General features: G+C 61.0%; 57 protein-coding genes, 1 tRNA gene and 4 pseudogenes (1 of these 62 only partly in view). 31 read left to right on the forward strand and 31 right to left on the reverse strand.

Features of this window, described 5'->3' with window-relative positions; translation table 11 throughout:
* Positions 1–342 precede the first annotated feature (342 nt).
* From JM946_RS00005 to JM946_RS00015, 3 genes are all read left to right on the forward strand, one after another.
* Positions 343–1,878 (forward strand): sensor histidine kinase, encoded by a 1,536-nt coding sequence (locus JM946_RS00005; protein WP_203165088.1) that lies wholly within the window; start codon positions 343–345, stop codon positions 1,876–1,878.
* Positions 1,879–1,898: 20 nt separating this feature from the next.
* Positions 1,899–2,171, forward strand: a complete 273-nt coding sequence (locus JM946_RS00010) for a response regulator (protein WP_203165089.1) — start codon at positions 1,899–1,901, stop codon at positions 2,169–2,171.
* A gap of 106 nt (positions 2,172–2,277) precedes the next feature.
* Positions 2,278–2,661: a response regulator gene (locus tag JM946_RS00015; RefSeq protein WP_203165090.1), complete on the forward strand. Its 384-nt coding sequence runs from the start codon at positions 2,278–2,280 to the stop codon at positions 2,659–2,661.
* Positions 2,662–2,706: 45 nt separating this feature from the next.
* Here JM946_RS00015 and JM946_RS00020 read toward each other — a convergent pair whose 3' ends face one another.
* Positions 2,707–2,922 carry a CsbD family protein gene (locus JM946_RS00020; protein WP_203165091.1) on the reverse strand — a complete coding sequence of 72 codons (216 nt, stop codon included), beginning with the start codon at positions 2,920–2,922 and terminating at the stop codon, positions 2,707–2,709.
* Positions 2,923–3,216: 294 nt separating this feature from the next.
* Between JM946_RS00020 and JM946_RS00025 the strand changes: the two genes are divergently transcribed.
* Complete coding sequence (locus tag JM946_RS00025; RefSeq protein ID WP_203165092.1) at positions 3,217–3,846, forward strand: hypothetical protein; 630 nt, start codon at positions 3,217–3,219, stop codon at positions 3,844–3,846.
* Positions 3,847–3,882: 36 nt separating this feature from the next.
* On the opposite strand, the gene JM946_RS00030 is transcribed toward JM946_RS00025, so the two are convergent.
* Entirely contained in the window at positions 3,883–4,185 is a 303-nt protein-coding gene (locus JM946_RS00030) for a hypothetical protein (RefSeq protein WP_203165093.1), read from the reverse strand.
* 404 nt (positions 4,186–4,589) lie between these two features.
* Here JM946_RS00030 and JM946_RS00035 point away from each other — a divergent pair, with 404 nt between their 5' ends.
* The 4 genes from JM946_RS00035 to JM946_RS00045 all read left to right on the forward strand — a co-directional run bounded on the left by JM946_RS00035 (position 4,590) and on the right by JM946_RS00045 (position 7,091).
* A complete protein-coding gene (locus JM946_RS00035; RefSeq protein ID WP_203165094.1) occupies positions 4,590–5,006 on the forward strand; it encodes a hypothetical protein in 417 nt (138 codons plus the stop codon).
* 155 nt (positions 5,007–5,161) lie between these two features.
* Positions 5,162–5,290, forward strand: coding sequence for a hypothetical protein (locus JM946_RS30845; RefSeq protein ID WP_269140856.1), 129 nt, complete (start codon positions 5,162–5,164; stop codon positions 5,288–5,290).
* A 2-nt stretch (positions 5,291–5,292) separates the two neighbouring features.
* On the forward strand, positions 5,293–5,865 hold the full coding sequence (locus JM946_RS00040; RefSeq protein WP_203165095.1) for a DUF1415 domain-containing protein: 573 nt from the start codon (positions 5,293–5,295) through the stop codon (positions 5,863–5,865).
* A gap of 188 nt (positions 5,866–6,053) precedes the next feature.
* Positions 6,054–7,091 (forward strand): fatty acid desaturase, encoded by a 1,038-nt coding sequence (locus tag JM946_RS00045; RefSeq protein ID WP_203165096.1) that lies wholly within the window; start codon positions 6,054–6,056, stop codon positions 7,089–7,091.
* A 2-nt stretch (positions 7,092–7,093) separates the two neighbouring features.
* On the opposite strand, the gene JM946_RS00050 is transcribed toward JM946_RS00045, so the two are convergent.
* The 4 genes from JM946_RS00050 to JM946_RS00065 form a co-directional block, all read right to left on the reverse strand.
* Positions 7,094–7,813, reverse strand: a complete 720-nt coding sequence (locus JM946_RS00050; protein ID WP_203165097.1) for a Crp/Fnr family transcriptional regulator — start codon at positions 7,811–7,813, stop codon at positions 7,094–7,096.
* 136 nt (positions 7,814–7,949) lie between these two features.
* Positions 7,950–8,699 (reverse strand): Crp/Fnr family transcriptional regulator, encoded by a 750-nt coding sequence (locus JM946_RS00055; protein ID WP_203165098.1) that lies wholly within the window; start codon positions 8,697–8,699, stop codon positions 7,950–7,952.
* 144 nt (positions 8,700–8,843) lie between these two features.
* Positions 8,844–9,236, reverse strand: coding sequence for a hypothetical protein (locus tag JM946_RS00060; protein ID WP_203165099.1), 393 nt, complete (start codon positions 9,234–9,236; stop codon positions 8,844–8,846).
* A 2-nt stretch (positions 9,237–9,238) separates the two neighbouring features.
* Positions 9,239–9,730: a hypothetical protein gene (locus JM946_RS00065; RefSeq protein ID WP_203165100.1), complete on the reverse strand. Its 492-nt coding sequence runs from the start codon at positions 9,728–9,730 to the stop codon at positions 9,239–9,241.
* Positions 9,731–10,290: 560 nt separating this feature from the next.
* Here JM946_RS00065 and JM946_RS00070 point away from each other — a divergent pair.
* Positions 10,291–10,701, forward strand: a complete 411-nt coding sequence (locus JM946_RS00070; protein ID WP_218042526.1) for a hypothetical protein — start codon at positions 10,291–10,293, stop codon at positions 10,699–10,701.
* Positions 10,702–10,750: 49 nt separating this feature from the next.
* Here JM946_RS00070 and JM946_RS00075 read toward each other — a convergent pair whose 3' ends face one another.
* Positions 10,751–11,269: a PAS domain-containing protein gene (locus JM946_RS00075; RefSeq protein WP_203165102.1), complete on the reverse strand. Its 519-nt coding sequence runs from the start codon at positions 11,267–11,269 to the stop codon at positions 10,751–10,753.
* 307 nt (positions 11,270–11,576) lie between these two features.
* Positions 11,577–12,221, reverse strand: coding sequence for a hypothetical protein (locus tag JM946_RS00080; protein WP_203165103.1), 645 nt, complete (start codon positions 12,219–12,221; stop codon positions 11,577–11,579).
* 897 nt (positions 12,222–13,118) lie between these two features.
* On the opposite strand from JM946_RS00080, the gene JM946_RS00085 reads away from it, so the two are divergent.
* Together JM946_RS00085 and JM946_RS00090 are read left to right on the forward strand one after the other, a co-directional pair.
* On the forward strand, positions 13,119–13,559 hold the full coding sequence (locus JM946_RS00085) for a DUF4398 domain-containing protein (protein WP_218042527.1): 441 nt from the start codon (positions 13,119–13,121) through the stop codon (positions 13,557–13,559).
* Between the two features lie 33 nt (positions 13,560–13,592).
* The gene (locus JM946_RS00090; protein WP_203165105.1) at positions 13,593–14,447 is read left to right on the forward strand and encodes an OmpA family protein; all 855 of its coding nucleotides are present in this window, start codon (positions 13,593–13,595) and stop codon (positions 14,445–14,447) included.
* Positions 14,448–14,749: 302 nt separating this feature from the next.
* Here the strand turns inward: JM946_RS00090 and JM946_RS00095 are convergent, their stop codons facing one another.
* Positions 14,750–16,978: an ATP-binding protein gene (locus JM946_RS00095; protein WP_203165106.1), complete on the reverse strand. Its 2,229-nt coding sequence runs from the start codon at positions 16,976–16,978 to the stop codon at positions 14,750–14,752.
* A gap of 359 nt (positions 16,979–17,337) precedes the next feature.
* Between JM946_RS00095 and JM946_RS00100 the strand changes: the two genes are divergently transcribed.
* Positions 17,338–18,171, forward strand: coding sequence for an SDR family NAD(P)-dependent oxidoreductase (locus JM946_RS00100; protein WP_203165107.1), 834 nt, complete (start codon positions 17,338–17,340; stop codon positions 18,169–18,171).
* 184 nt (positions 18,172–18,355) lie between these two features.
* On the forward strand, positions 18,356–18,745 hold the full coding sequence (locus tag JM946_RS00105) for a hypothetical protein (RefSeq protein WP_203165108.1): 390 nt from the start codon (positions 18,356–18,358) through the stop codon (positions 18,743–18,745).
* Between the two features lie 618 nt (positions 18,746–19,363).
* Here JM946_RS00105 and JM946_RS00110 read toward each other — a convergent pair.
* The 4 genes and pseudogenes from JM946_RS00110 to JM946_RS30095 all read right to left on the reverse strand — a co-directional run.
* A complete protein-coding gene (locus JM946_RS00110; protein WP_203165109.1) occupies positions 19,364–19,729 on the reverse strand; it encodes a cupin domain-containing protein in 366 nt (121 codons plus the stop codon).
* 100 nt (positions 19,730–19,829) lie between these two features.
* Complete coding sequence (locus JM946_RS00115; protein ID WP_203165110.1) at positions 19,830–20,186, reverse strand: S-adenosylmethionine decarboxylase; 357 nt, start codon at positions 20,184–20,186, stop codon at positions 19,830–19,832.
* 113 nt (positions 20,187–20,299) lie between these two features.
* A complete protein-coding gene (locus JM946_RS30850) occupies positions 20,300–20,434 on the reverse strand; it encodes a hypothetical protein (RefSeq protein ID WP_269140857.1) in 135 nt (44 codons plus the stop codon).
* Between the two features lie 759 nt (positions 20,435–21,193).
* Positions 21,194–21,322, reverse strand: a pseudogene (locus JM946_RS30095) (tyrosine-type recombinase/integrase); the annotation flags it as partial.
* A 962-nt stretch (positions 21,323–22,284) separates the two neighbouring features.
* Here JM946_RS30095 and JM946_RS00125 point away from each other — a divergent pair.
* The 5 genes from JM946_RS00125 (at position 22,285) to JM946_RS00145 (ending at position 25,581) form a co-directional block, all read left to right on the forward strand.
* Entirely contained in the window at positions 22,285–22,851 is a 567-nt protein-coding gene (locus tag JM946_RS00125) for a hypothetical protein (RefSeq protein ID WP_203165111.1), read from the forward strand.
* A gap of 135 nt (positions 22,852–22,986) precedes the next feature.
* Positions 22,987–23,319, forward strand: coding sequence for a hypothetical protein (locus JM946_RS00130; protein ID WP_203165112.1), 333 nt, complete (start codon positions 22,987–22,989; stop codon positions 23,317–23,319).
* Between the two features lie 87 nt (positions 23,320–23,406).
* The gene (locus JM946_RS00135) at positions 23,407–23,880 is read left to right on the forward strand and encodes a hypothetical protein (protein WP_203165113.1); all 474 of its coding nucleotides are present in this window, start codon (positions 23,407–23,409) and stop codon (positions 23,878–23,880) included.
* Between the two features lie 589 nt (positions 23,881–24,469).
* The gene (locus JM946_RS00140; protein WP_203165114.1) at positions 24,470–24,964 is read left to right on the forward strand and encodes a DUF2314 domain-containing protein; all 495 of its coding nucleotides are present in this window, start codon (positions 24,470–24,472) and stop codon (positions 24,962–24,964) included.
* Positions 24,965–25,179: 215 nt separating this feature from the next.
* A complete protein-coding gene (locus JM946_RS00145; protein ID WP_203165115.1) occupies positions 25,180–25,581 on the forward strand; it encodes a hypothetical protein in 402 nt (133 codons plus the stop codon).
* A 138-nt stretch (positions 25,582–25,719) separates the two neighbouring features.
* Here the strand turns inward: JM946_RS00145 and JM946_RS31460 are convergent.
* From JM946_RS31460 to JM946_RS00165, 5 genes and pseudogenes are all read right to left on the reverse strand, one after another.
* A pseudogene (locus tag JM946_RS31460) lies at positions 25,720–25,797 on the reverse strand (DUF1153 domain-containing protein); the annotation flags it as partial.
* A gap of 129 nt (positions 25,798–25,926) precedes the next feature.
* Positions 25,927–26,628, reverse strand: a complete 702-nt coding sequence (locus JM946_RS31465; protein WP_407700487.1) for a DUF4142 domain-containing protein — start codon at positions 26,626–26,628, stop codon at positions 25,927–25,929.
* Positions 26,549–28,363: an ABC transporter ATP-binding protein gene (locus tag JM946_RS00155; RefSeq protein WP_407700496.1), complete on the reverse strand. Its 1,815-nt coding sequence runs from the start codon at positions 28,361–28,363 to the stop codon at positions 26,549–26,551. The genes JM946_RS31465 and JM946_RS00155 overlap by 80 nt, the downstream gene beginning before the upstream one ends.
* 19 nt (positions 28,364–28,382) lie before the next feature.
* Complete coding sequence (locus JM946_RS00160) at positions 28,383–29,531, reverse strand: glycoside hydrolase family 1 protein (RefSeq protein WP_203165118.1); 1,149 nt, start codon at positions 29,529–29,531, stop codon at positions 28,383–28,385.
* A 90-nt stretch (positions 29,532–29,621) separates the two neighbouring features.
* Positions 29,622–31,394 carry a glycoside hydrolase family 2 protein gene (locus JM946_RS00165; protein ID WP_203165119.1) on the reverse strand — a complete coding sequence of 591 codons (1,773 nt, stop codon included), beginning with the start codon at positions 31,392–31,394 and terminating at the stop codon, positions 29,622–29,624.
* A gap of 244 nt (positions 31,395–31,638) precedes the next feature.
* On the opposite strand from JM946_RS00165, the gene JM946_RS00170 reads away from it, so the two are divergent.
* Entirely contained in the window at positions 31,639–34,350 is a 2,712-nt protein-coding gene (locus tag JM946_RS00170) for an FAD-dependent oxidoreductase (protein WP_203165120.1), read from the forward strand.
* Position 34,351: 1 nt separating this feature from the next.
* A complete protein-coding gene (locus JM946_RS00175) occupies positions 34,352–35,695 on the forward strand; it encodes a family 1 glycosylhydrolase (protein WP_203165121.1) in 1,344 nt (447 codons plus the stop codon).
* 1,073 nt (positions 35,696–36,768) lie between these two features.
* On the opposite strand, the gene JM946_RS00180 is transcribed toward JM946_RS00175, so the two are convergent.
* The 3 genes and pseudogenes from JM946_RS00180 to JM946_RS31130 form a co-directional block, all read right to left on the reverse strand.
* Positions 36,769–36,927, reverse strand: coding sequence for a hypothetical protein (locus JM946_RS00180; protein WP_218042528.1), 159 nt, complete (start codon positions 36,925–36,927; stop codon positions 36,769–36,771).
* A 157-nt stretch (positions 36,928–37,084) separates the two neighbouring features.
* Positions 37,085–37,168: pseudogene (locus JM946_RS31470) on the reverse strand (cyanophycinase); the annotation flags it as partial.
* A 504-nt stretch (positions 37,169–37,672) separates the two neighbouring features.
* Positions 37,673–38,233 (reverse strand): annotated as a pseudogene (locus JM946_RS31130) (phage integrase N-terminal SAM-like domain-containing protein).
* A 279-nt stretch (positions 38,234–38,512) separates the two neighbouring features.
* Here JM946_RS31130 and JM946_RS00195 point away from each other — a divergent pair.
* The 5 genes from JM946_RS00195 to JM946_RS00210 all read left to right on the forward strand — a co-directional run bounded on the left by JM946_RS00195 (position 38,513) and on the right by JM946_RS00210 (position 40,742).
* Complete coding sequence (locus JM946_RS00195) at positions 38,513–38,866, forward strand: hypothetical protein (RefSeq protein ID WP_203165125.1); 354 nt, start codon at positions 38,513–38,515, stop codon at positions 38,864–38,866.
* A gap of 79 nt (positions 38,867–38,945) precedes the next feature.
* On the forward strand, positions 38,946–39,164 hold the full coding sequence (locus JM946_RS00200) for a hypothetical protein (RefSeq protein WP_203165126.1): 219 nt from the start codon (positions 38,946–38,948) through the stop codon (positions 39,162–39,164).
* Between the two features lie 161 nt (positions 39,165–39,325).
* A complete protein-coding gene (locus JM946_RS29910; RefSeq protein ID WP_218042529.1) occupies positions 39,326–39,685 on the forward strand; it encodes a hypothetical protein in 360 nt (119 codons plus the stop codon).
* Positions 39,686–40,170: 485 nt separating this feature from the next.
* The gene (locus tag JM946_RS00205; RefSeq protein ID WP_203165127.1) at positions 40,171–40,449 is read left to right on the forward strand and encodes a type II toxin-antitoxin system RelE/ParE family toxin; all 279 of its coding nucleotides are present in this window, start codon (positions 40,171–40,173) and stop codon (positions 40,447–40,449) included.
* Positions 40,449–40,742 carry a HigA family addiction module antitoxin gene (locus JM946_RS00210; protein ID WP_203165128.1) on the forward strand — a complete coding sequence of 98 codons (294 nt, stop codon included), beginning with the start codon at positions 40,449–40,451 and terminating at the stop codon, positions 40,740–40,742. Before JM946_RS00205 ends, JM946_RS00210 begins: the two co-directional genes overlap by 1 nt.
* A gap of 1,079 nt (positions 40,743–41,821) precedes the next feature.
* On the opposite strand, the gene JM946_RS00215 is transcribed toward JM946_RS00210, so the two are convergent.
* The 4 genes from JM946_RS00215 to JM946_RS00230 form a co-directional block, all read right to left on the reverse strand.
* Positions 41,822–41,896, reverse strand: a tRNA-Gln gene (locus tag JM946_RS00215).
* A 48-nt stretch (positions 41,897–41,944) separates the two neighbouring features.
* The gene (gene ispE / locus JM946_RS00220; RefSeq protein ID WP_203165129.1) at positions 41,945–42,811 is read right to left on the reverse strand and encodes a 4-(cytidine 5'-diphospho)-2-C-methyl-D-erythritol kinase; all 867 of its coding nucleotides are present in this window, start codon (positions 42,809–42,811) and stop codon (positions 41,945–41,947) included.
* Positions 42,808–43,413, reverse strand: coding sequence for a lipoprotein insertase outer membrane protein LolB (gene lolB, locus JM946_RS00225; RefSeq protein WP_203165130.1), 606 nt, complete (start codon positions 43,411–43,413; stop codon positions 42,808–42,810). The genes ispE and lolB overlap by 4 nt, the downstream gene beginning before the upstream one ends.
* Complete coding sequence (locus tag JM946_RS00230; protein ID WP_203165131.1) at positions 43,413–45,107, reverse strand: tetratricopeptide repeat protein; 1,695 nt, start codon at positions 45,105–45,107, stop codon at positions 43,413–43,415. Before JM946_RS00230 ends, lolB begins: the two co-directional genes overlap by 1 nt.
* Positions 45,108–45,249: 142 nt before the next feature.
* On the opposite strand from JM946_RS00230, the gene hemA reads away from it, so the two are divergent.
* From hemA to JM946_RS00250, 4 genes are read left to right on the forward strand one after another with little or no spacing between them, the layout of a single operon-like run.
* A complete protein-coding gene (hemA, locus tag JM946_RS00235) occupies positions 45,250–46,608 on the forward strand; it encodes a glutamyl-tRNA reductase (RefSeq protein WP_203165132.1) in 1,359 nt (452 codons plus the stop codon).
* Complete coding sequence (prfA, locus tag JM946_RS00240; RefSeq protein WP_203165133.1) at positions 46,608–47,690, forward strand: peptide chain release factor 1; 1,083 nt, start codon at positions 46,608–46,610, stop codon at positions 47,688–47,690. Before hemA ends, prfA begins: the two co-directional genes overlap by 1 nt.
* Before the next feature lie 14 nt (positions 47,691–47,704).
* Positions 47,705–48,439, forward strand: coding sequence for an RDD family protein (locus JM946_RS00245; protein WP_203165134.1), 735 nt, complete (start codon positions 47,705–47,707; stop codon positions 48,437–48,439).
* Positions 48,436–49,428, forward strand: a complete 993-nt coding sequence (locus JM946_RS00250) for a stage II sporulation protein M (protein WP_203165135.1) — start codon at positions 48,436–48,438, stop codon at positions 49,426–49,428. The genes JM946_RS00245 and JM946_RS00250 overlap by 4 nt, the downstream gene beginning before the upstream one ends.
* Here JM946_RS00250 and JM946_RS00255 read toward each other — a convergent pair.
* From JM946_RS00255 to JM946_RS00275, 5 genes are read right to left on the reverse strand one after another with little or no spacing between them, the layout of a single operon-like run.
* Entirely contained in the window at positions 49,406–50,707 is a 1,302-nt protein-coding gene (locus tag JM946_RS00255; RefSeq protein ID WP_203165136.1) for a DUF58 domain-containing protein, read from the reverse strand. The two genes, JM946_RS00250 and JM946_RS00255, sit on opposite strands and share 23 nt — an antisense overlap.
* A 15-nt stretch (positions 50,708–50,722) precedes the next feature.
* Positions 50,723–51,664 (reverse strand): AAA family ATPase, encoded by a 942-nt coding sequence (locus JM946_RS00260; protein WP_203165137.1) that lies wholly within the window; start codon positions 51,662–51,664, stop codon positions 50,723–50,725.
* 13 nt (positions 51,665–51,677) lie between these two features.
* Positions 51,678–52,988, reverse strand: coding sequence for a DUF4350 domain-containing protein (locus tag JM946_RS00265; protein WP_203165138.1), 1,311 nt, complete (start codon positions 52,986–52,988; stop codon positions 51,678–51,680).
* Positions 52,985–53,893 carry a hypothetical protein gene (locus tag JM946_RS00270; protein WP_203165139.1) on the reverse strand — a complete coding sequence of 303 codons (909 nt, stop codon included), beginning with the start codon at positions 53,891–53,893 and terminating at the stop codon, positions 52,985–52,987. Before JM946_RS00270 ends, JM946_RS00265 begins: the two co-directional genes overlap by 4 nt.
* A 3-nt stretch (positions 53,894–53,896) precedes the next feature.
* Positions 53,897–54,706: a hypothetical protein gene (locus tag JM946_RS00275; RefSeq protein ID WP_203165140.1), complete on the reverse strand. Its 810-nt coding sequence runs from the start codon at positions 54,704–54,706 to the stop codon at positions 53,897–53,899.
* A gap of 188 nt (positions 54,707–54,894) precedes the next feature.
* Between JM946_RS00275 and JM946_RS00280 the strand changes: the two genes are divergently transcribed.
* Together JM946_RS00280 and JM946_RS00285 are read left to right on the forward strand one after the other, a co-directional pair.
* On the forward strand, positions 54,895–55,758 hold the full coding sequence (locus tag JM946_RS00280; RefSeq protein WP_203165141.1) for an SPFH domain-containing protein: 864 nt from the start codon (positions 54,895–54,897) through the stop codon (positions 55,756–55,758).
* Between the two features lie 11 nt (positions 55,759–55,769).
* A complete protein-coding gene (locus JM946_RS00285; RefSeq protein WP_203165142.1) occupies positions 55,770–55,973 on the forward strand; it encodes an Arc family DNA-binding protein in 204 nt (67 codons plus the stop codon).
* Positions 55,974–56,000: 27 nt separating this feature from the next.
* On the opposite strand, the gene JM946_RS00290 is transcribed toward JM946_RS00285, so the two are convergent.
* Positions 56,001–56,373 carry the 3' portion of a trans-sulfuration enzyme family protein gene (locus tag JM946_RS00290; RefSeq protein ID WP_203165143.1) on the reverse strand. It continues 791 nt past the right edge of the window, so 373 of the gene's 1,164 nt are visible here — the last part of the coding sequence; the start codon falls outside the window, past its right edge; its stop codon occupies positions 56,001–56,003.

Below are 56,373 nucleotides of genomic sequence, written 5' to 3' on the forward strand. Positions count from 1 at the left end.
TTGCCTAGATCGATCCCCACTACGGTAATCTTGTTCATGGTCTGCTCCGCTTCCGATTGAGACGTAGGAATCCCAATCATTGGCCTTATCCGCCAAGTTGAGAAGCGGGGCGGACCATCCCATTAGCAGAAAGCGCGCTCCACGGCTGTGCCGCAGCGTCAGCGGAGGGCCGGCGATGCGGATTCCCCCATGGCTGGCGCCAAAGCGCGTATGACTGGGAAGTTGACCACGGGAACTCGCAACGGGTATGTGCCGTTCAAGCCCCACGTTCTCAAGCCTCTGCTTCCGGACGTCGGACACTGCTCGGCTAAATCGTCGTCAGCCCTTCCGAAGCGAACAGCAATGATCAGTGCGACGGAGCTCCTTCACCGTCAGCACGTATTGGCAGATTTCGGTCAATTCGTGCTCGACAACGACGACCTGCAGGCCATCCTGACGGAAGGATGCCGCTTGATCGCCGCCGCCCTCAAGACCGATCTGGCCAAGGTCCTGGAGATCGAGCAGGAGCGAGGCACGGCCCTCGTCCGGGCCGGTGTCGGCTGGAACCCGGGCATCGTAGGACACGCCCGCATCCGCTTGGACGAGCGCTCTTCAGAAGCACATGCGATCAGGACCGCCGAACCCCTCATCACTCCCGACATCGAGAAAGAAACGCGCTTTGTGTTTCCCCGATTCATGCGGGAGCACGGCGTGGTGGCGATTGTGAATGTGCCCATTCTGCTGCCAGGTCGCGAACCTTATGGAGTGCTGCAGGTAGACCTGCGAGAGCCACGCGCGTTCGGGCAGGAAGACATCCAGTTTTTGCGCACTTACGCGATGGTGCTCGGCCCGGTGATCGATCGGATGAGGAAGGCCCGCGATCTGGCTCATACCACCGAGAGATACCGGCTCATCGTCGAGAACGCGCGGGACTACGCGATCATTCTGACCGATGCGGAAGACAGGATCACCGATTGGCTGCCCGGCGCTGCCGCGATCTTCGGGTGGACCGCGGCAGAGGCGCTGGGCAAGCCTGCAGAAATACTGTTCACTCCCGAGGACCAGGCGGCAGGCGAGGCCGAGCACGAAGTCGATACAGCTCGTCGCGAGGGCAAAGCCCCCAATGTTCGCTGGCACATTCGCAAGGACGGCACCCGGGTCTTCATCGATGGACAGACGACCGCCCTCAAAGGCCCCGATGGCACAGTGACTGGCTTCATGAAGATCGGCCAGGATGTCACTGCCCGGCGGGAATCGGACGAACGGCAGCAGATTCTTGTCGGGGAACTTCAGCACCGCACGCGAAACCTCATCGCGGTCGTGCACTCCCTCGCGGACAAGACCGCCCGAGCGAGCAAGGATCTGCCGGACTTCAAGGCTCGTTTCGAGGATCGCTTGCGTGCGCTCGCGCGCGTGCAGAGTCTGCTATCCCGCCTGGAAGATACTGACCGAGTCACGTTCGATGAGCTGCTAAGCTCCGAGCTCGCGGCCATGGACGGATTTGCCGAGCGGGTCAAGCTCGATGGTCCACGAGGCGTGAAGCTGCGCTCTTCGAGCGTGCAGATCCTGGCTCTGGCGCTACATGAGCTCGCGACCAACGCAGTGAAATACGGCGCGCTCAGTCAGCCGCAGGCATCGCTCACCATCGCGTGGCGCTTGTCCAAGGGCGGGGATGGCATCCCCTGGCTTCACATCGACTGGCGAGAGGATGGTGTAGTCACCTCGGGTGAGACCACCCGGGCAGTGCCAGGCCGGGGCCAAGGCCGTGACTTGATCGAGCGAGCGCTGCCATATCAACTCGGCGCCAAGGTCTACTTCGATCTGGGCCCCGGCGGCCTTCATTGCACCATCTCGCTTCCGGTCTCGATCAGCACCCTCGAGGAAAACGCCAGTGGCTGAACGGTCGCTCCGCGACTGACGTGTCCTCATCGCAGAAGACGAATACCGTCGCCGAAGAGCTTGAATTCGCACTGGCTGCGGCGGGAGCCGTCATTCCAGTGGCCGACGCACTAGCGGAGCGCAACGTGCCGTTTGTCTTCACCACCGGCTACGGCCGAACAGCCATTCCGAAGCGCTTCGAGCAAGTTCTCAGGTACGAGAAGCCCGCCGACATGTCCGCACTGGTGTCGAGCCTCGAGGGTCTGATTCGCCGCGCTCGAGGGCGCACTCGTCATAGTGGACTGCGTCGTTAACCTACGCTAAGCACGAGATTTCCAGCACAAAGCAACACAGTTGATTGCGCAGGCCGAGGACGCTGGCAAGCTGGCCTCAACCTCAGCAGCAGCAGTGCGTGCGTTTATGGCGAATCCATGTGCATTGAAGCTGCTCATCGTCGAAGACGAGTGGCTGATAGCAAGCGAGACGGCGCTCCAGATCGTCGATGCGGGCTGGCAAGTCGTGGGGCCCTCGGCCACCGTGGCGATCGCTCTGAAGCTGATCGAAGTAGCGGCGATCGACGGTGCGGTGCTGGACATCCATCTCCGGGATGGAGAGCGCTCGCTTGGAATCGCTGCGGCACTTCGCGAGCGTGACATTCCATTCTTGTTTGCCAGCGGACATGCCGCGAAGGAGCAGCGACCGGGTTTCGAGGATGTGCCGGTGCTGGCGAAACCCTACTCATCGAGTCAGCTCGTGGCTGCCGTACGCCGGCACATCGTTGCCTTGCATCCCTCGACGAAGTAGTCGCACGAACCGTTGCCGCTGCGGCGTCGATCCAGGAAGGAATGGCTACTTCGGCCGATAGTTTTTGTTACGTGCTTCGAATGCGCGGATCTCTCGCTCGGCCTCGTTACGGTTGATGCCGTAGACCTCCTGAATCGCGCCGAGCAGCGAGGCACGCTTGCCCGCGATCGCTTGCAATCGCTCGCCATCGAGCTTCAGCCAGCGCGCCTTCACGGTACCCTGGAACTGCGCCCAGTTGTTCTCCACCAGAATCCAGTCCATATAGTCATCACCGCTCGACGAAAAGGGCGCGCAGCCTACTACCGTTCGCAGCAACTTGCTTGGCTCTCTCCGGCAGAACAGCGTAGCCGGCAGCCTACAGCGCGATTTATTCATCCATTTGTATCTATTTTCCCAACCAGGGCGCACACTACTTCGAGATTGCGGAACCGTCCGCAGGTACCCTGTGGCGCAGAATCTCCGGCCACCCCGCGCAGCGCTACGTATCGCCCGAGACGTGGCTAAATCCGCCCCATCCTCGCGCACCCGTTTCGTCAGCACACTGCCGGAGATTTGATGAACGTCTTCAGAATGCATCGGGGCGGTCGCGCGCCAACCCAGGCCAGCGGCATAGCCCATCGACGACTGCCCGCAACCGTTGGGCGGCTCGATCTGGAAAGGATCGGAACTTCCGCAGGGCGCTGGACCATCCCCAGCCACTCGAATGTAACTTTCGCTCCGCAAGGCAGCGAGGACTGGCGCCACCGCTTGCTCACGGCACGAGGCGAGCAGATTCACATGGCCAGCATGCATCGAAACGATCGGAGCGCTATCGCAATCCTCGATGCAACAGGTATCGTGATTTCGTGGCACGACAACTTGCCACGCGCTCGTCCGTACGATTCCGGCGTGCTGAGCCGTCACGTATCGCAGTTCTATCTACCTCATGATGTTGCATCACGCACTCCCGCGCGCCATTTAACGATCGCAGCTGAGCACGGCGTGGATACGCAGCACGGCTGGCGACGCCGGCCCGCCGGAGAAATATTCTGGGGAGTGACGATCCTGCAGAGCATTTTGCTCGGCGACGGCGAACTGGTGGGATATTCGCACGTGACACGAACCTTGCGTGCACCGGCACAAGTGCTTGCCCAACCACTTCGAGCACAAGCACAGCATACGGCGTGCCTCGCCGCGCCGGCGTAGCGCGTCTACTCGCTACGCTAGAGCGCCGACCAAAGGCTACATAGAGCGTGCCACTCTGCGCTGCTGCTCCTCGTGCACCTGGGCGACTGTCAGGCGAGTCTGGGTGGCGATAACCTTCAGGAGCAGGTGGTCAGGTGTGCGCGGCAGGCGCAGGGCATGCAGGCGTTCCCAGATTTCAATGCGCTCGCGCGGTTCCTTGACGTGCGATGCCTGCTCTTCCAGCTCACTTTCACGCAGCGCTGCTCGTTCCCGCTCGGCTCGTTGAACTTGCAGGCGGCGCTCCACCGGACTGTCATTGAAAATGGTGGAAGGCTGGTAGGGCTGTTTGTCGAAAGTCATCGTCGTGCTCCTGTGCGTGCTCCTGCAGTGTGCGCGCATCCACCGCGATTAGATAGGTGAATATTCCCACAGGCAAAAAGAATCGCCCCTCCGACCGTTTTTTATGTATCTATATGAGCCGACTGAGCGCATAGTGACCGCAGCTCGGCCGGCTGACTCCGGCCCGATCCATCGCATCCGCATTGACACGGCGGCCGCGCCACCGTCATTCAAGCGGAGCCATGATGAACCACCTATCGCACCAACTGCGTCATCTGCTGAAAGCAGCCACTCGCTCGATCTCCGCGTCTGTGGACTCACAGCGCCAGAGCCCTCACATACGACTCCCGATCGCAGCCACGGCTCGCCGGACTTCAGGAGCACCCGCCTGGGCGCAACGCCTGTTGATCCAGCAAGGTACCCGCATGCATGCGACCAGCCTGGAGCGTGGCGACCATTGTTCGATCGCCATACTGGACAGCCGCGGCATGGTCGTCGCCTGGCACGACAGCTTGCCTGGCGCGGCAATGTTCGATCACAGGATTATCGGCACTCACGTGTCACAGTTCTATTCCGCGGCCGATGTGGCGCTCCAGCTGGCCGAGCGGCAGCTGAAGATCGCAGCTATCCTCGGCGCGGATACCCGCGAGGGGTGGTATCGCCGTGCCAACGGGTCGGCCTTCTGGGGCGTTACTGTGATCGAAGCACTGCAGCTGAAGAACGGAGAACTGCATGGTTATTCCCACGTGACGCGCCACTCGAGAGATCCACGCCGCCACATGACCGCTCGACGCGCCCCACCGCAATTCTTTATGTGCGCTGGTGTAGCGGCGGCTGCATAGACGAAGAAGTCGTCGCCAGACCCGGACGTCCATGAGCGCACGCCAAGTACTCCGGCGATGCGCCAGGTAGAACTCGTACGCGCTAAAGATATCGGGGCGACGCGACGCAAAGCGTATTAGACTGCCCAACCCGATCCGCCAACCTGAAGAGTCCCTTGAACAAGACACCGAATTACAAGCAGCAAAAGAAGCGTCGCGAAGACATGCAGAAGAAGAAAAATGAAGAAAAGCAGCGCCAGCAGGCCGAGCGCAGGGCGTCCGACTTTCCGCCGCCCAAGCCCTGAGCGTGAAGCTCGAGGCGAGCGCGCCGGATAGTGTCCCATCCGCCGAGCAGGTGATTGCAGCCACCAGGGCTTGGCTCGAACGAGCGGTCATCGGCCAGCAGCTCTGCCCTTTCGCGGCAGGGCCATATCTGACCGACCGCGTGCGTCTATGTGTCAGCACGCAGCTTTCGACCGCCGGACTGCTCCAGGATTTGTGTCGCGAACTGCAAGCGTTGCGGGACGCAGATCCGCTTCAGTGTGAGACGACACTCCTGATTCACCCGCAGGTGCTGGCTGAATTCCTCGACTACAACGATTTTCTCGACGACTGCGACGCCGCGGTGGCGAGCCTGGGATTGGAAGGCGAACTGCAAGTGGCCAGCTTCCATCCGAACTATCGGTTCGCCGGCACGTCCGAACAGGACATCACGAACTTCACCAATCGCTCGCCTTACCCGATGCTGCATCTACTGCGCGAGGCCAGCGTTGCGCGCGCAGTGGCAACCTTTCCGGACATCGACGAGATCGGCGCCAGAAACATGGAAACGCTGCGTCGGCTGGGTCATGAAGGCTGGCGGCGGCTGTGGAATGAGTGACCGCTCCCGTTCGAAGCTTCGCCAGGAGAAATGCCCTTGACCTCGATCTACCATCGTCGTTGGCGCCGCATTGAAAGGTAAAGGCGGCGCTCCCCTCGTTAGAAGTCGATCCTCGCCGTTGCTTTGCTGCCTGCTCCTATGTGCACCACCGCACTGAGGCCCGGCCTCGCTTCCGCGATTCTACTTGTATGGAATCTCTCCGAGCGCCGCCAGTGCATACGGCAGACTTGAAAGACGTGCTCGTGGCACATCAGAACGCCTCCACGAAGCGCGCGCTTTGGCAGCTCGCGAACACCTTTCTGCCGTACTTTCTGCTGTGGTTGGCGATGTACTGGGCGCTGGAGGTGTCGCTATGGCTCACCGTGCCGCTGGCAGTTCTCTCGGGCGCGTTGCTGGTGCGCATCTTCATCATCTTCCATGACTGCACGCACGGCTCTTACTTCCGGTCTCGGCGCGCGAACGACGTTCTCGGCTTCATCGCTGGCGCGCTGACATTCAGCCCGTACCAGCACTGGCGCTGGGAGCACGCCATACATCACGGCAGCGCCGGCAATCTCGATCGGCGCGGAACCGGCGATGTATGGACCATGACCGTGCAGGAATATCTGAGTGCATCGCGCCGGCGACGCTTTCAGTACCGGCTGACGCGCAATCCACTGGTGCTGTTCGTGCTCGCGCCGCTGTTCGTTTTCGTGATCAAGCAGCGCTTCGCGTCCGCGAATGCGCAACGGCGACAACGCCACTCCGTGTGGTGGCTGAACGTGACACTGCTGATCAGCACGACGCTGCTGAGCTCAATATTCGGTCTGGCCTCCTACCTGCTCATTCAATCGATCGCCATGACCGTTGCTGGGGCGACGGGGTTGTGGCTCTTCTATGTGCAGCATCAGTTCCAGGGCGTCTACTGGGAGCGCAACGACAAGTGGGACTACACGGCAGCGGCGCTGCGCGGCAGTTCCTACTACAAGCTGCCTAAGGTGCTGCAATGGATCTCAGGAAACATCGGCTTTCATCATATCCATCATCTCAGCCCGCGCATTCCCAACTACAACCTGCAGAAGTGCCACGAAAGCGACCCGAGATTCGCGACGGTCACCTCGCTGTCGCTGCTGTCGAGCCTGCAATCGCTCAAGTTCCGCTTCTGGGATGAGCAGGCCAAGCAGCTCGTCGGCTATGCGCACCTTCGCAAGCTCGAAGCACGCCGTCGCAGGACCTCACCCCACTGAAATCAAGTCCGAGCAACGGCCGGCAACAGGCGATCGAACTCTCGCTTGACCACGGAGTAGCATTCGCAGGTCCGCGCCTCGAGGCCCGCCCGATCCAGTACCTTGATGCGACCGCGGCTGTATCTGATGAGTCCGGCGCTTTGCAGATTTCCTGCCGCTTCCGTGACGCCCTCACGACGCACACCTAGCATGTTGGCGATCAGTTCCTGCGTCATCACCAGCTCGTTACCGACCAGACGATCCAGACTCAGCAACAGCCAGCGGCACAGTTGCTGATCGAGCGAATGATGCCGGTTGCACACCGCGGTCTGCGCCATCTGCGTCAGCAACGCCTGCGTGTATCTCAGCAGCAGATGCTGCATGGGCCCGCCCAGCGTGAACTCTTCCTTGAGAAATTTCCCCGGCCATCGATAGGCGTGACCCGCGCTCTGCACCACCGCGCGGCTTGGCGTGGTTTCGCCGCCCATGAAGAGCGACACGCCGATGACCCCCTCGTTGCCGACCACGGCAATCTCCACTGAGGAACCGTCGGCCAACGTATGAAGGAGCGAAACGATCGCAGTCGTCGGAAAGTAAACTGCTCGCTGACGACTGCCGGATTCATATAGAGCTTCGCCCAGCGGCAGCTCGACGAGTTTCAAATTTTTTCTTACGCGCTCGAGATCTTCCGTCGGCAACGCGGCCAGCAGATAGTTCTGACGAGGATCTTGAGCTATCGCCATCGAGAGGCCCTGTGTGTAGGGGCGCCGAGCTACCGGACTGTGTGCGGTATCGTACACACATTTTCATGCGCGCAGCAGCGAATCGCGAAGCGCGTTGTGGGATGAAGCTTTTACAGCAACGTGCGCGCAACGCCAATCACGCTGGAGCGCCCGCGTGGCGGAGCCTGGTGGAGAACAATGAGCCCAAAGCGCCCTCATACATGTCCTTTGCTCCTCGATAACATGCGCATGACGCCAGCTCCAGCGCAGGCCCGTCCAGGATCGTGACCGCGCCACGCCGGTAATCGATCAAACCTTCCTCTCGCAGCGAGTTCGCGGCGTTCGTGACCCCCACCCGCCGCACGCCCAGCATGTGCGCGAGGAATTCCTGGGTGACATGAAACTGATTGCCGCGCGCCTGATCGCGATTCATCAGCAGCCGTCGCGCCAGACGCGCGCGTACCTGGTGATAGTGCGAACAAGCCGTCGCCTGGGCCAACTGTCCCATCAGCACGTACATGTAACAGTTCAGCATCTGGCGCAGAGCGATGTTGTTACCCAAATGCCGCCGGAACATAGCGGCGCCGAGCCGCCACGCCGTACCGGACCGCTGCACTGTCGCGTGCTGCGCCGACGTGTTGACGCCGAGGATGAGCGAGGAACCCTGCATGCCCTCGTGACCGATGCTGCCGACCTCCAGACGCGATCCATCGCGCAGCGTGGTGACCAAGGAGATGATGCCGTCGGTCGGGAAGTACACGTGTTTCAGCCGTTCGCCCGATATGCAGATGACCTCGCCAGAACGCAGCTCGACCTGATCGAAGTCCGCCAACAAGCGCCGTCGATGCGGCCCGGCCAATGTCGCCAGCAGACGGTTCTCGCCCGCACCTTGATTGAAAGAAGCCAATGGGCTCTCGTAGAACGGCTGGAGGATGTTGCAGTCACGCTGAGGATACGCGCAGCGAGGTCGTCGCGATGTACGCTAGCGCACACTCGAGCCAATCTTCCAGGCTCGGCCGGCACTGCCAACGTCCGCACAGAACGCTGGCGATCACTCGTCGCCGCTGGGCTTGAATTGCCTGACGAATCGATAATCCACTGCCGTGCCGAGGCCGAGCTCCGTGGCCTTGTGCCGAACCGACGCCGGATCCCGATGCAACCGCGTCGCCAGCTGCATCACACACTCATCCGCATGTTGCCAGCTCTTGACCGTTTGACCGTGCAAGAAGGATTTCAGCTCCACGATCTCGTGCGCCTGCCATTCTCCTTGCGACTTGGCAGCCGACTGGCGATGCAACTCAGCGGCCTCGTCGTCGCGGATGGCCTGCGTCAGCACTTCGATCAAAGTGGCTTTGTGTTCCGACGGCAGCTCGCGCGTGATCACGAAGCGAAGCGCGGCATGCAACGCCGCCAGCCGATCTGGACGTTTCGTATCCCTAGGCACGGTCAACTCCCCGGCACGGCAACGCACGCTGCCTCTTGCCTGCGATATCCCGTTTCACACGACCATTCGTCACCCGCGTAGCCGAGGAATCCATTGGCCGGAACACGCACGGCGACACAGCCCGCGCCCTCCTTGCGGAAGCCACGCTCACAGCGCCATTCCATGCCGCGGTCGTCGAGATAGGCGTTCGTCGGGACGACTATGGGTGAACACCGGTTGTCGATCCGTTGAAAGCCACGATCGCAGTTCCAACGATCGCCGGAGCGAACCAGATAGGCGTTTTCGGGAACTTCGATCGCGACACATCGATCCGGCGTTTGTCTGAAGCCTCGCTCGCATTGCCATTCGAAGCCGTGAACGGAGTCGAGCATGTAGGCATGCGCGGGCAATTCACCCTTGACACAGGCTTCGCCGACCACGCGGTAGCCGCGATTGCAGCGCCACCCGCGATCGTAACTGGAGTCCACGGCATAGCCGTTCTGCGGCACTTGCACGGCCGTGCACCCTGCTTTGTCGCTGATGAATCCGCGATTGCAGCGCCAAGACGTACCTCGCGCATCTAAATATGCGTTCGCCGGGACGACCACCGCGACACAACGCCCTTCGTTCTCTTTATAGCCGCGCACACATTCCCAACCGTTGCCATAGCTCGTTGGTCGGGCATTCTCCGGGACCGCGGACGGAGAGCGTTGCGCCTGAGCGCTGGCGGTAGTCGCGATGAGCAAAAGCGCCGTACATCGTGCAACGAGCCGAGCAACCGCCCAATAGCGCAAGACCTTCTCCAAGATGGGAACCGAATCCGAGTGTGCGCGCTTCGGTCGTCTTTAGATAGGTAAATATATTCGTAAGGTCTTACGTGAGCCGCTCCAAGGCCTGGATGGCACGGACATCCTCGGCTCGGCCGGCGTAGCTGGCGGCCTACGCGGCGATTCAGCTATCTATTCCCGCTGACTGAGCGCACACTGCCGGAAGTGGCAAGTCTCGCCCTGATGTCGTAGTGCAGATGGCAAGCGGATCTCAACAGCGCACGAATGAGCCGGCAACTCGGCCATCGGTGCGCGTCGTTCAACTAACCGCCGCCAGCGGCGACGACGAGTTCACGTGCACTTTAGCGGACTGGAATTTCATTCGCGATCTTGGCCTGACGTTCGGCTGGCATCCGACAGGCACTACTTATCTGCCGCAGCAAGGCCAGCGCGCGCGACACAACCCGATCAAGCACGACTATCAGCCCGGCGACAGCCAGGATCGTAAGCGCGTGGAAGCCGCCGATTCCGCGCGTTGGGCGGCGGCGCTGGAAGAGGCGAAACGCTCGCCATTCATCTCGGGCATGCTTCGCAAGCACATCCAACAGCGGGAAGAAAGCCGCCCCGACGCCGAACCCTCGTTGCACTCGCAAGTACAGCGCTTCATCGAGTTTGCCCGTCGCGGGGCATTCACGATCGCGCTGAGCGACACCAACTGATCCACAGCGCAGCCGATCGGCAGATGAGTCTCGCGCTTTTTGAATCGGTTCATCGAAGGCTGTGTTCGAACTGGTCTGGAGCGCTCGCTACATAGCTGAACCCCTGTACGCGCCCGTCCCGAAGCACGACCGGTTCGATGTCGATAGTGCCCCAGAATGCGGTGCCGTCGCGCCTGCGGCGCCACGCCTGTCGAGTGATTCGGCCTTCGATGACAGCGGCGCGCAAATCACGGTCGGGCTGCCGCCTGGAAACCTCCTCCGAGGAATAGAACAACGACAGATGGCGGTCGACGACCTCCTCGGAAGCGTAATCGCGTCCGTCTGGACTGCCGTACCAACTGACCACTGTGCCCGCTTCGTCCAGCATGGCCATCGACGCCAGCGAGCTTGAGTGCGCATTCGCGACCATCGCCATGTGCAGCCGCGCACCGCGCTTCAATAGCGCCCGGCGTCGCCAGGATCGAACTTTTTCGGCTCGTCGGTCGGCCACCGTCGGTCGATCCGACTTCGACGGTATCGCAACACGCCACTCTCGTTCGTCGCTCGACGTCGCCGGCTCGTGTTTCATGCTCTTTCTCCATAGGACACCTGCCGCTACTGTGCCCTAGCGGCCCTGCCTCTTCGGTGCGCTAGCGAACATTGCCAACAAATGTCCTGCTCGCGAGTCTCACCGGCGCTGCCCACATGTGTCGCATGAGCCGCGCCCGCGCACCGCCGTTCAGCCCGTTATATGAAGTTGCGTGCCGCTCGTTCCGCCTTTTTTACTTTCTTCACCGCACGCTTCTCCTCGAGCGTCCTGGTCGGTTTCTTCTTCTGGTCTCTCTTTTGATCCTGGCCTTTGCTCATATGTCACCTTGTTGAACTCTCGATCGCTATCAATCATCGACGCAGGCCGCGCCGTGCAGATGAAAGCCCCGGTCGCATTTCCAGGCCTGGCCGGAGTAGTCCAGGTGCGCATTCGCCGGCACTTGTACTGCCACGCATGTGGAGTCTTCCCGGCGGAAGCCGCGTTCACATTCCCAGGTGCTTCCGGAACGCGACAGGAACGCGTGTTCCGGCACATCGATGGGAATGCAGCCCGCCTGGGAGGATCGATAGCCACGATTGCACTCCCAACCCGGACCGTATGAAGAATCGCTTGAGTGCGCATTGCTGGGAATCTCAACCGCCAGGCATTCGCCCTGCGCCTCGCGATAGCCCCGCTCGCATCTCCAGCCGCTGCCGAATGACTCATCCAGATACGCGTGCTGCGGCACTTTGACGGCCGTGCAGCCATCGTTGGTTCTCCGGTAGCCCCGGTTACATCGCCATCGATCGCCCGATGCCTCCAGATAAGCGTTCGCTGGCACGACAATGCGCGAACAGCCATTGGCGACCCTTTGGAAGCCGGTCATGCATTCCCAGCCAGTTCCAGAACGAGTCTGCGTGGCGTTTTCCGGCAGCGTCTGCGGCGGTTCGGCCAAGGAAGGGGAAACAAAGACCGCGAGCGCCATCAGCAATACCGCCGTTGGTGGTCGCATCGATATCCTCGAGATCAGCCTGAAGGCCATTCACTGCTCCTGGTAGCCAGACAGCAGCGTGTAGCGGATTCGCTACGGCGTCCGTACGCTAACGAACATAGCCCGCCGAACAGGGCATGCGGGGGAAGCGCTCGTTAAGTTCGCTACCGTACCGACGACTGGATGTCTCAGGCGCACGATTTCGGGCGATCTCGACCCACACCATCATCACTGGAACTCACATGCAACACACCAGGAGTGAAAGTCGCTGGGCCACCCATCGGCGATACACAGGCTGTTGGCCTCAGAATCCGTGGATCAACGCCGCTCTATCGCGCTCGGTCTCCTCTTCGCACCACGACACAGAGGAGCTGGAACAGCGGGCCGCGATGAGAGCGTGGGAAAATGAAGGCGGCAGCCTCAGCGTTCGGAGTACTGCCAATCGCCGCTAATTTCCTCCGTAACTACGAGCGCGATCGATCTCACGCTTCCGCACGCATCGACGGAAGTACGCCATGGAGCACATCTTCATTGAAGTCGTTGCTGTCTCGGCTGCCTCGCTGGCTGCGGCCCGCGCCGCCTTGGAATAGTTCCCCATCATTCGTGAGGAATTGTTCAGCATCACGCGACTCGAACAGCACGCTGAAAGCCTCGCGCAGTCACAACCGGTCACTACGCGACCGCAACGCCGGCGCTCGCTCAGTACGCGTCTGAGTCATACATTCCGTTTGTTCCTCGATTACATGCGAGTGACAGCCTCGCTGCAGCGTACTCGCGTGGACTAGCCGGATGCGTGATCTCGCAACGTACTATGTACGCGAGCGTACAGATACGTTGACCGAGAAAGCGCAATCTCACGGACAGTACATGGGGCTGCCGGTCCGGCAGTCTCTTCAACTCCCAACCTAGAGAACTGCAATGACCCCATCCTCGCGCCCTGTTAGAAATGTCTCCTGTAGCTTCACTGGCAGACCACCACTTCGAAAGGCGGTCGCACTGGTCGTCGGCATGACCATCCTGGCGACGCTCGGCGCATGCAGCAGCGTCTCGCCGCTCACCAAGGAGCGCGTCGCCCGGAGCGACGCTTCCTTCCAACAGGCACAGCAGACTGTAGGCCGATCGGAAGCGGGTGCGATGGAGCTGCAACAGGCTGAGGACAAACTCGATGCGGCCAAGACTGCGCTCGCCCAAAAGCGGCAGCAGGAGGCGGAACGCCTGGCTGCACAGGCTCACCTGTACGCCGAGCTTGCGATGGCGAAATCGCAGAGCGCCGCTGCACGCAAAGCTGCTGACGAAGTACTCGCGAGTGTCGAGACGTTGCGCTCGGAGGCCGAGCGCACCTCGCCGACACAGCGCTGATCGATTTTCAAATCAACTCCATGAGGTCAAGACATGAGACTTAACAAACGAATCGTACTGAGCGCCGCGGTTGCCGCGGTGCTGAGCGCGTGCACCACCGCGCCCGAGCGCAACGAAACACTCGAACAGGCGCGAGCTCTGGTGCTCGGAGTGGAAACCTCGCCACGCGCTGGCATAGCGCCGGCGGACATTGCAAATGCACGCACTTCGTTGGACGCGGCGGATCGCCTCGCCGCATCCAAGAGTAGAAGAGCCGACATGGAGTTCGAAGCCACCAACGCCATGCTCAGCGCGCAAATTGCCAACGAGAAGATCCTTGCCGCGGAGGCGAACGAGCAAGTCGCCGATGGCACCGCCCAGCGCCAAGCGGTGCTGCTCGAAGCGCGCGAGCGCGACGTGCAGAGGAGCGCCGATCGCGCGAGCGAGGCCGCTCGTCAGGCGGACGCCTCACAAACGCGTGCCGACTCTCTCGAGATGGAGCTTGCGGATCTGAAATTACAGCGGACCGAACGAGGCCTGGTGCTCACCCTGGGCGACGTATTGTTCGATACCGCCGGGGCGACGTTGAAACCGGGCGCCTACGCGCCTCTCGACCGGCTCGCCACAGTGCTGAAACAGCAGTCGGATCGCAAAGTGCTCATCGAGGGACATACCGATGACGTAGGCTCCGATCAGAACAACCTGGCCTTGTCCGACCGCCGCGCGCAATCAGTGCAGGCAAGCCTGATCCAACGCGGGGTGGACAGTAGCCAGATCACCGCAGTGGGCAAGGGCGAGAATTACCCCGTCGCGAGCAATGACAGCGCGGCGGGCCGCCAGTCGAACCGTCGGGTCGAGTTGATCTTCACTGATGGCCGCACGCGCATCGCGGCCGAACCAGGCCGATGACCGCGCTGGCGCCTGCCCGACAACACAACGCGGTTCTTCGCTATAGCCGCGCTGAACGCAGCAGGACGCTTTCGGACAATGAACGCTACGTCCCGGCAACCAGGTTGCCGGGACGGACGACAGTCCGGATCTGCATCGGCAAGCGCTGAGATTCTATTCGGAAAAGCAACATGCCCTCGCTGCAACTCGAACCTAAAGCGGGATGAAAACCGTCTCGACGCCGAGCCCTCGTTGCACGCGCCAGTAACGCGCTTCATCGAGGTTGCCCGACGCGAGGCACTCACGATCGCGCTCAGCGAGGATTAATCCGTGGTGCGACCGAACCGTTCTGGGGACCGCGACAGCCCGTCCAGTACATCGCGTACTTTCGAGGCGAGATCGGCGTAACTGAACGGCTTGGTGATCAGTTGCACACCTTTGTCGAGACGCCCGTGATGAAAGATGGCATTGCGCGCGTAGCCGGTTGTAAAAAGAACTTTGATGCCCGGACGAAGCGCTTGCACCTGAGCCGCCAGTTGCGCACCGGTCATCCCGCCGGGCAGCACCACGTCGGTGAATAACAAGTCGACCGGCCCGGCGGTTTCCAACAGCCGCAGCGCCGACGGTCCGTCTGCCGCTTCCAGAACGCAGTAACCAAGATCGCGTAGTGCGTCGACCGAGTAGGCTCTCACGGCCGCTTCGTCCTCGACGACCAGCACAGTTTCCTGCGATGTGCCTTCTGGGATGGGCATGGCCGGCGCGGCGTCGCTCTCCGAGCTCGCAGCTTCGAATCGCGGCAAATAGATCTTCACGGTGGTTCCCTGCCCGACCTCGGAATAGATCTTGACGTGTCCGCCGGACTGTTTCACGAACCCGTAGACCTGACTCAGTCCCAAGCCCGTTCCCTGTCCGACCGGTTTCGTCGTAAAGAAAGGCTCGAAGGCACGTTTGAGAGTTTCCGCGTCCATTCCCATCCCCGTGTCGGAGATGCAGATCAGCACGTACTGACCGGGTGCGACTTCGGCGTGCGATATCGCATACGCCTCGTCGATGTACGCGTTCACCGTTTCGATGGTGAGCCTGCCGCCGTGAGGCATGGCATCTCGCGCGTTCACAGCGAGATTGAGGATCGCGGATTCGAGCGCGTTGGGATCGACTTCGATTTTCCACAATCCTGCGCCGCGCACTGTTTCGACAGCGATGGTCTCGCCCAGCGAGCGGTTCAGCAGGTCTGCCATGCCACCCACGAGTGAATTGACGTCCGTCGGCTTCGGGTCGAGCGGCTGCCGGCGAGAGAAGGCAAGCAGCCGCTGGGTCAAGGACGCCGCCTGGCGTGCACCGTTCAGTGCCTGTTCGACGGATCGCTGGACACGGCCTGCGTCTGCAGGCACCAGCCGACGCACTACGTCCAGGTTGCCGACAATCACCTGAAGAATGTTGTTGAAGTCATGAGCAACACCGCCGGTGAGCTGCCCAACGGCTTCCATCTTTTGCGCTTGGCGGACCATTTCCTCCGTGGCTCGCAACTGCTCGGTGCGCTCAGCAATCGTGCGCTCGAGATTCGCATTGAGGTTGCGCAGCGCCTCCTGCGCACGGGTCCTCTCTGCAATCTCTTGTTGGGCCGCGCGCGCTAGATGAACATTGTCGATCGCGACGGCGGCTTCGGCGGCGAGACCAGCCATCCCACGCTCCGACCTTTCTGTAAAGACGCCCACGGCAGCGTGCCCGAAAAAGAGCCCGCCGAGTACTCTGCCGTCGCGACCGATAACGGGGACGGCGAGGTAGCTACGAACGGGCAAATGTCCTTCAGGCATCCCTTTGTGGGGCTCATTCTGTCCGTAGCGCGCGTCCTGTGTGATGTCGTCCGAGCGGACAATGCCTTCACCGTTGAACGTGGGCGCGAACACCTTCGTGTTTCGCGGCATTGGGAACTTGGCGAACGCCTCCGCGGGCACCCCTGAAAGCGTATAGAGCATGTAGCTTTCGCCACGCTCGTTGAGAACGTTGTAGAAGAACGCGCCGAACTGAGCGCCGGTCAGCTCGACTCCCGCATCGGTCACGGTCTGAACGAGCCGCTGCAGATCTGTCTCGCGGCCGAGCGACGCCCCAGCTCGATTGAGTATCTCCAGCGCGCGGCGATCTTCCCGAACCGCCAGCTCGGCAGCACGCTGTTGCGTGCGATCGCGCAGAACCTTCACGAACCCAACGATCTCACCCTGCTCGGTGATCGGCGTGAGTTCGCCGGCCGCCCAGAACTGGCTTCCATCTTTGCGGAGGCGCCAGCTCTCCTCGCCCCCGCCACGGCCGTGGTCGACGGCATCGGCGATCTCGCGCTCGAGCTGCGAGGCACCCGCCGGGAAGATGCGCTCCAGCGTTTGGCCCAGCATCTCCGGCTCACTCCAGCCAAGAATACGGGTCGCGCCAGCATTCCAGCTGGTGACGCGTCCGCTCCGGTCGATACTGATGATCGCCGTGTCTAGTGCGCTGTTGACGATTTGTCGCCACTGGGACGCCGAAATAGCATCAGCGTTGCCAGCGTGAATATCTTGCATTGTGTTGAACCATAGACGGGCTGGATTGCACGCCCATAGGCTACGTGACTAAATTCGGGACGGCCAGCGAGCGATTGCCTTTCAGGAAGCACCCGGTGTTTGCTCATTCCCCCTTGAATTCCCGGTCGAAGGCGGCTGCTGATTCATGCCCGGCGCTGCGCGACGCATCCGCAGGCGCCGCTCCGCGCTTGCCTCCATTGCACCGGACAAGTTGCGGTCCGCGATCGCTGCCAGCCAACCCACATCATGCGCGACGACTCCTCAGACCGACATCTCGAGACAAGTCGCCGAGCTCGTTGATCCGCCGCGTAACAGGTTGAATGCCACCACTTGCGAGAGATCAAAACAGGAACAAATGCATGCGTACTCAAACCTGGTTCATCACAGGAGCGTCGAGCGGGCTCGGCGCGGCAATCGCGAATGCCGCCTTGCGTGCGGGCCATCGCGTGGCGGTCACTGCACGCGACAGCGCTCGGCTCGAGGCGCTGGCAGGCGCCTTTCCCGAGGCTGTGCTCCCTTTATCGATGGATCTAACGGCACCATCGCAGATCGAAGCGGCCGTCGCGGCCGCTGAGAAGTGGCATGGCGGCATCGACGTGCTCGTGAACAACGCGGCGCTCGGCTATCTTGCCGCCGTCGAAGAAGGAGAGGATCAGAAGATCAGGACCCTGTTCGAAACAAATGTCTTCGGCGTGGCAAGCACCATTCGCGCAGCCCTGCCTGGCATGCGTTCCCGCGGACGCGGCACGATCATCAATGTCTCTTCTTTCAATGGCGTCGTGGCGATGCCGTCGCTGGGCTACTACAGCGCGACCAAGTTCGCTTTGGAAGGGCTCACCGAAGCGCTGGCCCAAGAGGTAGCGCCGCTTGGCATCAAGGTCATGGCCATCGAGCCTGGCGGCATCCGCACCGGCATCGTCGAACGCAATCTGCGCAGCCCGCGAATCGATGCCTATGGCGCGACCGCGCACCCCATCATCGATCTGCTACAGAACGATAAAGATGGCGCTCTTGCTCCCAGCGATCCCAACCGAATCGCTCGGATCCTCGTCGAACTGGTGCAGGCCGGCGAGATGCCCCGGCGCCTCATTCTCGGCCCGGACAGCTGGGCCGGGATCACAGGGAAACTCGACGCTCAGCGGGCGGAGTATGACGAGTGGAAAGATGTGTCGCACAGCACGTCCTTTTCCTGATCGATGATGAGTCGGGAGACACGACCACCATGTGGCGCGCTTCGCGTCTCTCGAGAGCTTCGCCGGACCATGCTTGCTCTAAGGCGAACAATGTGCTGAATTCGGATACATCGTTGTTGTCCCACAAGCCCTTCCAGGCGACGTGCGAAACGCGCGCGCGTGAAGGGCGGCGTTATAAGTGCAAATGAAGCTCCTGATTTCAGGCTTTGTCAGCTTTGTCACGGTTCTGCTGGTTGCGTGCTCAAACGTGCCGCTGCATGAAGCGGACTATGAGTCGGTGGCAGAGAAGCTGGTGGCGCTCGAACCGTGCAAGCCGCAGTACTGCTCGGGTGTGTGGTATCCGTTAGATCGTCCCCGGAATGAAGACACCGATCCTGTGGCAGCAAAGCTCGCATCCTCGGAATGCGTGGCGAAGTTGCGGGAAAACATCCCGTCTCCTCGCCCGCATTCACCGGCAAATCAGCCGGGTTTGTCGGCAGGACCCGCTCCCACCGAAGTGATCGCCGCGGCGCAAATCGTTACATGTATGCGAGAAAAGGGATGGCAATACTTCGTCGAAGGCACTGTGATCTAGCTCTTAAAACAAGCCGGCTGGAGCGCGACGCGCGGAAACCAGCGCGCCGCAGCGGGATCGTTGCCTGTATTCACCTTGAAGACATAACGCCAAGCTTCAGCTGCGCGTTGCATTGAGCGCGTCGCCTGCAAGCGCTTTAGCGCACGGTAGCGCGGATGCAATCATGACGCCTGTCTCCTTGGGCGAACGACAAACCAAAAGCACGCGCCGGCCAAGAAGCCCACCGGCAGCGAGACCGAGCACAAGTTAGCGAACCCCTGTATCCATGTCACATTCCTACCGGGCGGAAGAATCAAAGCAGTAAGAAGCGAGAGTAGAAATGCAGAGGCGACACCGAGCAAAGCCAGGGCCGGAAAGTTCGTCCACCGCCACCGCTCAAAGAGCAGAACCGCTGGGAGTGCGATCAGGAGCGCGCCGACGTACCCGCTGAAAGCCAAGAACGATAACGCAGAAGTTGCTACATCCACGCTGCTACTTCTGATACCGAAGAAGAGCGCCCCTATCATTGCCGACGCAAAGGGAGCAACGACGAAACCTAAGAGCTTCCTGTTCATGCGCTAACGTCTGCGCTCAGGCGCGTGCGTCTTCGCACGTCGCGTGGAGCACATTGTCGGGCACTCACTTTTTCGCATAGTGGTCAGCACCAAGAAAATGCAGGGACACGTAAGGGCTGCTGCCAACCACCCAACTGTCGTGAGGAATGGGTGGGATGTAGAACAACTCCCCCGCTTTCATTTCAATGACAGTGCCGTCGTCGAATGCCGCTGTTGCCGAGCCGGACAACACCATTCCAACGTGTTCGACGGAACAGCGAGTTGCTCCAACGGTGGGACCCACGTGTTCACTCCATTTCCAGCCCGGTTCGTAGGTGGCTCGACCGATAGTCATACCGCCCAGCCGAACGATCTCGAACTTACCCTTGACGAGCACCCGCGTCTCGTCAGGTGTCTCAAACCGCTTGAGGATCACGTCTGGGGATTCCATTTACGCCCTCCTAATCTTATGCCCAACGCCCACGCTGTACCGCGAGCAAGGGCGCTTCGTCCTGCGAGCCGGGCGCGCGCAGCGCGTTGGGCCTCGATGATCAAAACGGACAATGCTCCACTTCCTGGGCTCCAAAGTAGCTGCGCGTGAATTGACAAGCCGCCGCGACATCAAAGCTCTTGCATGTGAAAAGCACCGTTGCAAAGAAGCGTTTCCTCGACCACACGTAGAGCGAGATCCCAGAGTCTATGAGCGGAATGAACGCGTCGAAGCCCTCATTGTCATCTTTCCCCGCACCACCAGGTGCATGCACGATCGGAGTTCCATAGGTTCGAAGGCCCAAATGCGCAGCGATACCGACCAGGTACTTCTCCACTGCCGAGCGATCCACATCGATCGAGTAGTAACCCTCGATCAGCAGCCGCTGACGAACGATGTCAGGCGCTAAGTCTCGCATTTTTGTCTCCCGTTGCATTCAGCCCAACGCTGCGCGTATCTACCGGCCAAAGCGCCTCGCTTTGCCCGTCGTGCGGGCGCAGCCCGCGAATTTGACGCGCTTGTCATGCGAAGCTACTGAAGCGTGTACTTCTTGAGCAGTGGCTGCTCCAGATTCGCAGGCACAACACACTTCACCAACAACTCCACGGTGTGCTTGCTCCAGCCACGGTTGCGATTGATGAAACTGCCGTGTTTGGAAGCTGGCACGTTTAACGCACCACCTGGTGCGACGAATGGAGACTCTCGGCCTCAGAGATCACAGTATTCATATCTTCCGTAATCTTCGCTTCCGCTCCCTTGTCATTCGCTTTACCCGCGAGACCGAGCGCGTATCCATACGCCTGCTCGACTCGACGTTTGTAGTCGAAAACTTGTCCCGCTGCAATTCGGGAGACGTCATGGCCTCCATTGTTTGTGTCGCTTGAACAATGCGATAGTGGGCGATGACATAGTCTGGTGGTGCAGTTACGGTGCAAGTCTTCGGGCAGTCACTTCCTATGAACTTGCACTCGTTGCCTCACCAAGATGCCGCCCTGTTGCAACCAGTAGCCGCGCAGACGTAGGTCCGGCACCTCCAGCGATCGTGGCCAGCTAGTGCCGGCCCGGTGCCAGCGCCGGAAGATCTCAGGAAAGGCAACCGACTCGTAAATATTGACTGGGGCGGAAGAATTCGAACCTCCGAATGGCGGGGTCAAACCCGCGACCGAGACTAACGAACTAGCAACTTACTGATCCGAGCCATTTTCGGCACCCTCCAGTCGCATCGTTTCCCCGCGGCTGGCACCAAAGCTGCCACCGGCGAACCAGCTAAAGCACACGATCGAAGCGGGGCGCAGGGTACGCGATCTTGCGACTGCGGCTCTTCTCCGCCACCGCAGGCAAGCGCCTCCTCAGATCCAAAGCCGCGGCGCCGAGCCGCCGCGGGGGGCGGAATGGATCTGGGGCCTCTCGGGATCGTTTTGAACGGACTGACGACTCTCCGCCGCGATTCAGCACGTGTGTGTAGATCATCGTCGTCTCTACATTTGCATTGCCCAGAAGCTCCTGGACCGTGCGGATGTCATAACCTGATGCGAGCGAATGAGTGGCGAAATTCGTAGCAGCTCACGCACCTGGCCAAGCAGCCGAGGCGATTTCCGCTCCTGCGAATCAGTCGACATAAGATCCTCCTTGTTCATCCGATAACCTGCCAGATTGACGCTGGCAACGATGCAGCACTATCTTGGCCGCCGGACGGAATCGCTTGCGGTCGTATTTCTGCGCGAATTGCGTGATAAGTAACCTAAGTCTTGAAGAGATCGAGCGGAAGCGGCAGGCCGAGCCGGGTCGACAGGGGGATACACCGCATGTTTGCGGCATCCGGAAATGCGCCGCGTCACGGACTATCGCACTTAGGCGGGCTTTATAAGAGTTAGGCAGAGAACATATCGGAGCAACAATGACTCAGCTATCGTGGCCGAATAGTAAGTACACGTCTGTCTGGTACAGCGGAGCGGTTTATCGAGACCGGCCATGCAGAGTCCGAATGGGAGATGGTCACATTGAGGTCAGCTACGACGAGGATGACGGCCCGGTCCGTTATAGCGGAACGGAAATCGGCACGGGCCACTTCAGGCTTAAAAGCACAGAAGCCGAGGGCGAGGCGACGCTGCACATGTTCCCGGGCTCTAGAATCATGGAGGGGTACTACGTGGAGCGAGGTGAAAGTGGGCTGTGGCGTATCGAACTCGCCTAACAAGCCCATCCACGCGACGCCCGAAGACGCACGCGCGTGATGGGCGGAGTTAGCCCTCACGCATCCAGAATGACAAGAAGCATATGAACGAGCTGTTTCAGTCTCTGACGAGTCCCACCTGGTGGGTCTCGGTCGTCACAGTTGGGATCGCGATCAATCTCGTGTCCGCCTACCTCAAGCCATTCCTAGATCGCAGAATGGCTGGCTACTCCACTGCTCGTGCAGAGCGATTAGCTCACGCTCAAACCGGAAGGAGCGCGCGTATTCAGAAGATGAGGGAGAGTGATCGTGCCCTCTTCTTGGCCATCAGGAAGGAGCACGGATGGTGGATGTGGACGATTTTGTTATTCGCGCTGGCCACGTTGGTATTCACGATGGGAAGCGCCACCTCATTCGTCGTGCTTTCCATCAGATGATGACTCCGAAAGCCTTGCTGGTTCTTTTTCTTGCGGGCGCACCTTTGCTCGCGGCCGATGCCGGCCCAAAGCGCAAGGATCGCCTGTGCGGGGAACTGAGTAGCTTCTTGGCTTCAGTCAAACCTGAGGTGAGCCGTTCATTCACTCTCTACACGTTTTGGGGCGCAGAGGTCGAAGGCGATCAGATCGTCATGGGCGCCAAGCGATGCGAGCATAACGACTATGAGCCCGGTAAGAAGCTATGCGCATACCTGGTGGAGAACAGTTCAACGGAGTTCGCTGGCTACAACGTCAAACGGGTGCTCAACTGTCTTCTTCCAGGGAGAGGCGTCCCGGGGGAGCTTGAGATCAAGAATGGCTCATTCTCAGTAACCTACGGCTCGCCTAACCGTGGTGCATTGGTTGATATCGTTCTGTCCCGCGATGAGCAATTCGATGGCATGGCATTTCGCCTCACGGCCGATGGCTACTAAGCTGCTGCTTGTTTCAGCCGAATGAGCAGCAAGCCAAACAACCGGCTGGAGTTCGCGCGCTGGGCGCGCCCGACTCGCAAAAGCGAGGCGCTTTTGCTCGCGGCTCAGCCGGCACGTTAGGCCAGGCAGGGCGCCATGAGTGACTTCGAGCCGCCGATCGAAAATCTGGACGCCTTCGACATCGTCGGCGAGCGCCTAGATGGCGGCGTAGATCTTGTTGTAGTCCGTAGTGGCCCGCTTGATGACTCTCCAGAGACACCAGGGTTGTTGAGGCGAAAAATAGAGAATCACTTGCGGGAAGCGGTGAGCGAAGACTTTCGATCGCAGTTCGGGACGGAATCACCCGTCAGAATATCTATTTCATGCGCTCACCCCATTTCAAGTGCGGCTAGCGGACTGATCAATGTTCTCAGGACGGATGCGTCCAATCATGGCATGGAACTTGAACTCGTCAAAGACATGGCCTAACAATCGGCTGGAGTTCGCGCGCGCCGCGCGCTCGACTCGCAGAAGCGAAGCGCTTTTGCTCGCGGCTCAGCCGGGGGCGTTATGCCCATGAACATTGAAGGATTGGAGAATGTTCGAGACATCTTCTCCATCTTTCACGATGGCTCGATCAGCTCATTCGCTCTTGATGGAGACGATCTGACGTTGGAAGTGGAGATTCAATACTTGGCAGAGCGAGTAGATCCAGAGTTTCGAAAGTTCAAGGTCCGGCTGTTTGGTGCGAGCAACGTCCGTTTCTCCACGTGGCCAAGTGATCTGAGATCGGATCCGGTCGTGCTCACAGATGTCCCGGCTATCTTCGATACCGATCTCCAGATACTCGAGGGCAGTCTGAGCGAAGAGGGGATTAGAGTCGTTTGCAATCAGCGCTCCTCCGACCTCCCGTATTGTGGCGGGGAACTGCACTTCCATTGCCTCCGTGCCGAGGTCGAGGACGAAGGCGGAAAAGGCTATTCAATCGAAGAATTGAGCGAACTCTGCAAAGGTTACTGGGATGATTGGTCTAGCCGAAGTCAGGCATAACAAACCGCTGGTTCCGACTCGCAATAGCATAGCGCTTTTGCTCCGGCACAGCGGCGGCTTTGGGTGTCTTAGAATCCATGCAGTGCCCGAACGTACTCGACGCAAGCTAGTCAGGACATACCCAGCTTCTGCGAAGGCAGGTGGTGGCTATGTGTGGGACGAAGTCCTCGAGTATCGCGTCTGGTGTCATCCTGAGCGTGGAGCACCAGACGAAGCGGATGGAAGCGACTACTACTACGCGTTCGCGACCTATGAGGACGCATGAGACTGCTCGCGGCAAATCAACGGCGCTGAAGAACCGCTGCGGTGGTGCTGCAGGCGTGAATACATTTCCGAGGCAGAGCCTGGCCAATACGTTCACGTCAAAGAAGAGCGCATTACGGAGTGGCCTGTTGTATTCTCAGTCGGCTCAGAAGAACGGAAACAACAATTCCGGAATTTCTGGCGCCGAATGCACCGGCCAATCGGCTCGACATTCTGCGCGGGCTTGCGAAATGATGCGCCATCACCCCAAAGACACCCAGCAACGCGTTGCAGCCGATCGCCGCGAAGACGCGGCTCCGGCTGAACGCGAACGTTGGGCCAACAAATGAAGACACTCATTGCAATCGTCGTAGGCATCATCATCGTGAGGATTGCGTGGTGGTGGTTTATTGGTCGCAATCGATCGGCAATGCCACCGTTGGCGATCGATAACAATGATCCGTTGATGATCGAGGCGCGGCGCAAGGCCGCGGAATCAATTCCGCAAATGCTCTCCCTCTTCAACGGTGAGGAAGGCTCTACGCGGGTCAAAATTCCCTTCGTTTCTAACTCAGGTGAAACCGAGCATTTGTGGGCGGACCTGCTTCGCGTGCAAGGTTCCACGATACACGTTCGGTATTTGACGCCACCGGTCTCACATACTGGCAGGCTCGAGCGCCTACATGCACACGCCATCGGCGAAATTGAGGATTGGGTGTATACGAAAGACCCAAAGAGGTATGTTGGCGGTTACTCGCTGCGTGTCATGTTTAAACGCGGCCGAGAACAATGGGGTGACTTGCCGCCAGAGCTCAAGGAAGAGGAGGCAAAGTATGGATGAGCCCAACAGATCACTGCACGCGACGCGCGAAACGCGCGCGCCTGAGCAATAGCGTTAGCCGAGAGAGCACATGATCTCCTTAGATGATCAGCGTTGGCGCGAACTAAAAGGTGGTTACCGCCTCGTTTACGACGCGTCAGCAGCACTCAGGGGACTTGCAGCCGGAAACGACACATGGGAGTGAGCTTTGGGATCACCTCCATCATCAGGGAGACGTGGATGTCGCTTCCTATGCCGCCGTGCCACATATCGTTCGCATAGCTAAGAGCGCCGAAAAGAGAGATTGGAATGTATACGGGTTGGTGGGGGTGATTGAGGCCGAGCGTCATCGCAAGGCTAATCCGCCCATACCGAGCTGGCTTCGACATGATTATGAAGCGGCTTTGCAAGAAATCGTTGCGTTGGCGCTTCAGGATCTGACGGGGGCATTGGACTCGCTAACGCTGCAAAGCGCTCTTAGCATGCTGGCGTTGGTGCGAGGAAATCGAAAACTCGGCACTTTGTTGTTTCACCATGATTCAGCGGACATCGACGAACTCGCTGAGGGCAATTGCTTTGGTCAAGGGTGTACGGCTAACAAGGTGCTGCACGCGACGTTCGAAGACGCACGCGCGTGAGCAATCGGCGTTGGGTCTGTATGAAACAGTGGCCCTTCGATCAACCGCCGAACTGCGCTGTGATCACACTGCGCCAAATCATCGAGGGCGACGCACCGATTCAGCATGTGACGCATGACTCTGACGATCATGGGTGCATCATTTCTCGTCCTCGCCCAGCAGGGACTGCAATTTTTTTCGGGCACCTAGCTCCAGCATCGCCTCGCCGTAGGCTCCGTCCAACGCTTGATCTCGTCGTCCATCAATGTGCTCAAGTGTCTCTCCAGATAGATTAACCCCTGAGCAGGTTTTCACTGGGTCGTTACAATGGGTCAATGAACTGCGGTGCGTCCTTGGCCATTGCTGTCACCGCGCAGGTACGTCGATATCCTCTTGGATCCGATCTCCCTCCTCCTGCTCGAGGGAGTGCCCGACGGCGTAACAGTTGCGCAGGTCCTCCTCGATCGTCCTGAGCACTGCGTCCGCCGCTGCTCGCACTGACTCGACTGTGCACTCATCCATGCACCTCATCATGATCGCTCTCGCACGCACATACGCAGCCGTCCGATCGCGTACCCAAACCAGGTCGAAACGCTCGGGCGCGGTGCCCTCGATCAAGCTGAGAGTGTCGCGCGCACCTGCACTGGACACCCCGATGGGGGGAGCGAGCCCAGCGATGGATGCCGCATTGATGATTTGTTCGGTACTTCGGGTGTGTGATCGGAGCAGCGCTTGCGCCAAGTCGCGCACTTCCGCACGCTGGCTATGTTCGATCGCGGCCTGCGCAGCACGTCGTCCTACCTCATCCATGACTCCGACCATCGCAATGAACTCTGCGTCCGTGAGCGCCGAATCGGGTCGCATCGCCGAGGCAGTCTCTGCTTCACTCGCAGGGAGCCAGCCCGTGATCGCGAGCGTGGCAAGCGCCCACGCTAGAAACGAGATTACATCTGTGCTTGATGCGCGCCCCTCGCCGAGATCTTGCGAGCTACGCACGGCGGCGCTGGCTCGATCCGGTGATCGCAAGCCCCTCGGTTTGCAAGCGCCACAACTTCTCGAACACGCCATTACGAGCTCGCAACTCGGCGGCCGTTCCTTCCTCGACGATTGCGCCGTCGACGATCACGATGATGCGATCGAAGCCCACCAGCGTCGAGAGCCGATGGGCGACTGCGATCACCGTGCGCCCCTGTAGTTTCTCGATCAGATTGCGCTGGATCCGCATCTCGGATTCCGTATCGAGTGCGGAGGTTGCCTCGTCCATGATCAGAATGGGAGCATTCTTCAGGAAGGCGCGAGCGATTCCAATGCGTTGACGCTGTCCTCCGGACAGTTTCACACCACGCTCGCCCACGATGGTGTCATATCCGTCAGGCAGGCGCCGCGCAAACTCATCGCAGCACGCCGCACTGGCTGCTTCGAAGACTTCCTGATCGGTGGCCTCCGGCCGACCGAAGCGGATGTTTTCCATAACTGTGCGATGAAATAAGCTGATTTCCTGAGGCACCACCGACAGCGACGCACGGAGGCTGTCCTGCTTGATGCGTTCGACGGGTTCACCATCGATGAGCACGGCGCCGTCTTGCACATCGTAGAGACGTTGCATGAGGCTGATGAGCGTGGACTTCCCGGCGCCGGACGGACCGGCAACACCGAGCTTCTGTCCGGGCGGCACATACAAGCTGAAATCGCGCAAGGTCTGGCCACGCCGATCGTAGTGGAAGCTCACATTCCGGAACTCGATCGAACCACGACGACGCTCCATGTCATGAGCCTCGTTCGAGTCGACGACGGTTGGCACCTTGCCGATCACGTGCAATGTATCGTCGATGTAGCCGAACTGCTGCACCAGATCGACCAGCGCCAAGGCCGCGTCGCGCGAGCCGTGCAGGATTCGAAACGTCAGTGCGCTCACCACCACGACGTCGCCGGGTGTGATGGTCCGGCGGGTCCATTGGTACAGCGCCCATGCGAGCATCCCTGCTGCCATGAACCACAGCACCACATCGTAAAGAACTCTGACCTTTTCCGTGTACATCCAACTGGTACGTTGCGCGCCGGCTTCGGCTTCGAAGTGCTCGCGCAGACGGCGCCACTCCCGCTCTCGCGCTGAGAACGCCTTTACTGCCCACATGTTGGAGATCACGTCGATGATCTCACCGCCAACTACATTCGACTTGGCAGCATACGTGCTGTGCAATGGCCTGCCCCGCTCTCCCAGAACGATCAATCCGCTGGTAACGACCACGACATACGCGCCCATGATCACCGCCATGCGCCAATCGACCAGCCAGAAGATCACCAGCGCGCCCAGAAAGTCCACGACCGGCGGCCCGATCCGCCAGATCATGGTGTTCGTCAAAGCGCCGAAGTTGCCGGCAGTCCCAGTGATGCGATGGCCGAGCGAACCGGCCAGATTGTCGGCGAAGTACCGCATCGACTGATGACTGAGGTAATCGAAGAGGTCGAGCCGGATCTGCACGCCCACACCGATCGTGGTGCGACAGGCGAGCCAGCCGCTCAGCCGCCACATGATGCTCTCGAAGGCTACCAGCGCGATGAAAACCGCCAATGCGATCCACGCCGAATTCACCTGCTGCGGAACCCGCGCCATCGCGTCCACCAGCAGCTTCATCTCGTATTGAATGCCAACCGCGGAGGTGGCCGCCAACACCACCATCGTGCTCAGTGCAGCGAAGTGCCACGGCCACGCACGGATGTAGTGCAGGATAAAGGCCCGCGGGGTCGCGAGCTGCGGCGGGCGCCGAAACTCCGCGCCAGTGGTATCGAGAGCTTGTGCCACTTCTCGCGGCTGGTGTGTACTATGCACGCTGTTCCTCGATGAACAGATCTGAGGTCCGCGTGCGCGAGATCGCAAGCTGCTGTCTGCGCAGTTCACGATCCAGCAGCTCGCAGGATCGCCGCGTTCCGGCTTCATCGGGTAATGAGAGCAGTCCCACCTGGCATATTCGATGATTGTCCCAGCCGTGATAGTCGACGATGGGATACAAACAGATCCCTTGCACCGGCAAGCCATCGTCGATGGCCAGGCGTACCTCTTCGCAGATCTGGCTCAGCCAATAGTGTTTCACACGACCCTCGGCGCCAGTCTCCGAGATCAGTAGCGGCCGACGATACCGCCGGTAGACTTCATGGAGCATCTCGTGCAGCGGGCGGTAGGCGTGATGCCCGAGTGGAATCGTACTTCCGCCCAGATACCACTGGTTGTCCGGATAGAAGTTGACGCCGACGATGTCGAGAAACTCCGGGCGCCCACCAAGCTGTGGATCTCGCTCGCCAGTGAGCATGTCGTGCACTTCAAATTGAGATTGTCGGTATTCCTCGGCGCGATCTACATGTTCCTGCTCGCACGAGCCCGAGACCACGTTGATCAGCGGTTCCGCCACGATGAAACGCGCGTCCGGCGCAACGCTGCGAATCGCTCGAATAGCAGCGATGCTTGCGCGTACCAGTTGACGCTTCAGTTCTGCGCCTCTCTCGAACGTCACCGGATTGATACGACCCGTTTGAGCGCCGGCCCACGCCCAGTAGGAGATTTCGTTGATCGGGCAAAACAGCGGAGCCGGGTCGTTCTCCTGGAGCGCGACAATGGCGGCTTCGCGGGCGAAGCTACCGAAAGCATCCACGAAGTCCTCCGACCAGATATCGACATGATCCGGATACCCGTAGTGACAGAGGTCCCAGATCACCTGCACGCCCGCGGCGTGCGCAGCACGTAACATCGGAACGAAGCTCGACCAGTCGTACTCACCCGGTGAGCGCTCGATCAGATGCCATCGCACCCCGTCGCGCACCGTGAAGATGCCCCGGGAGGACAGCTGCAGATAGTCATCGAGCACGAGATCGTCGTGCCCGGAGGATGCGATCAAATCCAGCCGCACGCCGTCAGCGCGCCGATGAGTGGAACATTCGAAACCGCCCTGGAAGAACGAACGAAACAGACGAGTCACTGTGCCCTCTCGATCCACGAGCGCTGAGGCGACGCTAACAGAGGCGCACCGAAGCATTTCTGTTCCATGGCCGCCTCAAAATAAGAACGTTTACCGATGCGATTCACCACGCACTGCTGCCGCGAGCCGCTCCATCGGAATCTTCGGTGTGCGATCCTCGTAAAGCAGTCCGTTCGCTTCCTGAAAGGTGTCGGCGAATTGCGTGTAGCAGAAGCCGCTGAACAATGCGGTCGTCCCCGCAACTTCCAGCAAAGCAATCACTCGCGCCGCAAAGTCTTCTTTGTCTCGGGCGGACTGGTAACCCCAGGTGTGCCCGGGGTAGCGCTCCGGATCCACATAGGAGAGCCCCCCGAACTCGCTCAAGCAGACGGGCTGCCCGCGATGGGGATATCCATCGAGTGTCAGGATGCGGCCACCGGTCCAGCGCCGATCTACTACCTCCTGCGGCTTCACCTCCGGTCCATAACGCGTGCGCATATGGTTCGGATCGCTGTCGTAGTCGTGCATGCCGATCACGTCGGTCGCGGAGCTCTCCCAACCGTCGTTGCCAATCACCAGGCGAGTTGGATCCAATGTTTTGGTCAAATGATAGAGGGCGGCCACCGCGTCACGCGCGGCAGGTACAGTTGCGAGATCGGGCACGCCCCAGGACTCGTTGAAGGGCACCCAGATCACGATGCAAGGATGACTCCCGTCCCGCTCGATGACCTCCATCCACTCACGCACCGTGCGCCGCACGGCCTTGGACGTGAAGCGATACGCGCTGGGCATCTCTTCCCACACCAGCAGTCCCAGTTTGTCTGCCCAGTACAGATAGCGCGGATCTTCGATCTTCTGATGCTTACGAACGCCGTTGAAGCCCATCTGCTTGGCGAGCTCAACGTCACGGCGCAAGGCCTCATCGGACGGGGCCGTCATCAACGAGTCCGGCCAGTAACCCTGATCGAGCACCATCCGCATCGTGATGGGTCGCCCATTGAGCAGCAGACGTTCACGCTGCACGCCGATCGAGCGCAACGCGGTGTATGAAACGCATTCATCGAGCACTTCATCCCCGCTCAGCAGCTGAACTCTCGCGTCGATGAGCGTCGGCCGATCTGGCGACCAGAGCAACTCGTTTCTATAGTCGTCGATGCCCGGATCGGATAGCGCGATGCGTCGATGCACCTCGTTGGTCACCACCTCGTAGGCATCGTGCGCAAGCAATTGCTCGCCCGCCTGCAGCCGCACCGACAAACGCAGAGTGCTTCGTTCCTCTCCCGCCACTCGGGCATGAATGGCGACTTCCCAGCGCTCCACGTTCGGCGTCCATTGCAGTGAGCCGATGTAGGAGGTCGGCACCTGCTCGAGCCACACTGTCTGCCAGATGCCGCTGGTGCGCGGATACCAGATGCTATGCGGCTCCAGGCGCCAATCCTGCTTGCCCCTGGGCTTTTCCAGGTCGTGAGGATCGTCTTCGACCTGGACGGTAAGCCGCTGCTGACCGCTCGCCAGCAACGCGTGGGTGATGTCCACGGAGAATGAGGTGTGTCCACCTTCATGCTCGATCACGGGAATGTCGTTCAGCCACACACGGGCGTGATAGTCCACCGCGCCGAAGTGCAGGATGGTTCTGCCGCCGCCGGCTTCCTGATTCGCCACGAAGTCGCGTTGGTACCAGCAGCGTCGGTGAAACCCCGTATCGCCGATGCCACTGAGCCTCGTCTCCGGCGCGAATGGCACCTCGATCGTCAGCGGCCAGCGCTCGATGTCTGCCGGCCGACGAAAGCGCAGTTCGTCGTCGAACAGAAAACGCCACGGACCGTTGAGATTGACCCACGTACTCCGGCGTAGCAACGGTCTGGGATATTTGTTCAGCGGCATTCGTTGCGCCTCGAAGTGGACGGCAATGACAGAGTTCGATTGGGACCTTGAGGATCCAATCAGTGTGTCCTGGACCGGCGGCGAAGCAAAGAACATAAGTTGGATCTGGAAGAAATTTTCATCGGCATGAAACGAAATTGTTTCTCGTCGCGTTACCGGCACGCATCCAACCACTAGCTGACTTGAACCAAGTCACGTAGCGGACGGCGCATACCATGCACGCATCTCGATGAGGAGCTTCCCAATGGCCCTGCCGGCGCCGATCGAATCGATCATCGTTTTCTCACATCTTCGCTGGAGCTTTGTGTTCCAACGGCCGCAACAGCTGCTGAGCCGACTCGCTCGCCGCTACCGAATCCATTTCTTCGAGGAACCCGTGCCCGCACAGGCCGAGCCGGGACTAGTGATCGACGCGCCTTCACCTAACGTGCGCGTATACCGCCCCCACTCGACGGCCGCGAGTGCGGGATTTCACGACGACCACATTCCTGCGCTCCAACAGCTGGTCCGCGATGTGATTCGAGATGAACACATCGAGAACTATGCAGTGTGGTTCTATTCCCCTATGGCTCTGCCGCTGATGCAGGAGCTGACTCCGCTCGCGGTCGTGTACGACTGCATGGACGAACTTGCCGCCTTCCACAACGCTCCGCGGCAATTGCTGCAACGGGAGAACGCGCTGCTGAAGCGCGCTGATTTAGTGTTCACGGGGGGACCGAGCCTGTATCGCTCCAAGCGCGATCGTCATCACAACGTCCATTGCTTCCCTAGCAGCGTCGACGCCGATCACTTTCGAGGCGCGCTCGTGCCCGGCGAGGATCATCCCCTGCAGCAGGCCTTGGCGAAACCGCGCCTGGGCTACTTCGGAGTCATCGATGAGCGACTCGATCTCGAGCTGCTCGCGCAGCTCGCCGATGCCCGCGCGGATTGGCAGATCTGTATGGTCGGCCCCGTCGTGAAGATCGATCCGGGTTCGCTGCCCCAGCGCCCCAACCTCCATTATTTCGGACAGCAGCCCTACGACGATCTGCCGCGCTTCATTGCCGGTTGGCAGGTGTGTCTGCAGCCATTCGCGCTAAATGAGGCCACGCGTTTCATCAGCCCGACCAAGACGCTCGAGTACATGGCCGCCGAGCGCCCCATCGTAAGTACCGCGATTACCGACGTCGTGGAGCCCTACGGGCACATCGTTCGTATCGCAAATGATCGAAGCGCCTTCGTTGAAGAATGCCGACACGCGCTACAGATGAGTGACGAAGAGGCCAGGGCGGGCGCGCAGCTCATGCGGGCACAAGCTGCGAGCACATCGTGGGAGCAGACCGCTGAGAAGATGGGCGCCTTGCTCGACGAAATCACGCCTAAGCCGAGCTCATCGGCAAATCTGCCTGCGACGATTGAGGGCTCCTCGCCGCGCCCCGAAGTTCGCACCGCATGCCGCGAGTACTCGACCGTCATCATCGGTGCGGGCCCGACAGGCTTGAGTGCCGCCTATCATCTCGGCGAAGGAAGCCTGCTGCTCGAGCAGAACGAAACCGTTGGCGGCTGGTGCCGATCGGTGATCGACGGCGGTTTCACTTTCGACTATGCCGGCCACATCATGTTCTCGAACGATCCTTACGTTCACCAGATGTATCAACGTCTGCTCGGAAGCAACGTGCATTGGCAGGATCGCGAAGCCTGGATCTTCAGCAAGAACGTCTATACCCGATATCCTTTTCAGGGCGCCTTGCATGGCCTGCCGCCCGATGTGCTGAAGGAATGCATTGTCGGCGCCATCGAAGCACGCTTCGGCCGGCTCGACGGCAAGGCGCCCACCAACCCCGACCCCGGCGACAGCTCTACTGCCAGTTGCAAGGCGGAGTCCATCACCGACTGCTGTGGCGATGGCGTCATCGAGAGCACCGCGCGCCTCGCTGATCCGCCGAACGGCGCACGCCGGACCGGCGAACCCGCGAATTTCGAGGAGTTCATCTACAAGGTATGGGGAACCGGAGTCGCCAAGCACTTTGCGATTCCATACAACCGAAAACTGTGGGCCGTACCGTTGACCGAGATGGAAACTTCCTGGCTCGGCGGTCGCGTTCCGCTGCCCAATCTCGAAGAGATGATCGAGGGCGCGCTCAGACCGGTGGGTAAACCCGTGGGTCCAAACGCCCGATTCGGCTACCCGCTAAGGGGCGGATTTCAAGCGCTGATGAATGGCTTCCTGCCGCTGTTGGAGGGGGAAGTACGCACGCACGCGCAAGTCTCGAAAGTCTCGACGCGAACACATACGGTGACGCTGACTGACGGCAGTCGCTACCGCTACCGCCACCTCGTGAGCACGGCGCCGCTGCCGAAACTCATTGAAATGATCGGCGCGGAGGCGCCCGAAGAGATTCGTGCAGCCGCGCGGAGCTTACGACATGTGTCCGTGCGCTGTGTGAATCTCGGTGTGGCGCGCGAGCAGGTGACGGATAAGCACTGGATCTACTATCCCGAAGACACGGTGTTCCACCGCATCTTCGTGCAAGGTAACGCCAGCCCTCTGTGTAACCCTCCTGGCGGCTTCGGCCTCACTTGCGAGATCACGTACTCTCCCGACAAGCCCCTGCCGTGCGAGGGTGAGGCATTGATCGAGCGTTGTATCAAAGACTGCATCGGCGTCGGGCTGCTGCTTGAATCCGATCGCATCCTGGTGCGCAACCAGGTCGACATGCCGTATGCCTACGTGGTCTACGACCACGTACGCAAGCACAACGTGGAGCTAATCCGGCAGTGGCTGCTCAAGCGAAGCATCCTGCTCGCAGGTCGCTACAGCGAATGGGAATATTACAACTCCGATCACGCCTTCATCGCCGGCAAGAAGGTCGCCGAAGCTGTCCGTCGCTCGGCCGTATCGAAAGAGCCGGCGTACCGCGTTTCGAAAGGAGCCGCCGCGGACGGGCCTGGCGTGGCCGAACGAGCTACTCTGTGATATGGACGCACCGGAGCTTTGGGGCGGTGTCGAATGCACGGTCAATCGAGTTCACGATACCTTCCACGATCAACTGCGGCGAAGCGGACACGATCGCCGGGCGAACGATCTGGATCTGATCGCCGAACTCGGCCTCCGACGCTTACGATACCCAGTGCTATGGGAGACGACAGCGCCCGAAAGATTGGAGCCTGCGGATTGGCGGTGGCCAGATAAGCGACTCGGGCGCTTGCGTGAGCTTGGCATCGATCCCATCGTGGGGCTGATGCATCACGGCAGCGGGCCACGCTATACGCACCTGCTCGATCCTCGCTTTCCGGAATTGTTCGCCAGCTACGCAGGGGCCGTGGCTGCTCGCTACCCCTGGGTCGAACGATACGTTCCCATCAACGAGCCTCTGACCACTGCTCGATTCAGTGCACTGTATGGGATCTGGTATCCGCATCATCGAGACGCTCGGAGCTTTACACAGGCAGTCATCAACCAGTGCAAGGGCACAGTCCTCGCGATGCGCGCCATTCGAGCTGTGAATCCGAACGCTCAGCTCATACAGACGGACGATCTGGGTTATACCACCAGCACGGCGCTGCTCGCCTACCAGGCACGCTTCGACAATGAGCGTCGCTGGCTTGCCTGGGACTTGCTCTGTGGCAGGGTCGGCCCGAGACATCCGCTATGGACGTACTTACGCGACAACGGGGCAAGCGAGGCACAGTTGTTGTTCTTCTCGGAACATCCCAGCCCTCCAGACGTGATCGGGGTGAACCACTACGTCACCAGTGATCGACATCTGAGCGAGGAGCTGCACCTGTTTCCACGAAGCACCTGGGGCGGCAATGGCAGGCAGGCATACGCAGATATCGAAGCGGTGCGCGCGGTGCCTGGACCGATATCGGGTCTGAAGGGGGCGCTGCGTGATGCCTGGGATCGTTATCGTCTACCCATTGCGATTACCGAGGTGCATCTAGGCTGCACGCCGGACGAACAGTTGCGCTGGGTCTGGGAGGCCTGGAGCGCCACGCTTCAGCTGCGGGCTGGCGGGATGGACCTTCGGGCAATGACAGTGTGGGCGCTGCTGGGCAGCTTCGACTGGAACTCTTTGCTCAGGGTCGATGCTGGCTACTACGAAGCAGGCGCATTCGATGTACGCGGAGCGATGCCCGAAGCGACGGCCCTGTCGCAGTTGATCCGTGATATAGCGACCGGAGTTCGGCCGGAGCGCATGCACTTGCTGGTCGAGCGCGGCTGGTGGAGCCGTCCGGATCGGCTCCTTCCTTCGCTGCGTCTCAGCGCTCCCTCGGAGACTGCGATCAACTCAATGACGGCGAGTCCTTCGCAGAGCTAAGAGCACGATGCTCACACCGGCTGCGCAAATGAGCGCCGGAAGGGCATGCGTGCGCGCACGTTCAACGAACCCTCTCGCCCGACGCGATGCGCCCATCGACGATTCATTACTTGCGAGGCCATTTCGTGCATGCCTCTGCCACGTTTCCGAGGTGTCGATGACGCCCTTGCTTTGAGGCGGATCGTTGTGGGGTCCTGCTGTCAGGCCAGCGGGCGTCGGAGCAAGCGGCAGCCCTGGAACAGGAGGCGCGGGATGCTCCGGCGTGGCCTGCAGGTCTTCAGAGTGGTCGATGCGATTGTCCACGGGATGAGGTCCTATGAGGTGGGCGGACAAGTGAGTCACTCATCTGCAACGCGATCCGATCGAGTCGGTTCCGTGAGCATGGCCCGCACTGTACGTCAGCAACATCACCAAGTTGATGTTTGTATCAGTTCGAAGCGCACGGTCTGCATGACGATCGCCCGGCTCGGATCACGAACGAGTCGACACCGTGCTCGATGCGAGCTACGAGATGTGGCGCGCCAGGTCGAGAGGGCGTACTCGCCGGCCACATGTTGCGTCGGATACTCATATTGGGCACCTGGAATTGCCGACAAAGCCGCTGCGCCGATGCGCGCACGCCATCGAGCCCGCGCATGACTCAAGTGAATGAATGAGCACAACGTCGTTGGCGTAGTTGCTGGCAAGATCGCGTTCGATGTCAGCCTCGCCGCAGACGCTGGTGTTCCAGAAGAACTTCGCTCGTCGAACGAGTCATGCCTCAGCTCGCGGCTACGACATGCTGAATCCAATGCCATGGATTCTGCCTGGTTCCACCCGTCGCCGGGCTTACGCCAGACTTACTTCAGAGATTTGGAACTGTGATCGAAATGCTGAATTCATGCTTCATGTGCACTCATGATTCTCATCATTCCACAGCCAGCGAAAGCGCGACGCCGAGCAGCTTTTTGTCACGGACGGTTGCATGCTGCTACGACTGCGCCGAAGCATGCACGAGTTGCGCCCACGCCTGCATGGAGTGTCCCGCCGAGGAAGAGCAAGAGTGTGTGCGCCTCAATCTGGAATGTGCCGATCTATGCTTTGCGGCCGCCACGCTGGCCGAGCAGCCGGCGAAATGTAGCGCCGAGCAGTTGCTCGAAGTTTTCACCCGTGCGGCCGACGCCTGCAATGCATGCGCCATGGCGTACGAGCGTCACCGGACTCGCCTCGACAGTTGCATTGCGAGCGCTCATTCGTGTCAACGCTGCCGTGAGGTACTCATACTTGCGATGCAGGACGTGGGTGGGGAGAGTGGATTGATCCAAACAAATTGATCGCACCACCCCGCGGGTGGCGCTGCAACCGGCAGCTCGTTCACATGCCGTGAATGGCGAGACGACGCGCGGTCCTGTCTTCATCGATGCCGATGCCGAGCACGCGCGGGTTCTGCGCGACCGCACCCAGCAATCGGCCGATGCGCCCGCGCTCGGCGTGTGGTCGTGGCATCGCAATCACTTTGCGCAAGCAAACATTTGTTAGTCGCTGCCTGTGCGCGCCGCCGTGATGATCGAACCCGCGACTGTCCGGGACGCTGCGTTTGCCCACATTTGCACCTTCAGCGACGCCCCCCCTACCTAGGCGCATCTTTGCTCAGGACGGGGAAATTCGAACGAGGTGAGTTCGGAGAACTGGCTGGGGCGGAAGGATTCGAACCTCGAATGGCGGGATCAGAACCCGCGAAGAGGACTAAGGCAATCAGCGTTTCCTGATCCGATCCGATTTTCACCCCCTCCAGTCCCATCGATTCCCCGTGCCTGGCACCAAATCTGGCACCGGGGATGCCTGTGAACCGGTGAACCAGTCGAAGCACACGGTCAAAAGCGGGCCGCAATATGCGCGGATCCGCAACTGCGCCCTTCGCCGCCACCGCGGGCAAGCGCCTCGTCAAATCCAAAGCAGCGCCGACTAGCCGCTGGAGCGGAAACGGATCTGGGCCTCTCAGGCGATAGTTTCGAACGGACTGACAACTCCCCTGCCGCCGCGATTCAGCACGTGCGTGTAGATCATCGTCGTCTTCACGTCTGCATGACCCAGTAGTTCCTGGACCGTGCGGATGTCATAGCCTGATTCGGGCAGATGAGTGGCGAACGAGTGGCGCAGCGTGTGAACGCTGGCGGGTTTGATGATGCCGGCTCTGCACTGCCTGACGAACCGCACGCTGCAGCGAGTCTTCCGGCGCATGATCACGCCGTTCTACGCCGGAGCGCGGATCGATGGAGCGACGTGTCGAAGGGAAAGCATACTGCCAGCCCCAGTGAGGATGGCGTTCAGCGCCTGGTTCTGCGTGGAAGCCGCGACATTGCGCATCACGGTTAAGTGCCTGAGAAACGCTGTGACCTCATCGGCGCCCATTTCGAGCGGATGGCGTTTGTCATGGAACAGAATGAATCTCTTGATCCACTGCACATATACTTGCTCAGTACGGATGCTGTAGTGGCGGATTCGTATCAGCTCACGCACTTGGTCAAGCAGCCGGCGAGTTTCGATCCTGCGAATCACGCGACATAAGAACCTCTTTGTTCGCTCCAATGACCTGGCAGATTGACGCTGGCAACAATGCGGCACTATCTTGGCCACCGAACGCAGTCCGGTGCGGTACTACTTCTGGGCGAATTGCCCAATATGCGCCTAAGTCATGATGAGATGGGACGAAAGAGGAAAGCGGAGCCAGGCTGGCTGGGGGATACACCGTACTTTTTCGGTGTCCAGAAATACGCCGCGGCACGGACAACCGCACTTAGGCGGTCTATATAAGAGTTATACCCCAGAGTAGGAAGGATGGAAGACACGATTACCATGTACCGGCCGACTGGCCCCAAGGAGCTGGAGCTGCTGAAGCTCAGCGGATTTCGTCGGTGGCCGCCGAGATTGCCTGAGCAACCAATCTTTTATCCGGTCACGAATGAAAGATACGCGGTCAAGATCGCGAGCAGGTGGAATGTCAAAGATGACAACGTCGGGTACGTCACTCGCTTTGCGGTCAGTAGCTCATTCATGAGCCGCTACGAAGTTCACAAGGTCGGTGGCGATCACCACACTGAGTGGTGGGTGCCCGCCGAGGAACTGGAAGAACTGAATGACAACATCGTCGGGCTCATTGAGGTTATCGGTGAGTATCGCAGCCGGGCATAACAAGCCGCTGGCTCCGACTCGCACAGGCGAAGCGCCTGTGCTCGCGGCACAGCGGCAATGTTAGATTGCTGGAAGGCACATGAGCACGACTATCACTCTGGGCGATGATGTGGCACTCGTACTGTTCGAGTTGCTTACGTCGGAGCGACTCGAATCCGGCTTGGAGGCATCGGAGCGAAATGCCCTGTGGGCTCTTGAAGGGTATCTTGAGAAGACCTTGGTGCAGCCTTTCTCGCCGAACTACGGACAGCTACTTGAAGCGGCTAAGGCATCTTTGGTCGAGCGATTCGGCCCATGAGCGCGGAGCAATCTAACATCACGCTGGTTCCGACTCGCAAAGGCGAAGCGCCTTTGCTCGCGGCACAGCGTGGGCGTTAGGCATCAGATGAAGCTATCCGTTATGGCCACGGTATGGAATCGCGCCGCCCTGGAATCGGCACAGCGTGGGCGTCATGTGTCATGAAGACATCAAAGCTTGAAAAGGTGGAGCTGGAATTGGCGACCAAGGAGGAGAAGCTTAGGCAGCACCTCCTGCATGTTCTGCCGGAGGCCGCTGAGAGCGGGTCAAGCGTCTTTACGAACTCGGAGTTCAATCCATCAAATCTTCCTGCTCATCTCTTCCGCTCGGACGCTGAGAGTCTGCTCAATAGCGCTCGGGAGTGTGTCAGGCTGCGAGAGGTCATGGGGTTGGACTCAGAGGGGTCGATTGGTGCCATCTTCCTGGAAGCTTGCCAAGGGCATGCGAGCAAAAATCCGCAGCGTCGCGGCCCGCGGAAACTGGCTTCGTCCGTGCTTCTGGCGTTGAGCCATGACAGATAACAAGCCTCTGGTTCCGACTCGCAACGCCGAAGCGCCGTTGCTCGCGGCACAGCTGCGGCGTTGGGCATCGGACCAGGCATGAAGAACACAAGTAGCTCCCAATGCAGCTGAGCGAAGGCGAGCGGGGGTGTTTCCCTCGTCGCAGCAATCATCGTGTTTGCGATCTTCTTTGCGCTTGCCATCTTCGCGGTCTTCGTGGCCCAGAACGTTCCGAGTTGGGTTCGCCTCGCTTTGATCGGTTTGGCATGCTTCTTCGGTTGGCTGCTCTTTCTTGCTCCGGCCAAAGTGCGCGTTACCGTCATGAGGTGGTTCCCGTGGTGCTGAACGCGTCCAGCCCAGTGGCGCTGCCCAACAAGGGCTTCGAGTTCGTGCCCTGCGGGCGCCCGACTCGCAAACTGCAAGGCCGTTTGCTCGCGGCTCATCCGCGGCGTTATGCCTAAGATTGTCGGTCTTGTTGCGTGATGCGCAACACGCTATAATGAATCATGATTCAAACGTTCCGGCACAAAGGCCTAAGGAGGTTCTATGAGTCCGGAAGCGGCGCCGGCATCCAGCCGGCGCACGCAAAGAGGCTGCGGATGCTGTTGACTGCCCTGGATACCGCTCAGTCAATCGATGATATGAATGTCCCGGGGTTTCGGCTACATCCTTTGAAAGGAGAAGACCGCGACCGTTGGTCGGTGTGGGTGAACGGAAACTGGCGGCTGACGTTTGAGTTCAGAGACGGACACGCCTACGTTTTCGATTACGAGGACTACCACTGATGACTATGCACAACCCTCCGCATCCGGGCGAGTTCATTGCCGCGGTCTACCTGGAGCCGAACAATCTGAGCGGCCGCGAGCTTGCGGCCACTCTCGGTGTATCTGCGTCCACACTCAATCGCATCCTGACCGGTAGCAGTTCGGTCAGTCCTGAAATGGCATTGCGCCTTTCTAAAGCGCTGGGTCGCTCTCCCGAGAGCTGGCTTGCGATGCAGTCTAGTTATGATCTGTGGCAGGCGAGACAGCATGTGAAACTCGGCAATGTGGGCAAGGTCAAGCTCACCGCTGCATAACAAGCCGCTGGTGCGACTCGCAACGGCGAAGCGCCGTTGCTCGCGGCACAGCGGGGGCGTTAGGCGCTGAAAATGTTCTGCAAGTTCAAGTTCGCAGAGCAATCCCCGGGCCAGTATCTCTGCATGGGTCTGCGGGATTCCGGACACACGTGAAGGCTCAGTGCGGGGAGAACGAGATCGGCCGGGTATCGAGTTCGCATTCGACCTGGAGACTCAGCTCGGCTCGATTCCAAGTCGGGCGTTATTCGAGGTGACGAGGGGCGCTAAGCCCGCGTGGGTGTCGCGCTATGACGATCACGCCGTGTACGACGGCAAAGAATCTTGGCTCGAACTCTACTGCGGAAACAAAAAGCCCAAGTGGCAAGGCGCCTTTCGCAGCGCCAAGGATCTAGACAATGCTGTCTTTCAACTACTCGCATCACCAAGCGTCTAAAAACCGCGTGAAGTACGCGCGCGTTGCGCGCCCGACTCGCAAACGGCTTCGCCGTTTGCTCGCGGCTCACGCGGAACGTTAGCCGTCAAGAATGCAGCTCGACGATACAAAGAAGCTGCTCTCTTATTCTCTCGACGGAGCAAGCCCGTGGGACGTGCTGATAGACGTGTTGCGCGATAACCCTGTCTCTCTCATGACCTGCTGAATCGAGCGACCTTGTCGTTCCAGAATCCGAATCTCCACCGCTGCTCCTGGGTCAACATCTCGACGGCTCAAAAGGCCATCATCCTCGCCCAGGTGAGTCACTTTTACTTCGGCGGGGGCGGGTCATTTTTACGCTGGCGTTAACATCGTGCCAGCGGCCATCGAGCTGATAGTCGTAGCAGGAGCCGGGAAAATTCAGCGTGCGGGCCCGAATCCCGCCATTCCCCCAATCCAGGCTCTCCCGCGGGACTCTTCGGTACGCGATGCAAGCGTCGCTTCTTCATCTCGCGACAAACGGTCAGCTGCGAAGGGACCCAGCTCGCCCTACTCGGCGGAATCCATGGGCGTGCGCTAGTGCCAGCTTGGCGCCTGCGCTGTTGGATCTCAGGTGAACTCAACGGATGCAGCAGCGTTTCTAAGTTATTGTTTTTAGCACCGATGTTGGCTGGGGCGGAAGGATTCGAACCTCCGAATGGCGGGATCAAAACCCGCTGCCTTACCACTTGGCGACGCCCCAACAAAAAAGAGCCAAGACTCGCGCGCGAGTCGAAAACCCCGAGGGAAGTTACGCAGCTTCGTGCGCCAGCCGATCGAGCAACGGCGAACGATTCAAGCCACGCACCACATAACCGGTCCAGCGCGCGGGAACGCGCGCTGCTGCGCTTCGAGCGGTCGCGTCGTCAGGCATCCCGACGAACACGCAGGCGCCCGTACCGGTCAGCCTTGCTTCCCCAAATTCTCCCAGCCAATCAAGCGCTTCCGCGATCTCGGCATGGCGCTTGCGGACTACCGGAGCACAGTCGTTGCGACCGCCCCCGGCGAGAAGGTCGCGTATTGTCATGAGCGGTGAATTACGTGTCAATTCAGGGTCCTGAAACACGGCCGCAGTGCTCACTCCGGACTGCGGTTTGATCACCAGGTAGACCTGTTCGGGAAAGTCGACCGGGGTGAGGCGTTCGCCGACACCTTCGGTCCAGGCGGAATGGCCGCGCACGAAAAAGGGCACGTCGGCGCCGAGCTCCAGGCCCACCGTCGCCAGCTGCTCGATCTTCAGGTCCAGCCGCCACAAGTGATTCAAGGCGACCAGCACGGTCGCGGCATCGGAGCTGCCACCACCCAGCCCGCCTTGCACGGGAATACGTTTGTGGATTTCGATACCGACGCCGTCGAACACTTCATAGCGCGTGGCTAGCAGACGCGCCGCGCGCACGATCAGGTCCGCTTCGGCAGGAATGTCGGAATTGTCGCCGACGCGCTCGATCACGCCGGCGGGTCGCTTGTAGAAGCGCAGCTCATCGCAAAGATCGATGAGTTGCATGGCGCTTTGTAACAAGTGATAGCCGTCGTCGCGGCGGCCGACGATGTGCAGACACAAATTGAGTTTGGCCGGCGCTGGCCACGGCTCCGGCAGCCCGAGAAGTTCGTCGTTCATTGTCCTAACTGCCAACGGTCCACGACGATGCGCACGCGAGCGTCGCCGCTGGTGGCGGTGATGCGCATGGGCACGCGAGCGCCGGGCTCGTCGGAGTAGCGTTGATAATCGATGCGCCAGCCACCCTGAAGCAAAGTGGCTACACCGTGCTCGTTCTCTTCATGCCATTGATGCTCGCCGGGCGCGGCCACGCCGAGCATCCAGTACCGCAGATAGCCGGCGGGCACGGACGTGCCGAGGCGGTTCTGCAGCTCGGCCCAGGCGGCGTCGGATTCCAGCTTCAAGCCATCGCTGGTTTGCAAGGTGAGATCGGGATTGCCGCCGGAGCCAGAGCCCGGGCCGCGCATCTCCATGTGCACGCCGCCGATGCCTACGGGGCCGCGAATTTCCACATTGGAAACATCGCCACGCTGACGCCATTCGAAGCTGCCCGAACCGCCGTTCTCCGGCCCGGACACACCGAGCCGCCCGCGGGCCTGCCAGCGATCGAGGTCTTTGAGGTCGGCAGGTATCGGCGTGCCTGGACCGCTCGGTGCGGTCACGCAGCCGGCCGCCAATGAACAAGCGAGCGCCAGCGCCAGCCAGGAAAACCCTTGCCGCATCAATTCAACTTCTCTAGCCGCTGCTTGAGCTCGTCATTCTCCGGATAGCGCTCGCTGGCCTTTTTCCAGACATCCAGCGCATCGGACTTGCGGTCCAGCGCGAGCAGCACTTCGCCCAGGTGCAGCTCCACTTCGGGATCGTTGATGCGACGCTTGGCCTGTTCGAGATAATTCAGCGCGTCCTCGTGACGACCGACACGGTGCAGAGCCCAGCCCATGCTGTCGAGCACCGCGCCGTTATCCGGCGTTTCGGCGAGCGCCTGTTCGATCAGATCCAGACCTTCCTTGTGATGCCGCGTGCGATCGACCAGCGTGTAACCCAGCGCATTGGTCGCGGTCGGGTCGTTGGGACGATCGGCGACGAGCTTGCGCAGATCCGTGATCGCCTCGTCCACTTTGTCCGAGGACTCGAGCTGGAAGATGCGCGCGAAGCGCAGTTCGACCGCATCCGGATACACCTTCAACGCCTGATCCAACAGCGCCAGCGCGCCGGCCTTGTCGCCGTTACTGCTGAGCAGATTGGCGCGGGAGATGATGGTGTCGATGCGATATTGCGGACGAGTGGCGCCGAATTCTTCGAGGTGCTTGAGCCCCGCTTCGAGCCCTTCCTGCTTCGCTTTGATCCTCGCCAGGCGCGTCTGCGCGGCCATGGCGAATTCACCGCCGGTGACGCGGCCATAAATCTGGCTGGCGTCTTCCAGGGAATCGCGGCCTTCGGCGATGGCGCCGAGATAGAACAACGATTCGTAGACGAAGCGGCCGCTCGACACCAGGTTGCTGAAACGCTGTGCGGCCGAGTCGCGATTGCCGAGCTGGAAATCGATATCGGCCAGTGCCCGCTCGACCACGGTGCCGGTGGATTCGCTGGTCGCCAGCGCATTCAGCTCCTTGCGACCTTCTTCCTCCTTGCCCGCCTGCATCAGCATCAGCGCATATTCGAGCCGATGCGAATCCTGATTGTCCTGCTCGAGCACTTGCTTGGCGGTGACCAGCGCGCCGTCGGCGTCGCCGGTCAGCATTTGCATCCGAGCGAGCAGCAAACCAGCCGGCGCCCAATACGGACCCAGCTCGCGAGCTTTGCGCGCATGCTCCATCGCGAGCTTGAGGTTGTCCGATTGCGACGCCGCCTGCGCCAGCGCGTAATGCGCCTCGGTGACTTCGGGATACTTAACGACCAGCTGCCGGAGCACGGCGGTCACACCACTGGGAGTTCCTTCGTCCGCCAGCTGTGGCAGCAACGCCAGGAAGCCGGCCTGTGGATTGATGAACGCGGTGTCGAGCAGGGTGCCCAGGTGCTCGGCGGCGGTGTTGATCCTATAAAGATGCAAGGCGGCGAACGCGGCGAAGCGCCGGGCCTCCTCGTTGGTGTGGTTCAGCTCCAGCCAGCGCTCGGCGGCGGCCTGCACCACGGTCCATTGCCGATGCTCGTGGGCAACCCGCGTGGCCTGCTCGGCCAGTTCCTCGTCGTTGGCTGCCTGGGCCGCCCGCAGATAGGCCTGCGAAGCCTCCAGGTACTGGCCTCGTTGCAACGCCATTTCAGCGCCCAGCACCAGTGCATTGGGATCCGCCGGCAAATTTGCGGCGTCCTTGTCCTGCCTGGCGCCCTGCCCGGCGCAAGCGGCGAGCACGGAGGTCAGCAACAACGCCGCGACACGCGCGGCGGGCCGGAATGTAAAGCTATGGTGGGAGCTCATTGTCAGGGGACTATATCTCAGCTACGCCGCCCAGGACGTCCCTTGCGCGGCCCTCGGTTGCAATGGGAGGCAGGAAACCCTCTGTCTTCTTGTCATTGGTGGTCCCTTCCCCGACAATCCGCACCCGTCGCGATAGCACCCCATGCCACTCGTCGTCATAGGAATCAACCACCGCACCGCGCCCGTCGAAATCCGCGAAAAAATGGTCTTCGGCGGCGAAGAGCTGCCGGACGCCCTGCGGGAGCTGGCTGGGCAGCCGGGGGTGCGCGAAGCGTTGATCGTTTCCACCTGTAACCGCACCGAGCTCTATTGTTTCGCGGACGACGGCGCTGGCGGTGAAACCACCGACGGCCCGGCCGAGGCGAACGGCCCTGTGCGGGCATCCGTGCCCGCGTCCGATCCTTCGTTGCCATTGTCCGACTGGCTCGCCAATTGGCACGACCTGGCCGCGCATCGCCTTGATATCAACCGGTCCTTGTACCGCATGCACGGTACCGCGGCAGTCCAGCACTTGTTCGCGGTGGCGTGCGGCCTGGATTCCCTGGTGATCGGCGAGCCGCAGATCCTGGGCCAGTTGAAAGACGCCTACCGCGCGGCGCTGGATCAAAAGGTCACCGGTCCCTATCTCAACCGGGTCATGCAGACCGCGTTCTCGGTCGCCAAGCGAGTGCGCACGCAGACTCGCATCGGCGCCAACGCCGTGTCGGTCGCGTATGCCGCCGTATCGCTGGCCCGCACCGTGTTCGAGAAATTCTCGGGGCACACGGCGTTGCTGGTCGGCGCCGGCGAGACGATCGCGCTGGCCGCACGCCATCTGCACGCCAACGGACTCGGCCGCATGATCGTCGCCAATCGCAGCCTGGGTCGCGCCCAGGAGCTGGCCGCAGAGTTCAAAGGATTCGCGATCGGCATCGACGACCTCGCTGCCCACTTGCCCGAGGCCGACATCGTCATCACATCGACGGCCAGCCCGACGCCCGTGATCACTTACGACGCGGTCCAGGCCGCGGTCCGCGCTCGCAAGCGCAAGCCGATTTTCATGGTCGACATCGCCGTGCCTCGCGACATCGAGGCCGAAGTGTCCAAGCTCGAAGACGTGTATCTGTTCACCATCGACGACTTGCAGAACGTGGTGAACGAAAATCTGGCGTCGCGCCGAGAAGCGGCCCGCGACGCCACTGAGATGCTTGCCGCTGAAGTGTCGCTGTTCGAGCAGCAATTGAAGACGCTGGACGCGGTGCCGACCATCCGCCAGCTGCGCGACGACGCCGAAGCAGTGCGCTCGCAGACTGCCGAACAGGCCAGGCGTATGCTGGCCTCCGGCCGCGATCCGCGGGAGGTGGTGGACTTCCTCGCCTCGACGCTGACCAATCGGCTGCTGCATGGCCCGAGCCAGCGGCTGCGCCAGGCCGCCGAGCGCGGCGACGTAGAATTGCTGGAGGCGGCGCGCGCCTTGTTTGCTCCGAACTCCTCCGACCCGACGCCCTCCGATCAGTCGTAATGAAAGATTCCATACGCATCAAACTGGAGAAGCTCGCCGAGCGCCACGAGGAAGTGAGCGGTCTGCTCGCCGATCCCGGGGTGATCGGCGACTCCAACAAATTCCGCGAGCTGAGCGTGGAATATTCCAAGCTGGACCCGATCGTGTCCCGCTATCGCGGCTACCTGGGCATCCTGCAGGAACGAGTGCAGGCGCGCGAAATGGCCGAAGGCGAAGATCCGGAGATGCGCGAGCTCGGCCAGGAAGAGCTCGCCAATCTCACCACGCGCATCGAACTGGAAGAGCAGGAACTGGCCAAGCTGCTCATTCCCAAAGACGAACGCGACGAAAGCAATATCTATCTCGAAGTGCGCGCCGGGACCGGCGGCGACGAGGCGGCGATCTTCGCCGGCGATTTGTTTCGTATGTATCAGCGCTACGCTACCCAGCACGGCTGGAATGTCGAAGTGCTGTCGGAAAGCCCGGGCGAGCACGGCGGTTACAAGGAAGTGATCAGCCGCGTGGTCGGCCGAGGCGCGTTCTCGCACCTGAAGTTCGAGTCCGGCACGCATCGCGTGCAGCGAGTGCCGGCCACCGAAGCCCAGGGCCGCATCCACACCTCGGCGGTCACGGTCGCCATCCTGCCGGAGCTGGACGAGATCGAGCCCGTCGAGCTCAATCCGGCCGACCTGCGCATCGACACATTCCGCGCTTCGGGGGCTGGCGGCCAGCACGTGAACAAGACCGACTCCGCGATCCGCGTCACGCATCTGCCCACCGGGATCGTGGTGGAATGTCAGGATGAACGTTCGCAGCACAAGAACCGCTCGCGCGCGCTGTCGCTGCTCAAGGCCAAGCTTAAAGCGGCCGAGCAGGAGAAACGCGACCAGGCCGAGGCCAGCTCGCGCAAGCTGCAGGTCGGTTCAGGCGATCGTTCCGAGCGCATTCGCACCTATAACTTTCCGCAAGGTCGCGTGACCGATCATCGCATCAACCTGACGCTGTACAAGCTGGCCGACGTGATGAACGGCGATCTGCAAGGCGTGATCCAGCCGCTGCAGCAGGAATACCAGGCGGAACAGCTGGCGCGCATCGTCGAATAGCAACAGGAACGCTCATGGCCGCGCCTCAGGTCACTCTGCAGAGCATTACCGGCGTCGATGTCGAGCTGCGCGTCGCGGGTGTCGGCAGCCGCAGCTTCGCGTTCGTGATCGACTGGCACATTCGCCTGATCCTGGCGTTCTCCTGGGGATTGCTGGGCACGTTCATCTCCTTCGGCGGCCTGACCTTGGCGGGCGCGGAACCCGGCCCCTCTTTCATGTTCGTGGTGCTGCTGCCGGCACTGGGCATCTATTTCCTTTATCACCCGGTTCTCGAGATCGCCATGCACGGCAGTACGCCCGGCAAGCGCATGGCCGGCGTACGCATCGTCACGCGCACCGGCGACATTCCCGGCGCCGGTGCGCTGCTGGTCCGAAATCTGTTTCGACTGCTGGACTCGCTGCCGTTCGCTTACCTGATCGGCCTGAGCACGGCGCTGTTCACCGCCCAGCACGTTCGCATCGGTGACCTCGCCGCCGGCACGCTGCTGATCCTGGACGACAACAAACATGACAAGTCGTTCGCGCGCCTCACCTCGGCCCACCGATCGCTCGATCCCCGCGTCGCCGACTTGCTCCACGAGTTGTCGGAACGTTGGGCTCAGCTCGAAGAGCCCACCCGCCTCGAGCTCGCCCGCTCATTGCTGGCCCGTGCGGACAAGACGCTCACTCCTTCCGAGCTCGACGGGCTCAATTCTGCAGAGCTTTGGCAGCGCCTGCAGGCGCTGCTGCATCCGGCGCAAACATCATGAGCGCCGAAGCGGGCATGCAGGCCTGGCTCGAGTCGCGCGTCGAAACCTGGCGGCAACTCACGCCGCAACTCAACGCGCTCGAGCGAAATCGCGATCATTCCGCCGCCGAAGCGCTGCAGGCCATCGAGTTGTATCGCGCGCTCGGCCGAGATCTGTCGATAGCACGCCGCATCCTGCCAGGCAGCCGCGTGACTCAGGCGTTGGAGAGAAGTTACGCCAAGTTGCACGCCATCATCTATCGCAAGCCCCACGACTGGCGAGCGCGGACCGCGATGTTGTTCCGGGTGGAGATCCCCGAGATCGTGAGCGAGCTGCGAGTCGCCATTCTCTGGGTTAGCCTGCTGTTCGTGCTGAGCGCGGGCGCCGGCTTCTGGCTGGTCTCCAGGTATCCGGAACTGATCTCGCTGCTCGCCAGCGAACAAATGATCAACGGCGTGGAGAGCGGCCGGCTTTGGACGGAGGGGCTGCTGAATGTGACGCCCTCCTCGGTGCTATCGGTGAGCATCCTTTCCAACAACATCGCCGTGAGTCTGATGGCGTTCTGTGTGGGCGTGTTCTTCGGGCTCGGCACGTTTTATATCATCGCCACCAACGGACTGATGCTCGGCGCGATGTTCGCATTCACTCATCAGCATGGCTTGGCCGGTGAGCTGCTGAAGTTCGTCACCGCGCACGGCGTGGTCGAGCTGTCGGTGATCTGTCTAGCCGGGGCCGCCGGCACGATGCTTGGTGAAGCGTTGATCCGACCGACCCATGCAACGCGTCGCGAGTCGTTTCAACATGCCGCATCCAAGGGCGGACGCCTGCTGCTGTTATGCGCGCTGCTGCTGGTGGGCTGCGGCTTCATCGAAGGGTATCTGTCGCCCGACCCGAGTTTTCCGATGGCCAGCCGCGTCGTGGTCGGCTTCGGTTACGGCCTGGTAATGATCGGCGCGCTCACCGGCCACTTGTTCGGCCGCCGGTTCATCAAACGCGCCGTCGCTTCCTGAACTCGGCGTAAGCGTCGAATACGGCGCGCTCCATGTGCTCGGGGCGCGTCACCAACGCCGGCGCTCCCAGCGCGCGCAACGCGCGGACGTTGCGTTCCAGTCGCGACGAATATTCCTGGGCGGCCAACGATTCGTATGGATCGAGCCAGGTATGCGCGGGCGCGTCTCGCATGGCCTCGGCTTCCGGGCTGGAGATGCCCGCGATCAATGGCAAATGTTTCGGCAGCAACAGGCGCGCCGCCGAGGCGAGTTGTCCGGCGACAGTGGCATCGTCCACTTCGGTCAAAATCACGACCAGACTGCGATGTCGCACCAGCGTGCGAATGCGCAACGCTGCGTTCAGCGGATTCGATTCGGCAAGCTTTGGCGTCGCTGCGGCGAGCATGTGCCGAATGCGCAGGACGGCGCCGATGCCTCGGCCCGGCGCGAGCGTCGCGAGCGGCTGATCGGCAAACAGCATGACCCCGACGCGATCGTCGTTGGCCACCGCATGCTCGGCGAACCGGGCTGCGAGATTCACATAGTGACCGAAACGATCCAGCTCTCCAGCGCGTAGTGCGCTGGTGCGCCCCGCGTCGATGGCGATGACGATATCGAGGTGTTGATCCTCGGTGTAGTCGCGGCTGATCAATCGGCCACGTCGCGCCGTCGCCTTCCAATCGATCGCGTTCTGCGGATCGCCGGCGCGATACTCTCGTAGTTGCAGAATCTCTGCGCCAGCGCCGAGATTGAAGTGCGCCGGTCGCAGGCCGCCACTGATCGAGCTCATGCGCCCACCGGCATCTCGCAACATCTCCGGCATGACCTTGCACGAGTAGCGTCCCGCCAATCGTTGCGACCACCAGGCGAGCCCCAGCGGACCAGCAATACGAGCTTGCATCTCCGGCCACTCATGCTGTCCGAGTCGCCGCGGCGTCGCGTGCACTTCCAGCGCGGCCGCCTCGCCCGGAGGCACGCTGACCAGTCGAATAGCCGTGTCGATCTCGATTGCTTCGGGCGCGGCCGGCGCGACCTGAATGTCGACACTGCGTCCGAGCGCGTGATGAAACAAAAGCTGCAGGGGCATCGCTCGGCCCAATAGCCCCTGCTCGGGCGCATCGATGGTGAGCCCAGCCTTCGCACGGTTCACGGTGAAGCGCTCGTACGACAGCCCGAGCAGCAACAGGGCCAGCGGCAACAACCATAGTCGTTGCAGATCGGGCTCCCCGCTCCAGGCCCCAAGAATGGCCACGAGCACGGTGAGCACCGCGAACACGAGGCCGTTGAGACGCAGATGCATGGTTCTAGGACGTGATCAGCGCGGCACCGGTGTGCGCTCGAGCAACTGCTGAGCGACGGTTTGCTCGGTCACACCTTCCAGCAATGCTTCAGGGGACAGCATCAAACGGTGCGGAATAACCAGCGGCGCCACTTCCTTCACATCGTCCGGTGTCACGAATTCGCCGCCGCGCATGCCCGCGGCAATTCGCGCTGCGCGCACCAGGGCCAGCACGCCGCGAGTAGAAAGGCCGAGACTCACATGGGCATGCGAACGAGACGCGGCGGCCAGATCGACCACGTAGCCGGTCAACTCGGGCGCGATGTGAACCTGCTCCACGGCTTGCCGCACTTCAGTCAGGTCGATGGGCGGAGCAGGTTCTTTCTTCTCCGGTCGAGCATGCGCGTCGGTGTTGCCGTATCGGGCGACGATGGCCAGCTCGTCCGCGCGCGCCGGATAAGTGAGATCGACGCGCAACATGAAGCGATCGAGCTGCGACTCCGGCAGCGGGAAGGTGCCTTCGAACTCGCGTGGGTTCTGAGTGGCCACCACGAGGAAATTCTTCGGCAGCTCGTAGTTCTGGCGATCGACCGTGACCTGCCGCTCTTCCATCGCTTCCAGCAGCGCCGACTGCGTCTTCGGGCCGGCGCGATTGATCTCATCGACCAGCAATACATCCGCGAACACCGGACCGGCGCGAAACACGAACTTGCGCTGCTCGGCGTCGAAAGCATGCACACCGGTGATATCCGCGGGCATGAGATCCGACGTGCCCTGCACTCGCTTGAACACGCCACGCAGCGAGGCCGCGAGCGACTTGCTGAGCAAAGTCTTGCCCAGACCAGGCGCCCCCTGGAGCAGGACGTGACCACGCGCCACCACGGCAATCGCCAGCGCGCGAATCACCGGCTCCAGGCCGAGCACCACCGAGCCCAGCTCCTGTTGCAAACGTCGTTCGAAAGCCACGAGAGCGTTCATTCGTTTCCTTTTATCAATTCAAAGCCGCGCGCAAGCGTAGCAGCAGGTTGTGCAGCTTGGGCAAATCGACGCGCCGCCCCTGCAGCAGCTTTTCGTGCAGTGACTGCAGCCGCTCGACGTCCTGTTTCGACACCACGGGCTGCGCGCTCAACCAATCCCACACCGGCGCGCCGTCGATGGGCAAGCCGAGGCGCTTGCGAACATCGTTGAAGAAATTCGCGATCATCTGCTGACCGACAGTCGCGGGCCGCATGACACGCGCCATGAACCCACCCGTGGCGCGGACGAAGGCGGTGATGTCGACGGGCTGCCAATTCGACCGGGTCGGGCGCAGCCGCTGCGAGCCCAGGACGAACACCAGCCACAGGCCCAGCAACCACCACAGCGTGGCATGCAGACGCGAATCGCCGAAGAAAGCATCGGGATCGTAAAACGCCACCAGCCCCTGGTGAGCGTCGTCGATGATCACCTTGCCATCGCCCTGCAAGGACCAGCGCACGATGTTGGCCAGCAGGCGGGCATTGTCGTCCTCGCCGAGCAGCTTGTTACTGAAGATACTGCCGTAGCCGCTGACGATGACTTGCCCGCGGCCCTCCGATAGCAACCACAACACCGGCGCACCCGACTCCGTTTCGCGAGCCAGCTCCAGCCCGGTGGTGTCGATCGGCCAGCCTTCCCACTTGGCGGTGGGATATTCGGACTGCGCGCTCACCTGGCTCACGCCTTCGAGCAATGGGTGATCGCCCGAGGGCTGCATCTGAAAGCGCAGCGGTTCTTCGAGCTTGCCCTGCGGGATGATCGATCGATTCGCCGCGACGCTTTCATCCTTCTTCTCTTCGGAGCCTTCTTCCGACTCGGGTTCTTCAGCATCTGCGCCATGCGGCGAGAAGCTCATGCGCGTGAGGGATTGTAAACGAGCGAGAAACGCGGGATCGCTCTGCGGCTCCATCGACCAGTCGGGCGTATCGGACAGGCCGGCGACCACCAGCAACGTGTTACCTCGCTGCACCCAGCGCCGCAGCGGCAGGAGCTCCGAATCGCGCATGGGATAAAGATGCGGAGCGGCGCTCACCAGGAGGTTGCCGGTGTGCGATTCCAGACCGGGCACGTCGCCCAGTTTGGTGAATCGCTCTCGCAACGAGAGTACCGGCACGCGCTCCGCTTGCAGCCAACGCACCAGGCCCAGCCAGCCATTCGGGCCTGCTTCGATGCTGGTCGGACGAGTCGGGACCTGCTGCGGAACCGAAGGCTTGGGCGCCATCACCGTGTAGAACGCAACGAATGCGCCAAGCGCGAGCGCCAATGTGAGCAAACGCTCTTTCATGTGGCCGCGCCGTTCAATTGCTCTTCGAGGCTGCGGCCGGCGCGAATAGCTTCGGTCAGCTCCTCGTTCGCCACGGCCATGCCGCCAAACACTTCTCGCTCGGCGACCTGCGCGAGCTTCTGGAAAGATTCGCGCTGGCTGGAATCGTCGAAGCGAGCGCGCCGGGTCAGCTCGCGATGAGTCAAAGCGTGGCCGCCATGCACACGACCGGTCTTGATCAGCGTGGCCACCAACATCTTCAGCAGCGCTGACGGACCCTCGCCAGGGGCGATGGGCTCCGAGTTATCCGTCAGCACGGGATGCGCCTGCATCGCTACAGTCGTTGCCGCTCGCTTGCGGCGACGACCCGACCGAGCAGCGCGGATCTCGTTGACTACGATGAGCACTGCGAGCGCGACGACGATCGCCATCGCCCCATACAGCAAGATCGAGCGCACGAGTTCGGGCATTCGGTGCTCATCGAGCCAGCGAATCAGCCAGGAATCGGGCGGCGCTTCGGATTGATTGAACAGCTGACGCAGTCGCTCCTTCAAGCGCTCCCACCACGACTTCGACGCCTCGGGAGTGGGCGGCCGTCGCATCGAGTCCAGCACGGGACCCAGTCTAGCGACGTTCGCCGCGGCCCGTTCGGGCGGGTGTTCGTAGCGATTGGCCAACGCGAGCAACGCGTCCAGGCCGTCGCGTTTGAGCAGCTCGAATTGAGATTGGAACATCAGCTCGGTCAGACCGAGCTCGTCCAGCGCCTGCTCGACGCCGGGGCAAGCCGCTTCGATCTGCTCGATACCCACCACGTCGGGCGGGATCGAATCGGCGCATTCCTGCAGCACCTGCCGTGCCGGCGCTTCGCTTTGCGCGAAGGCCGCCGGCACGCACAGAAAGATCAGTACTGCAACACTAAGACGCACGAATCAAGCGGCGCTCAACGCATTCACTCGCGCGGCCAGATCGCCGCCCTGCTTGCGCAGCTTCAGATCCCAGTACAGCGAGATCAGCACCGCGGTCGCGAACGGTCCCAGGAACATGTAGAACAGCGCGTTCGAAACGCCCTGCATCAGCATGCTGAGCGCGATAGCGTCGCCGAGCGCCAGGCCGGCAAACGGCATGATCACGCCGATCACCAGACCCACCGCTAACAGGATCACGAACAACAGGATGGCCATCAGGGTCATCACTGCGCAGCTGCGCCACCAGTTGCCCCACACCAGCTTGTGGCTGCCGATCAGCGAGTCGATCGGTCCTTTGTTTTCGAACAGCAGCAAGGTCATGTAAAGAAACAGGCTGACCATCAGGATCAAACCGGGAATCACCAGCAGGATGATGCCGATGGCGATGGCGATAGCAAACAGGATGCCCGCGATGAACATCGGCAGCAGGCGTGGCAACGCCGCCCCGAGCGCCTCGCCGGTGCTCATCTGCTCGGCGATGCCGACGGCACGCTGTTTTATAAACAATGCGCTGCCGATCCACAGAGCCAGTACACCGGCGACCAGCGTAATGATCACGGTCATCGGATCGTTGTACATGGCGAACGGGTTGGTCGCCAGCGTCGACGGGTCGAGGTCAGCCAGGGTGAACGCCATGATCACGGCCGGCACCCCGTTGACCACCGCCAGCAACAGCGAGATGGGCCACACCGCGCCGAAGGATGCTTTGTAGAGCTGAAAGGCGGTGTCCAGAACGCCGCCGACGCCTTGCGGCTGAGTAGGCTGAATGGCCATGACGAATCTCCCTTATCGTTGGTCGCTTATCGATCGAGCTGCGCGCCCGCTGAAGCGCGTGAGCGGCGCAGATGATCGCGGCGGCCTGCGCCGATGGCAAATATCCCCGTCTCAAGTTGAACACCGGGCAAAATGATATCAGTTTGATATCTTCTTGTGGTAAGGTCGCCTTCAAATCAGGAGGAACCATGAAAGAACGACAAGTGCTGACCCTGCCCGGCGTACCCATGGTGTTGATCCTGCTCGGATTGTTGGCGCTGTGCTGCTGGTGGCTGTATCAGTCGGTGGAGTCGCTGGTCTCGCCCGTGCCACCCATCGTGGTGGGTGCGCTGGTGTGTTTTTGCGGCCTGGGGTTTTTCATCGTGCAGCCCAATCAGGCAGCGGTGATGCAGTTCTTCGGCAAGTACGTCGGCTCCGAGCGCAACAGCGGGCTGCGCTGGGCCAATCCGTTCTACACCAAAAAGAATGTCACTCTGCGCGTGCGCAACTTCGAGTCGGGCCGCTTGAAGGTCAACGACTCGGAAGGCTCGCCCATCGAAATCGCGGCGGTGGTGGTCTGGCAGGTGCACGACGCGGCCGAGGCCGTGTTCAATGTCGACGATTACGAGAACTTCGTGACCGTGCAGAGCGAGGCGGCGCTACGTCAGATGGCCACCTCATATCCTTACGATCTGCACGAAGATCACAAGATCGCGCTGCGCTCGCACTCGAAAGAAATCAACGATCACCTGCGCAAGGAAATCCAGGAACGATTGGCGCAGGCGGGATTGACGGTCATCGAAGCGCGCGTCAGTCATCTCGCTTATGCGCCCGAAATCGCGCAGGCCATGTTGCAACGTCAGCAGGCTGCCGCGATCATCGCCGCTCGCACGCGCATCGTCGAAGGCGCCGTGACCATGGTGCACATGGCATTGGACCAGTTGGCGAAGAAGGACGTAGTCCACCTGGATGAAGAGCGCAAGGCCGCGATGGTGTCGAATCTGCTGGTGGTGTTGTGCGGCGAGCGAGGCACGCAGCCCATTGTCAATACAGGCACCTTGTATAGCGGCTGAGCGAGACACTGTTGGCGGACAAAAAGGCTTACCCGCTGCGGATCAGCAGCGACGTTCTCGACGCCGTACAACGCTGGGCGCAGGACGAACTGCGCAGCGTGAATGCGCAGATTGAATATGTGCTGCGCGAAGCACTAAGAAAAGCGGGGCGCATGAACGCCCCGCCTTCGGAGAATCCACCCTCCGACGACAGCGGATCGCCGCCCTCGGCATGACGGCCAGTGTGACGGCCAGTGTGACGATTAGACCGCCAGCGCCTGCTCCAGATCCGCGAGCAGGTCTTCAACGTCCTCGACGCCCACCGACAGTCGGATCAACGAATCGTCGATACCGAGCTCGCGGCGCTTCTCCGGCGGGACCGAAGCGTGCGTCATCAGCCCGGGGTGATCGACCAGGCTTTCCACGCCGCCGAGACTTTCAGCGATGGTGAACAAGCGGCAGCGCTCCAGGAAATGTTTGGCTTCGCTCAAGCCGCCCTTGACGAAGAACGTGACAATGCCGCTGAAGCCATTCTGCATCTGACGCCGCGCGAGCTGATGCTGCGGGTGGCTGGCCAGCCCCGGATACAGCACCTTGGCGACGCGCGAATGTTTCTCCAGCCAGCCCGCGATTCGC

It is taken from the genome of Steroidobacter gossypii, assembly GCF_016801985.1.
Taxonomy (GTDB): Bacteria; Pseudomonadota; Gammaproteobacteria; order Steroidobacterales; family Steroidobacteraceae; genus Steroidobacter; species Steroidobacter gossypii.

Excerpts from the sequence above, each read along its gene's own strand:
- JM946_RS00260 (WP_203165137.1), bottom strand. The coding sequence starts at position 51,664 with ATGAACGCTCTCGTGGCTTTCGAACGACGTTTGCAACAGGAGCTGGGC.
- JM946_RS00085 (WP_218042527.1), top strand. The coding sequence starts at position 13,119 with ATGACCCCATCCTCGCGCCCTGTTAGAAATGTCTCCTGTAGCTTCACT.
- JM946_RS29910 (WP_218042529.1), top strand. The coding sequence starts at position 39,326 with ATGAAGACATCAAAGCTTGAAAAGGTGGAGCTGGAATTGGCGACCAAG.
- lolB (WP_203165130.1), bottom strand. The coding sequence starts at position 43,413 with ATGCGGCAAGGGTTTTCCTGGCTGGCGCTGGCGCTCGCTTGTTCATTG.
- JM946_RS00265 (WP_203165138.1), bottom strand. The coding sequence starts at position 52,988 with ATGAAAGAGCGTTTGCTCACATTGGCGCTCGCGCTTGGCGCATTCGTT.
- JM946_RS00005 (WP_203165088.1), top strand. The coding sequence starts at position 343 with ATGATCAGTGCGACGGAGCTCCTTCACCGTCAGCACGTATTGGCAGAT.
- JM946_RS00125 (WP_203165111.1), top strand. The coding sequence starts at position 22,285 with ATGGTGGATGTGGACGATTTTGTTATTCGCGCTGGCCACGTTGGTATT.
- JM946_RS00135 (WP_203165113.1), top strand. The coding sequence starts at position 23,407 with ATGAACATTGAAGGATTGGAGAATGTTCGAGACATCTTCTCCATCTTT.
- JM946_RS00140 (WP_203165114.1), top strand. The coding sequence starts at position 24,470 with ATGAAGACACTCATTGCAATCGTCGTAGGCATCATCATCGTGAGGATT.
- JM946_RS00015 (WP_203165090.1), top strand. The coding sequence starts at position 2,278 with ATGGCGAATCCATGTGCATTGAAGCTGCTCATCGTCGAAGACGAGTGG.
- JM946_RS31465 (WP_407700487.1), bottom strand. The coding sequence starts at position 26,628 with ATGGCGTGTTCGAGAAGTTGTGGCGCTTGCAAACCGAGGGGCTTGCGA.
- JM946_RS00110 (WP_203165109.1), bottom strand. The coding sequence starts at position 19,729 with ATGGAATCCCCAGACGTGATCCTCAAGCGGTTTGAGACACCTGACGAG.
- JM946_RS00195 (WP_203165125.1), top strand. The coding sequence starts at position 38,513 with ATGGAAGACACGATTACCATGTACCGGCCGACTGGCCCCAAGGAGCTG.
- JM946_RS00250 (WP_203165135.1), top strand. The coding sequence starts at position 48,436 with ATGAGCGCCGAAGCGGGCATGCAGGCCTGGCTCGAGTCGCGCGTCGAA.
- JM946_RS00175 (WP_203165121.1), top strand. The coding sequence starts at position 34,352 with ATGGACGCACCGGAGCTTTGGGGCGGTGTCGAATGCACGGTCAATCGA.
- JM946_RS00170 (WP_203165120.1), top strand. The coding sequence starts at position 31,639 with ATGGCCCTGCCGGCGCCGATCGAATCGATCATCGTTTTCTCACATCTT.
- JM946_RS00105 (WP_203165108.1), top strand. The coding sequence starts at position 18,356 with ATGAAGCTCCTGATTTCAGGCTTTGTCAGCTTTGTCACGGTTCTGCTG.
- prfA (WP_203165133.1), top strand. The coding sequence starts at position 46,608 with ATGAAAGATTCCATACGCATCAAACTGGAGAAGCTCGCCGAGCGCCAC.
- hemA (WP_203165132.1), top strand. The coding sequence starts at position 45,250 with ATGCCACTCGTCGTCATAGGAATCAACCACCGCACCGCGCCCGTCGAA.
- JM946_RS00045 (WP_203165096.1), top strand. The coding sequence starts at position 6,054 with ATGGAATCTCTCCGAGCGCCGCCAGTGCATACGGCAGACTTGAAAGAC.
- JM946_RS00205 (WP_203165127.1), top strand. The coding sequence starts at position 40,171 with ATGATTCAAACGTTCCGGCACAAAGGCCTAAGGAGGTTCTATGAGTCC.
- JM946_RS00030 (WP_203165093.1), bottom strand. The coding sequence starts at position 4,185 with ATGACTTTCGACAAACAGCCCTACCAGCCTTCCACCATTTTCAATGAC.
- JM946_RS00035 (WP_203165094.1), top strand. The coding sequence starts at position 4,590 with ATGCATGCGACCAGCCTGGAGCGTGGCGACCATTGTTCGATCGCCATA.
- JM946_RS00050 (WP_203165097.1), bottom strand. The coding sequence starts at position 7,813 with ATGGCGATAGCTCAAGATCCTCGTCAGAACTATCTGCTGGCCGCGTTG.
- JM946_RS00115 (WP_203165110.1), bottom strand. The coding sequence starts at position 20,186 with ATGCGAGACTTAGCGCCTGACATCGTTCGTCAGCGGCTGCTGATCGAG.
- JM946_RS00130 (WP_203165112.1), top strand. The coding sequence starts at position 22,987 with ATGAGTGACTTCGAGCCGCCGATCGAAAATCTGGACGCCTTCGACATC.
- JM946_RS00210 (WP_203165128.1), top strand. The coding sequence starts at position 40,449 with ATGACTATGCACAACCCTCCGCATCCGGGCGAGTTCATTGCCGCGGTC.
- JM946_RS00245 (WP_203165134.1), top strand. The coding sequence starts at position 47,705 with ATGGCCGCGCCTCAGGTCACTCTGCAGAGCATTACCGGCGTCGATGTC.
- JM946_RS00080 (WP_203165103.1), bottom strand. The coding sequence starts at position 12,221 with ATGCGACCACCAACGGCGGTATTGCTGATGGCGCTCGCGGTCTTTGTT.
- JM946_RS00020 (WP_203165091.1), bottom strand. The coding sequence starts at position 2,922 with ATGGACTGGATTCTGGTGGAGAACAACTGGGCGCAGTTCCAGGGTACC.
- JM946_RS00275 (WP_203165140.1), bottom strand. The coding sequence starts at position 54,706 with ATGGCCATTCAGCCTACTCAGCCGCAAGGCGTCGGCGGCGTTCTGGAC.
- ispE (WP_203165129.1), bottom strand. The coding sequence starts at position 42,811 with ATGAACGACGAACTTCTCGGGCTGCCGGAGCCGTGGCCAGCGCCGGCC.
- JM946_RS00230 (WP_203165131.1), bottom strand. The coding sequence starts at position 45,107 with ATGAGCTCCCACCATAGCTTTACATTCCGGCCCGCCGCGCGTGTCGCG.
- JM946_RS00280 (WP_203165141.1), top strand. The coding sequence starts at position 54,895 with ATGAAAGAACGACAAGTGCTGACCCTGCCCGGCGTACCCATGGTGTTG.
- JM946_RS00090 (WP_203165105.1), top strand. The coding sequence starts at position 13,593 with ATGAGACTTAACAAACGAATCGTACTGAGCGCCGCGGTTGCCGCGGTG.
- JM946_RS00075 (WP_203165102.1), bottom strand. The coding sequence starts at position 11,269 with ATGAAACACGAGCCGGCGACGTCGAGCGACGAACGAGAGTGGCGTGTT.
- JM946_RS00180 (WP_218042528.1), bottom strand. The coding sequence starts at position 36,927 with ATGAGCGCTCGCAATGCAACTGTCGAGGCGAGTCCGGTGACGCTCGTA.
- JM946_RS00255 (WP_203165136.1), bottom strand. The coding sequence starts at position 50,707 with ATGCATCTGCGTCTCAACGGCCTCGTGTTCGCGGTGCTCACCGTGCTC.
- JM946_RS00025 (WP_203165092.1), top strand. The coding sequence starts at position 3,217 with ATGAACGTCTTCAGAATGCATCGGGGCGGTCGCGCGCCAACCCAGGCC.
- JM946_RS00165 (WP_203165119.1), bottom strand. The coding sequence starts at position 31,394 with ATGCCGCTGAACAAATATCCCAGACCGTTGCTACGCCGGAGTACGTGG.
- JM946_RS00095 (WP_203165106.1), bottom strand. The coding sequence starts at position 16,978 with ATGCAAGATATTCACGCTGGCAACGCTGATGCTATTTCGGCGTCCCAG.
- JM946_RS00200 (WP_203165126.1), top strand. The coding sequence starts at position 38,946 with ATGAGCACGACTATCACTCTGGGCGATGATGTGGCACTCGTACTGTTC.
- JM946_RS00100 (WP_203165107.1), top strand. The coding sequence starts at position 17,338 with ATGCGTACTCAAACCTGGTTCATCACAGGAGCGTCGAGCGGGCTCGGC.